The 57,671-nt window shown below is 63.1% G+C and carries 51 protein-coding genes and 2 pseudogenes (1 of these 53 running past the window's edge); 19 read left to right on the forward strand and 34 right to left on the reverse strand.

All coding sequences use genetic code 11. The features are described from left to right. Nucleotides 1-356 precede the first annotated feature (356 nt). From EVC45_RS08335 to EVC45_RS08375, 9 genes are all read right to left on the reverse strand, one after another. Nucleotides 357-917: a phosphonate degradation HD-domain oxygenase gene (locus EVC45_RS08335; protein ID WP_129957527.1), complete on the reverse strand. Its 561-nt coding sequence runs from the start codon at nt 915-917 to the stop codon at nt 357-359. A 3-nt stretch (nt 918-920) separates the two neighbouring features. Beyond that, entirely contained in the window at nt 921-2,372 is a 1,452-nt protein-coding gene (gene phnY, locus EVC45_RS08340) for a phosphonoacetaldehyde dehydrogenase (RefSeq protein WP_129957528.1), read from the reverse strand. Beyond that, a complete protein-coding gene (gene phnA / locus EVC45_RS08345) occupies nt 2,369-3,634 on the reverse strand; it encodes a phosphonoacetate hydrolase (protein ID WP_129957529.1) in 1,266 nt (421 codons plus the stop codon). The genes phnY and phnA overlap by 4 nt, the downstream gene beginning before the upstream one ends. A gap of 54 nt (nt 3,635-3,688) precedes the next feature. After that, nucleotides 3,689-4,444, reverse strand: coding sequence for a phosphonate utilization associated transcriptional regulator (locus EVC45_RS08350; RefSeq protein ID WP_129957530.1), 756 nt, complete (start codon nt 4,442-4,444; stop codon nt 3,689-3,691). A 96-nt stretch (nt 4,445-4,540) separates the two neighbouring features. Then, nucleotides 4,541-5,404: a 2-aminoethylphosphonate ABC transport system, membrane component PhnV gene (phnV, locus tag EVC45_RS08355; protein ID WP_129957531.1), complete on the reverse strand. Its 864-nt coding sequence runs from the start codon at nt 5,402-5,404 to the stop codon at nt 4,541-4,543. Further along, complete coding sequence (locus tag EVC45_RS08360; RefSeq protein ID WP_129957532.1) at nt 5,394-6,353, reverse strand: 2-aminoethylphosphonate ABC transporter permease subunit; 960 nt, start codon at nt 6,351-6,353, stop codon at nt 5,394-5,396. Before EVC45_RS08360 ends, phnV begins: the two co-directional genes overlap by 11 nt. After that, nucleotides 6,331-7,431 (reverse strand): 2-aminoethylphosphonate ABC transport system ATP-binding subunit PhnT, encoded by a 1,101-nt coding sequence (phnT, locus tag EVC45_RS08365; protein WP_129957533.1) that lies wholly within the window; start codon nt 7,429-7,431, stop codon nt 6,331-6,333. The genes EVC45_RS08360 and phnT overlap by 23 nt, the downstream gene beginning before the upstream one ends. A gap of 127 nt (nt 7,432-7,558) precedes the next feature. After that, nucleotides 7,559-8,650, reverse strand: coding sequence for a 2-aminoethylphosphonate ABC transporter substrate-binding protein (phnS, locus tag EVC45_RS08370; protein WP_129957534.1), 1,092 nt, complete (start codon nt 8,648-8,650; stop codon nt 7,559-7,561). A 656-nt stretch (nt 8,651-9,306) separates the two neighbouring features. Continuing rightward, nucleotides 9,307-10,062 (reverse strand): DeoR/GlpR family DNA-binding transcription regulator, encoded by a 756-nt coding sequence (locus EVC45_RS08375; protein WP_129957535.1) that lies wholly within the window; start codon nt 10,060-10,062, stop codon nt 9,307-9,309. 286 nt (nt 10,063-10,348) lie between these two features. On the opposite strand from EVC45_RS08375, the gene EVC45_RS08380 reads away from it, so the two are divergent. Both EVC45_RS08380 and EVC45_RS08385 read left to right on the forward strand, forming a co-directional pair. Then, a complete protein-coding gene (locus EVC45_RS08380) occupies nt 10,349-11,905 on the forward strand; it encodes an AarF/ABC1/UbiB kinase family protein (protein ID WP_129957536.1) in 1,557 nt (518 codons plus the stop codon). Nucleotides 11,906-11,989: 84 nt separating this feature from the next. Next, the gene (locus EVC45_RS08385) at nt 11,990-12,859 is read left to right on the forward strand and encodes a DMT family transporter (RefSeq protein ID WP_129957537.1); all 870 of its coding nucleotides are present in this window, start codon (nt 11,990-11,992) and stop codon (nt 12,857-12,859) included. Between the two features lie 36 nt (nt 12,860-12,895). Here EVC45_RS08385 and EVC45_RS08390 read toward each other — a convergent pair whose 3' ends face one another. Next, nucleotides 12,896-13,843, reverse strand: coding sequence for a L,D-transpeptidase (locus tag EVC45_RS08390; protein WP_129957715.1), 948 nt, complete (start codon nt 13,841-13,843; stop codon nt 12,896-12,898). A 449-nt stretch (nt 13,844-14,292) separates the two neighbouring features. Here EVC45_RS08390 and nadE point away from each other — a divergent pair, with 449 nt between their 5' ends. Then, nucleotides 14,293-15,153 carry an ammonia-dependent NAD(+) synthetase gene (gene nadE, locus EVC45_RS08395; protein ID WP_129957538.1) on the forward strand — a complete coding sequence of 287 codons (861 nt, stop codon included), beginning with the start codon at nt 14,293-14,295 and terminating at the stop codon, nt 15,151-15,153. A 111-nt stretch (nt 15,154-15,264) separates the two neighbouring features. On the opposite strand, the gene EVC45_RS08400 is transcribed toward nadE, so the two are convergent. The 6 genes and pseudogenes from EVC45_RS08400 to EVC45_RS08420 all read right to left on the reverse strand — a co-directional run bounded on the left by EVC45_RS08400 (nt 15,265) and on the right by EVC45_RS08420 (nt 20,644). Further along, on the reverse strand, nt 15,265-15,531 hold the full coding sequence (locus EVC45_RS08400) for an RNA-binding protein (RefSeq protein WP_129957539.1): 267 nt from the start codon (nt 15,529-15,531) through the stop codon (nt 15,265-15,267). A 5-nt stretch (nt 15,532-15,536) separates the two neighbouring features. Then, nucleotides 15,537-15,701, reverse strand: a complete 165-nt coding sequence (locus EVC45_RS45560) for a hypothetical protein (RefSeq protein WP_168991431.1) — start codon at nt 15,699-15,701, stop codon at nt 15,537-15,539. A 261-nt stretch (nt 15,702-15,962) separates the two neighbouring features. Continuing rightward, complete coding sequence (locus EVC45_RS08405) at nt 15,963-16,313, reverse strand: hypothetical protein (RefSeq protein ID WP_129957540.1); 351 nt, start codon at nt 16,311-16,313, stop codon at nt 15,963-15,965. A 153-nt stretch (nt 16,314-16,466) separates the two neighbouring features. After that, nucleotides 16,467-17,141 carry a hypothetical protein gene (locus EVC45_RS08410; protein ID WP_129957541.1) on the reverse strand — a complete coding sequence of 225 codons (675 nt, stop codon included), beginning with the start codon at nt 17,139-17,141 and terminating at the stop codon, nt 16,467-16,469. Between the two features lie 199 nt (nt 17,142-17,340). Further along, the gene (locus EVC45_RS08415; protein ID WP_129957542.1) at nt 17,341-19,005 is read right to left on the reverse strand and encodes a S10 family peptidase; all 1,665 of its coding nucleotides are present in this window, start codon (nt 19,003-19,005) and stop codon (nt 17,341-17,343) included. Nucleotides 19,006-19,085: 80 nt separating this feature from the next. Continuing rightward, a pseudogene (locus EVC45_RS08420) lies at nt 19,086-20,644 on the reverse strand (protease pro-enzyme activation domain-containing protein). Nucleotides 20,645-20,952: 308 nt separating this feature from the next. Here EVC45_RS08420 and EVC45_RS08425 point away from each other — a divergent pair. Beyond that, nucleotides 20,953-21,465, forward strand: coding sequence for a DUF1993 family protein (locus tag EVC45_RS08425; protein WP_129957543.1), 513 nt, complete (start codon nt 20,953-20,955; stop codon nt 21,463-21,465). A gap of 33 nt (nt 21,466-21,498) precedes the next feature. Here the strand turns inward: EVC45_RS08425 and EVC45_RS08430 are convergent, their stop codons facing one another. Further along, a complete protein-coding gene (locus tag EVC45_RS08430) occupies nt 21,499-21,825 on the reverse strand; it encodes a YnfA family protein (RefSeq protein ID WP_018425027.1) in 327 nt (108 codons plus the stop codon). 176 nt (nt 21,826-22,001) lie between these two features. Here EVC45_RS08430 and EVC45_RS08435 point away from each other — a divergent pair, with 176 nt between their 5' ends. Continuing rightward, entirely contained in the window at nt 22,002-22,175 is a 174-nt protein-coding gene (locus tag EVC45_RS08435; RefSeq protein WP_129957544.1) for a DUF1289 domain-containing protein, read from the forward strand. Between the two features lie 63 nt (nt 22,176-22,238). Here EVC45_RS08435 and EVC45_RS08440 read toward each other — a convergent pair whose 3' ends face one another. Next, nucleotides 22,239-22,919, reverse strand: coding sequence for a LysE family translocator (locus EVC45_RS08440; RefSeq protein WP_129957545.1), 681 nt, complete (start codon nt 22,917-22,919; stop codon nt 22,239-22,241). 156 nt (nt 22,920-23,075) lie between these two features. On the opposite strand from EVC45_RS08440, the gene EVC45_RS08445 reads away from it, so the two are divergent. Together EVC45_RS08445 and EVC45_RS08450 are read left to right on the forward strand one after the other, a co-directional pair. Beyond that, nucleotides 23,076-23,546 (forward strand): Lrp/AsnC family transcriptional regulator, encoded by a 471-nt coding sequence (locus tag EVC45_RS08445; protein ID WP_129957546.1) that lies wholly within the window; start codon nt 23,076-23,078, stop codon nt 23,544-23,546. Between the two features lie 85 nt (nt 23,547-23,631). Next, entirely contained in the window at nt 23,632-23,865 is a 234-nt protein-coding gene (locus EVC45_RS08450) for a hypothetical protein (RefSeq protein ID WP_129957547.1), read from the forward strand. An 82-nt stretch (nt 23,866-23,947) separates the two neighbouring features. Here the strand turns inward: EVC45_RS08450 and EVC45_RS08455 are convergent, their stop codons facing one another. Then, the gene (locus tag EVC45_RS08455; RefSeq protein ID WP_129957548.1) at nt 23,948-24,424 is read right to left on the reverse strand and encodes an OsmC family protein; all 477 of its coding nucleotides are present in this window, start codon (nt 24,422-24,424) and stop codon (nt 23,948-23,950) included. Nucleotides 24,425-24,471: 47 nt separating this feature from the next. After that, nucleotides 24,472-24,843 carry a hypothetical protein gene (locus tag EVC45_RS08460; RefSeq protein WP_129957549.1) on the reverse strand — a complete coding sequence of 124 codons (372 nt, stop codon included), beginning with the start codon at nt 24,841-24,843 and terminating at the stop codon, nt 24,472-24,474. Nucleotides 24,844-24,994: 151 nt separating this feature from the next. Here EVC45_RS08460 and EVC45_RS08465 point away from each other — a divergent pair, with 151 nt between their 5' ends. The 5 genes from EVC45_RS08465 (at nt 24,995) to EVC45_RS08485 (ending at nt 33,189) form a co-directional block, all read left to right on the forward strand. After that, complete coding sequence (locus tag EVC45_RS08465) at nt 24,995-26,998, forward strand: bifunctional DedA family/phosphatase PAP2 family protein (RefSeq protein WP_129957550.1); 2,004 nt, start codon at nt 24,995-24,997, stop codon at nt 26,996-26,998. Nucleotides 26,999-27,038: 40 nt separating this feature from the next. Next, nucleotides 27,039-27,272, forward strand: a complete 234-nt coding sequence (locus tag EVC45_RS46630) for a hypothetical protein (RefSeq protein ID WP_248295063.1) — start codon at nt 27,039-27,041, stop codon at nt 27,270-27,272. Between the two features lie 522 nt (nt 27,273-27,794). After that, nucleotides 27,795-29,042, forward strand: coding sequence for a phospholipase A (locus EVC45_RS08475; protein WP_129957716.1), 1,248 nt, complete (start codon nt 27,795-27,797; stop codon nt 29,040-29,042). Between the two features lie 300 nt (nt 29,043-29,342). Further along, the gene (locus EVC45_RS08480) at nt 29,343-30,575 is read left to right on the forward strand and encodes a hypothetical protein (protein WP_211193391.1); all 1,233 of its coding nucleotides are present in this window, start codon (nt 29,343-29,345) and stop codon (nt 30,573-30,575) included. A 16-nt stretch (nt 30,576-30,591) separates the two neighbouring features. After that, nucleotides 30,592-33,189, forward strand: coding sequence for a hybrid sensor histidine kinase/response regulator (locus tag EVC45_RS08485; protein ID WP_129957551.1), 2,598 nt, complete (start codon nt 30,592-30,594; stop codon nt 33,187-33,189). 75 nt (nt 33,190-33,264) lie between these two features. Here EVC45_RS08485 and EVC45_RS08490 read toward each other — a convergent pair whose 3' ends face one another. The 5 genes from EVC45_RS08490 to EVC45_RS08510 all read right to left on the reverse strand — a co-directional run bounded on the left by EVC45_RS08490 (nt 33,265) and on the right by EVC45_RS08510 (nt 40,379). Then, nucleotides 33,265-34,626 (reverse strand): acyltransferase, encoded by a 1,362-nt coding sequence (locus tag EVC45_RS08490; protein ID WP_129957552.1) that lies wholly within the window; start codon nt 34,624-34,626, stop codon nt 33,265-33,267. Nucleotides 34,627-34,651: 25 nt separating this feature from the next. Beyond that, on the reverse strand, nt 34,652-35,563 hold the full coding sequence (galU, locus tag EVC45_RS08495) for a UTP--glucose-1-phosphate uridylyltransferase GalU (RefSeq protein WP_129957553.1): 912 nt from the start codon (nt 35,561-35,563) through the stop codon (nt 34,652-34,654). Nucleotides 35,564-35,610: 47 nt separating this feature from the next. Further along, the gene (locus EVC45_RS08500; RefSeq protein ID WP_248295064.1) at nt 35,611-36,768 is read right to left on the reverse strand and encodes a hypothetical protein; all 1,158 of its coding nucleotides are present in this window, start codon (nt 36,766-36,768) and stop codon (nt 35,611-35,613) included. 37 nt (nt 36,769-36,805) lie between these two features. After that, nucleotides 36,806-37,918 carry a hypothetical protein gene (locus EVC45_RS08505; protein ID WP_248295065.1) on the reverse strand — a complete coding sequence of 371 codons (1,113 nt, stop codon included), beginning with the start codon at nt 37,916-37,918 and terminating at the stop codon, nt 36,806-36,808. A gap of 190 nt (nt 37,919-38,108) precedes the next feature. Further along, on the reverse strand, nt 38,109-40,379 hold the full coding sequence (locus EVC45_RS08510; RefSeq protein ID WP_129957555.1) for a polysaccharide biosynthesis tyrosine autokinase: 2,271 nt from the start codon (nt 40,377-40,379) through the stop codon (nt 38,109-38,111). Between the two features lie 329 nt (nt 40,380-40,708). Between EVC45_RS08510 and EVC45_RS08515 the strand changes: the two genes are divergently transcribed. Together EVC45_RS08515 and EVC45_RS08520 are read left to right on the forward strand one after the other, a co-directional pair. Beyond that, a complete protein-coding gene (locus tag EVC45_RS08515) occupies nt 40,709-41,623 on the forward strand; it encodes a polysaccharide deacetylase family protein (protein ID WP_129957556.1) in 915 nt (304 codons plus the stop codon). A 139-nt stretch (nt 41,624-41,762) separates the two neighbouring features. Further along, complete coding sequence (locus tag EVC45_RS08520; protein WP_129957557.1) at nt 41,763-42,683, forward strand: glycosyltransferase; 921 nt, start codon at nt 41,763-41,765, stop codon at nt 42,681-42,683. A 118-nt stretch (nt 42,684-42,801) separates the two neighbouring features. Here EVC45_RS08520 and EVC45_RS08525 read toward each other — a convergent pair whose 3' ends face one another. Both EVC45_RS08525 and EVC45_RS08530 read right to left on the reverse strand, forming a co-directional pair. Next, nucleotides 42,802-43,926: a glycosyltransferase gene (locus EVC45_RS08525; RefSeq protein ID WP_129957558.1), complete on the reverse strand. Its 1,125-nt coding sequence runs from the start codon at nt 43,924-43,926 to the stop codon at nt 42,802-42,804. 108 nt (nt 43,927-44,034) lie between these two features. Beyond that, nucleotides 44,035-44,631 (reverse strand): annotated as a pseudogene (locus EVC45_RS08530) (sugar transferase); the annotation flags it as partial. A 587-nt stretch (nt 44,632-45,218) separates the two neighbouring features. Between EVC45_RS08530 and EVC45_RS08535 the strand changes: the two are divergent. Next, nucleotides 45,219-46,493: a glycosyl hydrolase gene (locus EVC45_RS08535; RefSeq protein ID WP_248295066.1), complete on the forward strand. Its 1,275-nt coding sequence runs from the start codon at nt 45,219-45,221 to the stop codon at nt 46,491-46,493. Nucleotides 46,494-47,123: 630 nt separating this feature from the next. Here EVC45_RS08535 and EVC45_RS08540 read toward each other — a convergent pair. From EVC45_RS08540 to EVC45_RS08560, 5 genes are all read right to left on the reverse strand, one after another. Further along, nucleotides 47,124-48,230, reverse strand: coding sequence for a porin (locus EVC45_RS08540; RefSeq protein WP_129957560.1), 1,107 nt, complete (start codon nt 48,228-48,230; stop codon nt 47,124-47,126). Nucleotides 48,231-48,337: 107 nt separating this feature from the next. After that, the gene (locus EVC45_RS08545; protein ID WP_129957561.1) at nt 48,338-49,597 is read right to left on the reverse strand and encodes a nitrate/nitrite transporter; all 1,260 of its coding nucleotides are present in this window, start codon (nt 49,595-49,597) and stop codon (nt 48,338-48,340) included. A gap of 92 nt (nt 49,598-49,689) precedes the next feature. Further along, a complete protein-coding gene (locus EVC45_RS08550) occupies nt 49,690-50,652 on the reverse strand; it encodes a PDR/VanB family oxidoreductase (protein WP_129957562.1) in 963 nt (320 codons plus the stop codon). A 14-nt stretch (nt 50,653-50,666) separates the two neighbouring features. Continuing rightward, a complete protein-coding gene (locus tag EVC45_RS08555) occupies nt 50,667-51,449 on the reverse strand; it encodes an SDR family NAD(P)-dependent oxidoreductase (protein ID WP_129957563.1) in 783 nt (260 codons plus the stop codon). Nucleotides 51,450-51,555: 106 nt separating this feature from the next. Then, nucleotides 51,556-52,830, reverse strand: coding sequence for an aromatic ring-hydroxylating dioxygenase subunit alpha (locus EVC45_RS08560; protein WP_129957720.1), 1,275 nt, complete (start codon nt 52,828-52,830; stop codon nt 51,556-51,558). A gap of 141 nt (nt 52,831-52,971) precedes the next feature. Here EVC45_RS08560 and EVC45_RS08565 point away from each other — a divergent pair, with 141 nt between their 5' ends. After that, on the forward strand, nt 52,972-53,760 hold the full coding sequence (locus EVC45_RS08565; RefSeq protein WP_129957564.1) for an IclR family transcriptional regulator: 789 nt from the start codon (nt 52,972-52,974) through the stop codon (nt 53,758-53,760). 102 nt (nt 53,761-53,862) lie between these two features. Here EVC45_RS08565 and EVC45_RS08570 read toward each other — a convergent pair whose 3' ends face one another. Then, nucleotides 53,863-55,935 carry a response regulator gene (locus EVC45_RS08570; RefSeq protein WP_248295067.1) on the reverse strand — a complete coding sequence of 691 codons (2,073 nt, stop codon included), beginning with the start codon at nt 55,933-55,935 and terminating at the stop codon, nt 53,863-53,865. A gap of 150 nt (nt 55,936-56,085) precedes the next feature. Then, nucleotides 56,086-56,358, reverse strand: coding sequence for a hypothetical protein (locus EVC45_RS08575; protein WP_129957566.1), 273 nt, complete (start codon nt 56,356-56,358; stop codon nt 56,086-56,088). Nucleotides 56,359-56,478: 120 nt separating this feature from the next. Between EVC45_RS08575 and EVC45_RS08580 the strand changes: the two genes are divergently transcribed. The 3 genes from EVC45_RS08580 to EVC45_RS08590 form a co-directional block, all read left to right on the forward strand. Continuing rightward, nucleotides 56,479-56,694: a hypothetical protein gene (locus tag EVC45_RS08580; protein ID WP_129957567.1), complete on the forward strand. Its 216-nt coding sequence runs from the start codon at nt 56,479-56,481 to the stop codon at nt 56,692-56,694. A gap of 504 nt (nt 56,695-57,198) precedes the next feature. Next, nucleotides 57,199-57,501, forward strand: a complete 303-nt coding sequence (locus EVC45_RS08585; protein WP_129957568.1) for a helix-turn-helix transcriptional regulator — start codon at nt 57,199-57,201, stop codon at nt 57,499-57,501. Between the two features lie 83 nt (nt 57,502-57,584). After that, nucleotides 57,585-57,671 carry the start of an alkene reductase gene (locus EVC45_RS08590; protein WP_129957569.1) on the forward strand. The gene runs 972 nt beyond the window's last position, so only the first 87 of its 1,059 coding nucleotides appear in the window; its start codon is at nt 57,585-57,587; its stop codon lies off the right edge, out of view.

The following is a 57,671-nucleotide window of genomic DNA, read 5'->3' on the forward strand; positions in this document are numbered from 1 at the left end:
TCCGCCGCCGCACTCCGCATCAAGCGCCCACACTTATCGGCTGTTAGTTTTTAAAGATCGATCCGCCCAACCCGCAGCGCCTGAACCACAACCACCGGCACTGCTTCGTTTGCGTCGCTGCGTCTGCAGCAGAGAAACGAGATTATGGAGAACTTTCGTCGGATCGTCAACAGGTTTTTATCACTCGCTTAACCTGCCCACGCCGCTGAAACCCTCGCCATCCAAGGCTTCCCGCTTCTCCGTGCCCCGGTGTCCGGAGCGCGAAAGAGCGGAATTCTAGTCGCCGCCATCAGGACTTGCAAGCGATATTTTGACGCGCCGGGCCCACACCCTACCGCAAGCCGAAGCACCTCGACTCACGCGGTCGCATGCGCGCGCATCGCCCGTTCGACCACGACCAAGTAATGGTCGATCCCCGGCGTCGAGCGATCCTTCTCTTTCGCGCGGTCGTCCCATCGGCGCAAACGCATCGCGTCTTCCGCATACGGCTTTTGCATAAACGCCTGCGCCTCTTCCCTGCTAAAGATCCCACCCTGCAATTGCAGGCTGCGCACCGAGTCGGCGGACAGCTGACCGAAATAGGTGGCGTCGATCGCGCATAGGCAGCGCTTCGCGTCGACGTGCAGACGAATCGGCTCCAGCACTGCATCCGACAACACAGGCCGCAAAAACGGCAACGCGAAGTACTGGTGCAAATCGTCGACGCCCCGCTCCGTCGGCGTCTCCCCTTGCAGATTCAGCAGATGTCCGAGGTCGTGCAAAAACGCCGCGGCGACCAGTTCGTCGCTCGCGCCTTCCGCCTCGGCCAGCGCCCCGCTCTGCAACGCGTGCTCGAGCTGGGTTACCGGTTCGCCGCTATACGCGAGGCTGCCGTGTCGCTCGAAGAGCACACGGATATCGTCGAGACTCAATGCCACCTGTTACTCCCAAGGTAATGAAAACGTCTTCAGGTTGGTAAAACTCTTCATCGCTTCCTGCACGCCTTCCTTGTAGCCGAGGCCCGAATCCTTGATGCCGCCGAACGGCGTCAACTCGATCCGGTAGCCCGGCACTTCCCACACGTTAACGGTGCCCACGCGCAGCTCATTGATGAAGCGCGTGATCGCGTCCTGCCGGTTCGTACACACGCCCGACGACAAGCCGAACGGCGTCCCGTTGCTGATCCGGATCGCGTCGTCGAGCGTATCGAACGCGATGATCGGCGACACCGGCCCAAACGTTTCCTCGCGCACGAGCGTCATCGACGGATCGACGTTGTCGAGTACGGTCGGCGCGTACAACGCGCCGCTGCGCTCATTGCCGAGACACAGCCGCGCGCCCGCGGCGACCGCCTCGTTCACGCGCGCCTCGAACAGTTGCGCGGCGGCGGCATCGATCACGGTGCCCATCTGGTTCGACGCATCGAACGGATCGCCGAACGTCCAGGCGCGCGTCTTCTCGACGACCCGCTCCGTGAACTCCGCCGCCACGCGCTGCTGCACGAGCATCCGCTTGACCGCCGTGCAGCGCTGGCCCGAGTTCTTGTACGAGCCTTGCACCGCGAGGGTCGCCGCGCGCTCGAGGTCGGCGTCGTCGAGCACGATCAGCGGATCGTTGCCGCCCAGTTCCAGCACGACGCGTCGATACCCGGCCTTCGACGCGATGTATTTGCCGATCGCGACACCGCCCGTAAACGTAACGAGTTCGACCGACGCGTGCGTGATCAGCTCGTCGGCGATTTCGCGCGGATCGCCGGTCAGCACCTGCAGCATCGGCGCGGGCAGCCCCGCTTCATACAGCAGATCGGCCAGATACAGCGCCGACAGCGGCACCTTCTCCGACGGCTTCAGCACCACGCGATTATTTGTCGCGACGGCCGGCGCGACCTTGTGCGCAACCTGGTTCATCGGATGATTGAACGGCGTGATCGCGACGATCACGCCCGCGAGCGGCTCGCGCTGCGAGAACACGCGACGCTTTTTGCCATGCGGCGTCAGATCGCAGGAGAAGCTCTGAGCGTCGTCGCGCAACGCTTCGAACGACGCAAAGCGGAACACGTCGGCGACGCGGCCGATCTCGTAGCGCGAGTCCTGCTTCGACAGACCCGACTCGAGCGAGATCAGATCCGACGCCTGTTCGCTGCGCTCGCGCAGCAGCCCCGCCGCGCGCTCGAGAATCTGCGAACGCTCGTAGCGCGACAGCGTCGGCTGATAGGCGAGCGCGTAGTCGAACGCGGCGCGCACATCGTCGATGCTGGCGAGCGGCACCGTGCCGACGCGCATGCCGGTATAAGGATCGAGCACGTCGAGCGTACGTGCGCGCATCGCGCGCTCGCCGGCGAGCCGCAGCGCTTCGGCGCGGAACGCCGGATGGTCCCGCAGCACCGTGTTCATGGTGTCGACACGCGATTGAGCACGACGTCGAAGATATCGAAGTTGCGCAGCCGATTGCCTTCGCTGCCGGTAGCGGAAACCGCAACCCGCCGGTTGAACAGCAGCGGCACTTCCTGCTCGGAAATCCCGCCATGCGAGCGCAGCGGCACGGTGAGCCCGGACAGGTCGTGCTCGTTGCGCCGCGTGCCGAGCACGACGTGCTTCGTGCCGATGACGACCAGATCGCCGATACGATCCTCAGGCAGCCCGAAACGCGCACAAGCGGCATGCCGATCGAGCACGACTTCGATTCCCGGCAGGCGACCGATCCGCGCGATCACGGACGCAGCGTCGACCTCGCGCGGCAAATAGACGGTCGCGAACGAACCCAGCGCGCCATGATGCACGACGTAAGGGTCGGTGATCGGCAGAATCACGCGCGCCGTCGACGCGCCGAGCCAGTCATCCAGCACGTCCTGCAGATAGATCACGTTCGGCTCGCCGGTTTGCGGATCGTGCTTCGCGTTCATACCGTGGTCGGCGGTGAGACCGATCACCCAGCCGAGCGCGTCGAGCTGCGCGAGATAGCCGTCCATCATCGCGTAGAACGCGTTCGCGCCTTCGGTGCCGGGCGCGCACTTGTGCTGAATATAGTCGGTCGTCGACAGATACATGAGGTCGAGCTTGCGTGTCTGCGCGAGCCGCACCCCGGCCGCGAACACGAATTCCGACAACCCCGCGCTATACACGTCCGGCAGCGGCAAGCCGACCAGATCGAGCACGTCTTCGATGCCGTTCTCCTCGCGCGTCACCTTGTCGGCTTTTTCCGCCGAAAAGCAGATGCCCTTCAACTGCCAGCCGAGCAGCCCGCGCAGCTTGTCCTTCGCGGTGACGACGGCGACCGCGGCGCCTGCGTCGGCGGCGGCCGCGAGCAGCGTCGGCGCGCGCAGGTAGGCGGGGTCGTTCATCATCACCGCCGCGCCCGCGCCGTCGTTCGCGTCGGTGTTCCAGAAGTAGTTGCCGCAGATGCCATGCACGGACGGCAGCACGCCGGTCACGATCGACAGGTTGTTCGGGTTCGTGAACGATGGGATCACGCAGTCGCCGCGAAACGCCGCGCCGCCCTCGAGCATCGAACCGATGAACGGCGCGACGCCGGCCGCGACCGCCGCTTCCAGATACGCAAACTCGCAGCCGTCGACACAGACGACGACCGTCGGTTGCGAAGGCAGCCGGTAGCTGCGGCCGTTGACTTCGATCGTGCGTTGCTCGGGGTGTGTCATCGCATGGTTTTCCATAGCCGGGGTTGTCATTGCCAAGGCCTCATCGCCGCGCCGTCATCGCCCGCGCGAGCCGACCGCGCCCGCGCTCGCCGGGAGGCGCTGCTCCTGCGCCGCCTCGCCCGGCACCGCGCATGCCGCATGCGCGCGCTGCAACCCGCCCTGCACATGCGCGCGCATCAACTGCGCGGCCTGCTCGGCATCGCGCGACGCAAGCGCGGTCAGAATCGCGCGATGCTCGGCGAGCGAGCGCTTCATCGCGTCGGCCTGCACGACCAGCGCCGCTCGCCGGAACAGGCTCAACTCACTGACGAGCCTGCGATACGTGTCGTACAACTTCGTGTTACCCGCCGCCGCGACCAGCGCATCGTGAAACGCGACGTTCGCGCGCGCATACGCATCGTGATCGTGCGACGCGAGCGCGGCGCGCATCGTATCGACCCAACCGCGCAGTTCCGCGAGCTTGCCCGCGTCGATGCGCGCGGCCAGCATCCGGCACGCCGCCTCTTCAAGCACTGCGCGCACCGCGTAAATCTCGTCCGCCTCCGCGAGCGACACCGTCCGCACGAACACGCCGCGATTCTTCTCGGTACGCACGAGCCCCGCCTGCTCGAGCGCACGAAACGCCTCGCGCACCGGTCCACGCGACACCTGCAGCCGCGCAGCCCAGTCGGCTTCGTTGAGCTTGTCGCCCGGCGTCAGCGTGCCGTCGACGATATGCCGCTCGATCTCGTCGCGCACCAGCGTCGTCAGAGAATGGCGGCGCACGACCTCGATCGGATCGACAGCAGCAGAGCGCATATATTCGGTCATTTTGACAAATTTTGCCACATCGACATCGATGCTCCCCAGTTGGCGCGACTGCTCCAGATCAAGGCAATCGCCCGCCGGTCGGTCGGCTCAGTCGGATCAGTCGATCCGGCGGCGGGGAGCGCGCGCCGCGATCAGCAACAGCGCGACCAGCGAGACCATCAGCAGAATCAGCGACAGCGCTGACGCCGGCAGGTAATAGCCCCGTTCCACCTGCCCAACGACGACGATCGGCACAGTTGCGAAGCCTGGCGGATACACGGTCAGCGTCGCACCGAGTTCGCCGAGCGACAGCGCGAAACCGAGCGCGAGACTCGCGCGGATCGCCGGCACCAGTTGCGGCAGCACGACGCGGCGCAGCACCATCGACGGCGGCGCTCCGAGGCTCGCGGCCGCTTCGCGCAGCACGGTCAGCTCCGGGCGCAGCGCGGCGGCGGCGCAGCGATAGCAGAACGGCAGCACCAGTGCGAGCTGCACGAACACGACGATCGCCGCCGAGCTCGACAGGTCGAGCGGCCGCTTGTGATACGCGATCAGCACCGCGAGGCCGAGCACCACGCTCGGCACCCCGTTGGGCATCATCGCGATCGTGTCGACGACCGCGCCGAGGCCGCGCCGGTCGCGCCCTTCGAGCGCGAGCGCGAGCCACAAACCGAGGATCGTGCCGAGCACCGCGACGCCCATGCCGACTTCGAGGCTGGTGGTCAGCGCGTCGAAGTCGCTCGAGCTGAGGCGTTCGAACCAGCGCATGCTGAAGCCGTCGGGCAGGATCGTGCCGGACCAGTGCGACGCGACGCTCGATAGCGCGACGACCAGCACCGGCAGCACGAACAGCCAGAAGCTCAGCAGCGCGGCAAAGCCGAGAAAGAGACCGCCGAGCATTCGCACCGCGAGGCTGTGCCGCACCGGCCGGCCCTTCTTGTGCATGACCGGCAGCACGGTCGGATCGAGTTCAACGGCCATGACCGGCTCCTTTCACTTTGCGACTATTGACGCGCCGGTACAACGCGTACAGCGACAACGACATTAGCAGCATCACGACCGCGCCGGCGGCGGCCGTCGGCAGATCGAGATCGACGGTGGCGGCGCTATAGATCGCGACCGGCAGCGTGATCAGATGGGCGCTGCCGAGCACCAGCAAAATGCCGAACTCGTTGAGCGTCAGCAGAAAACACAGAATCGTGCCCGCCGCGATGCCTGGCCACGCGAGCGGCAGGATCACCTTGAACGCGACCATCAGGCCGTTCGCGCCGAGGCTGCGCGCGGCTTCGATCAAGCGCTGGTCGAGCAGCGCGAACGATGCCAGCGTCGGACGCACGACGAACGGCGTATAGAACACGACTTCCGCAAGAATCACGCCGCCGATGCCGAACAGAAAATCGAGCGGCGGCGCCTGCAGATTGAACAGCCGCTGCAGCCCGATGCTGACCGAGCCCTGCGAGCCGTACAGAAAGATCAGCGTGAACGCGACCAGAAACGACGGGAACGCGACGAACAGCTCGAGAAAGCGCGTGACCATGCGCGCGCCCGGAAACGGCTTGAAGAACAGCAGCGACGCGAGCGCCACGCCGAGCAGCGAAGCGAGGCTCGCGCTCGCGAACAGGATGCCGAGCGTGGTGCCGATCACGCCGCGCGTTTCGGGGTTGCCGAAGAACGTCACGTACGCGTGGCCCGACAGGCCATGCGCGCCGGTCAGGCTCAGCATCACGAGCCGTACCAGCGGATAGATGACCAGCGGTCCGAGCACCACGACCGCAATGAACAGCAGATGCCATTGCGCAAGGCGCTCGCGGCGCTTCACCGCGGCCGCATGCGCCGCGGCGCTCGCGAGACGGCGCGCGGCGGCCTCGGCCCCGGCTTGCGCGTCAAGGCCGAGCGGATTGGACGTATCAGGGCTTGATAAGGACGACATCGCCAGCCTCGTAACGCAGGGAAACACGCGCGCCCTTCTCCGGCGTCATGCCGTGACCGCGCTGCATCGTGACGAGCACCGGGTCGTTCGGCAGCGCGTCGAGTACGACCGATACCGACAAGGCCGCGCCATACCACTCGACCGACGCGATCGCGCCGTGCAACTGCCCCTCGCCGAGCGGCACGATGCGCAGCGCCTCCGGCCGTAGACACGCGACGCGATCGCGCTCGTTGTAGCGCGCGTCGTCCATGCCGAACGCGACCTGCGGCGGCAGCAGATTGGCCGCGCCGAGGTAGCGCGCGACGAAGCCGTCGGCCGGCGTGTCGTACAGCTGCTGCGGCGTGCCGAGCTGCGCGATATGGCCGTCGCGCATCAGCAGCGTGCGGTCGGACAGCACGAGCGCGTCGTCCTGATCGTGGGTCACGCAGACGATCGTCAGATTCGGCAGGCGCTCATGCAGCGCCTTCAGTTCGGAGCGCACCGACGCGCGCAGATTGGCGTCGAGCGCGGACAGCGGTTCGTCGAGCAGCAGCACGTCGGGCTCGATCACGAGCGCGCGGGCGAGCGCCACGCGCTGCTGCATGCCGCCCGACAGTTGCGCGGGCATCACGTGACCGGCATCGCCGAGCTGCACGAGCTTCAGCGCCTCGGCGACGCGGCGCGCGACGTCGCGCGCCGGAATGCGCCGCGCGCGCAAACCGAACGCGACGTTCTCGAACACCGTCAGATGCGGAAACAGCGCGTAGCTCTGGAACAGCAGACCGAGATTGCGCTTGTGCGGCGGCACGTGCGTCAGATCGCGGCCAGCTACCGTCAGCGAGCCAGCCAGACCGTCCGCCTCGATGAAACCCGCGATGAAGCGCAGCAAGGTCGTCTTGCCGCAGCCGCTGCGGCCGAGCACGGTAAGCAACTCGCCGCGCTGGATCGTCAACGACAGATCGTCGAGCACCGTGCGCGCGCCGAAGCGCACCGTCAGGTGATCGATCTGCACGCCACCCGGCACGTCCGAACGCGTGGCGTCGAGCGCATCCAGCGGTGCGCCGGGCGCGGTGGGGTGAGCGAGACTGGCCGTATTCACCGGGGTCGTCCTCCAACAGAATTAATGCTGATGCGGCGCCGCGCACTACATGCGAAGCGCCGCCTGAATCGACAACGTCAAACGTTGCTTACCTGGGTCACTTACCTGGGTCACTTACCTGGGTCACTTACTTCGGCTTGACCACTTCGGTCTCTTTGCCCGACGAACCGATCACGTCGCTCTTCCAGCGCGCGGTCCAGTCGGCCTTCTTCGCCATCACGTGGTTCCAGTCGACCGGAATCAGCTTGACGCCGCTGATCGCCTGCTTGACCGCTTCGCCGTTCTTGCCGGCGAGCGGCACGTCGCTGCGCCCCGGAATGCCAAAGATGTCCGGCACCTTCGACTGCACTTCCGTCGACATCAGATAGTCGATCAGCTTCTTGCCCTCAGCCTGATTCGGACCGTTCTTGATCAGTCCGATCGCGTACGGCAGCTGGAACGTGGTCGGCTGGCCGCCGGGGGTAGCCGCGAGGAACACCGGCTTCAGCGACAGGCCGCCGTTGGCTGCGTCGTCGAGGTCCATCTGCAGATCGCCGTTGGCGACCGCGATCTCGTTACGCGACAGCAGCACGTCGAGGTAGCCCGTGCCCTTGGTGTGGAACTTGGCGCTCTGCTCAAGCTTCTTCAGATAGTCGAATGCCTGGTCTTCGCCCATCAGCGACGAGGTCAGGATGATCACCGCCATGCCGTCGCCGGCGGTCGCCGGATTCGAGTAGGCGACCTTGCCGGTGAAGTCCGGGTGCAGCAGGTCCGCGAACGTCTTCGGCTGGGTCTTGGTGACTTCCGGGTTGATCGCGAACGAGAAGTAGTTGTTCACGAAGGTCGCCCACGCGCCGTTCGGCGCCTTCGCGATGGCCGGCACGTTCTTGTAGTTGGCGCTCTGGTACGCCTGCAGCAGACCGCTCTGGTCAGCCTGCTGGATGAACGGCGGCAGCGTGACGATCACGTCGGCCTTCGGCTGATCCTTCTCGATGGTTGCGCGGTTCACGACTTCGCCGCTACCCGCCGTGACGATATTGACCTTCACGCCTTCCTTCTTTTCGAAGGCCGGCAGCACATCCTTGTACAGATTTTCGAGGCCGTCGGCCGTGTACAGCACGACGGCATCGGCCGCATGAGCCTGCATCGCGGCACCGCCGAAAGCAGCCGCGGCGACCAGCGCCGGCAGCAGTTTGCGCGCGAGGCCCGCTGCGGCGTGAAGGGAATTCGTCTTTTTCATGTCGCTCTCTCCGAAAGGCTAAAAACCAGACGGTCGGGATAACCCCATACCTGTAGTGATTGAACGGCGGCATGCGCCGCTGGCGTTGCCCGCTGCGGTTGCCGCGCCGGTCTCCAATGGATTGCAGATTGCCGACAACTTTTCCGCTTCTCGCCCAGCCTGACTGACAGCCCGCCTACGACACCCGCGCTGCCGGCCCCGCCTGAGCGGGCACGGCAAGAATCACAGGTTTCGATGACAAGGCCGTGACGATTTTGCCTAATTCCAAAAAAAGACACAAATTGCCAACACAAGCCAACCAACGGAATTCATCGCGCCACCCCAAAGCGGAGCCCCGCGCGCCGATCCCGTGTGGATCGTACACGGCGAAAATGACGATGTATGCAAGATGCGTCGGGAAATTGCGGAAGGTGCCCGGCGAGCGGCGGTGCTCGCGGAAGCAGCGCTCGCACGGCGCGCTGGCCGTGCGCGTGGCGCTCGTAGCACCTGCCGTTATAGCGGCGGACGCGGGGCTGACAACGGCGCGCATTGTGCCTGCCCGCTTCGGAACCTGCGGTGAGACTCGCGGCTTTTTTTATTTAGATTTTGGCGGGCGAGGAATGGCGCTCCAGACGAGTCGCGTACGACCGCGGCGGGAACCGCCCCGCCCGGCCGTCTCAGGCGATCAGAATCTCCGGACCGTGCGCGACGATCGCCTTGCCGAGCGTGCGCTCGGGCGCCAGTTCGGTGACCAGATAACGCGCCGACTCGATGCCGTTGATGCGCACCGGCGTCACGCGTCCGAACTTCGAATGATCGGCGACGATCACCACCATGTCGGCCGCGCCGATCATGCGGCTGCGCACTTCGGCCGCCATGCGGCTGTAGTCGGTCAGATAACCGTCCGGCGAAATCCCGCCCGCGCCGATGAACGCAAAATCGGCGTGGTACTGCGTCAACTGCTGGACCGTGTCGAGGCCGAAGGTCGCGTCCTCGATATCGGACAGCTCGCCGCCGAGCAGCGTCACGCGATTGTCGTTGCGCCGGCCGAGCAGCAGCGCGATGCGCCAGTCGTTCGTATAGACCGTCAGACGATGGCGGTCGAGCAGCGCCCGCGCGACCGCCTGAGTGGTGCTGCCGGAATCGATGATCAGCGACGCGCCGTCCGGCACGAACTCGGCCGCGCGCTCGCCGATCGCACGCTTCGCGCCGGCGTTCTCGGCTTCGCGCGTATCGAGATCAGGCTCGCGCCGATCGCTCGACAACGCGCCGCCGTGCGTCGTCACGAGCAGGCCGCGGCCGGCCAGCGCGTTGAGGTCGCGGCGGATCGTTTCGCGCGATACGTTCAGTTCGCGCACCAGCTCGGCGACCGACAGCGCGCCGTTCTTGGCGACTTGCGCGAGGATGTATTGATGACGTTGTTCTGCGAGCATCTGTGGAGGCCGGAAGCCGGCACGCGTGGGTTTCGCCATGGTTGAGGAAGGCCGCCGTATTGTAGTACGCGTATCACTCGTTGATGGTGCTGCCATGCAGGTGGCGCTCATGGGCGCGCCGACGGCAGCGCTGGGAGTGCATCGAACCGCCCTTGCGTACGAATACGCCAGCCAGCGCGCCGACCTGCTAACCTTGGCGGCTGGACTCGTCAGCCAGGCGGCAAACGCAATGCCGCAGGCCGGCCGAGTCCCGCGCACAATGCCTGACCCGTCAACCGAACCGCCGATGCCGTCACTGTTTCGCCGTCTACTGCTGCTGTTCCATGCGCTGCGTTACGGCGCACGCCTGATCTGGCTCGCCGCCCCGCCCGACCACAAACTGCCCTGGATGATCGAGCTGATCGGCCGCGTGCATGCGTCGGAGCGCAGCGGCGCGCAGCTGCATGGTCTGCTGCCGGCGCTCGGTCCGCTCGCGGGCCGCTTCGCGCAGACGCTCGCCGCGCGCCCCGAGCTCGCCACTGCCACGCTGCATGACGCGCTGGATGCAGTCGATCACATGGAAGTGCCGCTGTCGCCGGACGACTCCGCGCTGGCCTTGACGCGCGCGTTCGGCCGGCCGCTCGGCGAGCTGTTCAGCGCGGTCGACCTCGTGCCGGTACGCAGCGGCTTCGCCGAGCAGACTCATTTCGCGCGGCTCGCGGTGCCGGTCAAAGGTCACCACGAAGTCGCAGTCAAGCTGGTGCGCGCGCAGCAGTTGCAACAGATCGGCGATGAACTCGCGCTGCTGCGCTGGGTCGCGCGCTGGCTCGAAAAGCTGTCGGGCGTCGCGCGGCGGCTGCAATTGCGCGCGCTCGCTCAATCCTTCACCGACGACATCCTGCGCCGCTTCGACCTGCGCGCCGAAGCCGCGAACCTGAGCCAGACCGGCCACCATTTCGACGGCGACAAGCGCATCGTCGTGCCGGACGTGATCTGGGAGCTGTGCACCGACCACACGCTGACGACGCAGCGCATCAACACCTTGCCCGCGAACGACCTGCCCGGCCTGCACGCGCACGGCATCAAGCTGGCGCCGCTCGCCGCGCATATCGTCGAGGTGGTCGCCGAGCAGGCATTCGAACACGGCTTCTTCCACGCGTCGCTCGATTCGCGCCGCGTGCGCGTCAGCATCGAGCCGGACACGCTCGGCCGCCTCGTGCTCGCGGAGTTCTCGATCATGGCGACGCTGTCGAGCGGCGAGCGCGAGTTCTTCGTGCACGGCGCGACCGCTATGTTCGACCAGGACTACGGGCGGCTCGCCGACATGCATCGCGAGGCCGGTCACGTGCCGGACCACACGCGCACCGAGATGCTCGAAGCCGAGCTGCGCACGCGCGCCGAAGCGCACTTCGCGGCGGCGCCCGAGGATCGTTCAGCGGGTTCGCTGTTTCATCATCTGCTGCACGGCGTGCAACCGTTCGACGGCCAGGTGTCCGCCCGGCTCGCGACCGCGCAGCGCTCGTTCCAGCAGGCCGAGATGATCGCGCGGACGCTGCATCCGGGCGTCGACACATGGAACATCGCGCGTGGCGTGCTCGCCGATATCGCGCGACGCGATCTCGATCATCGCGGCTGGCTCAAGCGTCTGTCGCACGAGCTGCCGCATCTCGCGCATATGCTGCCGCGCGTGCCGCAACTGGCGGTGCGCTATCTGCAGCAGCACGCTCGCACCGGCACGCCGCAGCAGAACGCGCAACTGCTCGCGGATCTCGCGCGCGAATACCGGCGCACGCGCTGGCTGTTGTGGGCGTGCGTCGTCTGCGGCGGCGTGCTCGGAGCGGGGATGACGCTGCTCGCGTGGTGACGGTCCCGCGCGCGTTGCAGCTTTGAACAAGACGCGCGCCGGCCATGCCGCCAACATGGCGGCTTTTTCAAACCTCGCGCCTCGATGCTCGCTTCCTTTCTTGCCGCCGTCTTCGTCGTGCTGTGGTCGACCGGTTTCGTAGTCGCCCGCGCGATCACGCCGTACGCCGATCCCAATCTGTTTCTGCTGGCCCGCTTCGGCGGCACTGCGCTGATCTTCGCGCTGGCCGCGCTCATCGCGCGCGCGGCGTGGCCGACCGGCCGCGACTTCGGCAAGCACCTGGCCGCGGGCGCGCTGCTGCAAGGCGTCTATCTCGGCGCCGGCTACTGGGCCGTCGCGCAGGGTCTGAGCGCCGGCGTGATGGCCTTGCTCGGTGCGCTGCAGCCGCTCGCGACCGCCGCCGTCGCCGCGCCGCTGTTCGGCGAGCGCCTGTCGCGGCGCGGCTGGCGCGGCATGGCGCTCGGCCTCGCCGGCGTCATGCTGGTGCTCGCGCCGAAGCTCGCCGCCGCGACCCCGCCCACGCACGGCAACGCACCCGCGTGGCTGGTCGTGCTGATATCGATCGTCGCGGTGGGGGCGATCACCGCGGGCACGCTGTTCCAGAAGACCTCGCTCGCGAAGGCCGATATTCGCAGCGCAAGCGCCGTGCAGAACGTCGGCGCGGCTATCGTCGCGGGCGTGCTGGCGCTGGCGCTCGGCGAGCATCGCTGGATCGTGTCGACGACGCTGTGGGCCTCGCTCGCGTGGGGCATCGTGATGCTGTCCGGCATCAGCGTCACGTTGCTGGTCTGGATGGTCCGGCGCGGCGATGCGGCGCGCGCGACCGCGCTGCTGTTTCTCGCGCCGCCGTTCGCCGCGCTCGAAGGCTATCTGGGGTTCGGCGAAACGCTGCTGCCGGTGCAGATCGCCGGGTTTGCGGTCGCGCTGGCCGGGGTATCGTTGGCGAGGTCATGAGAGGCGCCGCGTGCCGGCATTGCGACACAGCGCCCGTCAGTCGGCCGTATCCGCGTGCGCGGGCACTTTCGCGCGCGCAACCGCGCCCGGTGCCGGCGACCACACCGGCCGGCTCTTGCGCTGCGAATCGACGACGACGATAAAACGCCCCGCCCACGGCATGATCTGCCGATCGCTTTTCAGCACCCACAGCGACCGGCCGGAATCGACGAGCTGCGCATATTCCGCGTCGAGAATCCCGTAGTGATCGAGAAACGTGTCCAGCGACGCGGGAATCCGCACGCAGCCCTTCGAATGGCGAATACCGAGCAGCGGTTCGAGCCGCTCGGGGTCGGTCGCGTGCATCTGGAAGCGCATTTGCGACATGCCCCCTTTGCCCCAGCCGCGTTCACCCTGCGCCCAGCCGAGGTCGAAGATGCGCATATCGCGCCGGCCGTAGCCGCGAATGTGATTTTCGTTCTCCGTACCCTCGGCGCGGAAATCCATGTTGTCGGGCGTATGTTCGAACACGCCGAGCGGCGTGACGAAGTGGTCGTATTCGCCGGGCCGTCCGGTGGATACCGGCGATGCGCCGATCATCTGCCAGTTGTCGGCGGGCGCCGGACGGAAGTAAATCAGGAGCGCCTGCACATTCGGATTGCGATCGACGAGCACCACGTACTCGCCCGACACATTGCCAAGCTCGTTCTGATTGAGCGCTGCTTCAAGACGGTCGGCGTACGCGCGCTGCTCGGCGGCGGGCAGTCTGAGCCGGCGCGTCACGTCCTGAGCGAATACGTCGCGCAGCAGGAACGCGCGGCGCGGATCGACGATGCCGGCCGCGTCGGGCGCGGCAACGGTGGCGGCATCGATCGTGGCCGGTGGCCGGCTCGCGCCATTCCATGCTTTGGCCGGATTGGCCAGATTCACCGCATGCGCCGCTGATGCGGCCGATGCAGGCAACGGTGCGGAACCGGGCGCCGCCGCATGTACCTGCGCCGCCAGCGCGCCGGTACTCGATACGACGGCTGCGCAAACCCATGCGCAAATCCTCAGGCGGTTCAATCCAGGCTGGCCAGGCCGATCTGGGTATGTCATCGCGTCTTGGAGCAAACATGATTATTATTGATTGCACGCCGGGTCCCTACGGCGTTCGGAACAATTGATATTACTCAGCGAATTGAGGCGTGTCGATGAAAATACCGTCGAGCGCACGCTCTCTACAGAAATAATTGGCCATTTTTCGACAATCGACGTATCAGCGAAAATGCGATTAATACGCAAGTAAAACGCGCATCGGAAAATCAGGCCCGCACATCGGAACACCTTTTCATTCGACGAAAGGTCCGCCGAAAACCGCGCGAGGCCCCGATATCCAGACCGTTTTTCAACCGGCTTTCAGGCTGTTTCAACCCACTTCAATCGATTCTTCTCTCGCGAGGACAACGACGATCATGGCTCAATCCGATTCAGCCGACCGCCAGGCCCGCATCGCAGCCGAAATGCACGTCGCCGCCGAATTCGACGCAAGCCGCGAAATCGAGCGCCGGGTCGATTTTCTGGCGAACTATCTGCGCCATAGCCACCTGAGAACGTATGTGCTCGGCATTAGCGGCGGCGTCGATTCGACGACGGCCGGGCGTCTCGCGCAACTCGCGGTCGAACGTTTGCGCGCGAACCATTACGACGCGCGCTTCATCGCGGTCCGTCTGCCTTACGGCAAACAACGCGATGAAGCGGATGCGCTTGAGGCATTACGTTTCATTCGCGCCGACGAAAATCTGACTATCGATATCAAACCCGCCGCCGATGCGATGCTCGAGTCGCTCGATAAAAGCGGCGTGTCGTTCAAGGACGAATCGCAGCGGGATTTCGTGCATGGCAATATCAAGGCGCGCCAGCGGATGATCGCGCAATACGCGGTGGCGGGCGCGCGCTCCGGCGTCGTGATCGGCACGGACCACGCGGCCGAATCGGTGATGGGCTTTTTCACGAAGTTCGGCGACGGCGGCGCCGACGTGCTGCCGCTCGCCGGGCTCAGCAAGCGCCGCGTGCGCACCGTCGCGAACACGCTCGGCGCGCCCGACGCATTGGCGCACAAGGTGCCGACCGCCGACCTCGAGATGCTGCGGCCGCTTCGTCCCGACGAAGACGCGTACGGCATCCCGTACGACGCGATCGACGATTTCCTCGAAGGTAAGCCGGTCAGCGATACCGTGCGTGACGTGGTTCTGCAGTTTTACAACGCGACGCGTCACAAGCGGGCGCTGCCGTACACGCCGTTCGACTGGCCGGCGTCGCCGGATGCGCAATGAAGAGGCCGCGGGCGGCGCTCTGAAATGAACGAAGGCGGTGGGCATGCGCGCGTTGTCGCGCATGCCCACCGCCTTCCAGAAAAGTCGGAGTTACCGCACCGCCTACCGCGCTCAGTGCTCGGCCGGCGGTTCGTCGCTGAACAGATCGGCGCTCGCTTCGAGCGCCTGGCCACCCAGATGCTTGCCGTGAATCTGCCGCGCAATCACGTCGCCGACATACGGCACGCTCGCGTCGAGTTCGACCGTCGCATAGGCGCTGGGCTTGCCGGCGTCCACCACCTCGACGTGTTTCGCGTAATGGCCGAGTTCGCGCTTCAAAAATTCCCGCACGTCCTGCTCGCTGCACGATTCGGCGATATTGCGCACGGTCAGGTTCATGCGGCCTACCCTCGCCGCGCCTGGCGGTCCGTCCGTCGGTCAGGGCTGGCGATGCGCACCGGCCGCAGCGCGGCACGCTGTTTCGCCTGAGCTGCTGCGAGCGCGCGAAGCGCGACGATGCCGGTCGCGCCGGCCAACCCCATAGCGAGCAATGACAAGTAGAAGGCCATCGTTCAAATCTCCTGTGCGAATTTCATCCCGTTGACAGGATAGCCCGCTTCGACAGTGGACACACTGTGACGCAGTATCGTAGGCAATGGCAAAACGTCCCCGTCGATGCACTGTACCTGAATCAGTCGCGCCAACCCTAGAAAAACATCGGCTGCTTCGGCACCTTGCATGCCTGGCCGGACTCGGCCTGGCCCGCACCGAGATGTATCGGCGGAGTCATCGTGCGGGGGACGTGGGCCAAGGCGGTCCGATTGCGTCGATCAGTCCGCCGCTTGCACGTTCGCCGCGCTCACCCACCATGCATTTTTACCTTGCGGCACACGGACCAGCACAGCGGAAGGATCGTCGACACCATCGTCGGCGATCTGGCATACCGGCAGGCCGTCGGGCAGACGTTTCACTTCGCCGGCGGCCTCGAACAGCGCGATGCGCTGCGCATCCAGCGGCCGCAGTTGCCGGTACACGTCGAAGCTGAGCGCCCCGGGTACGTCGCCGCGAATCTCTAGCGCGTCGTTGCGCGCGCAATGCGTGGGCGCGGCGGCAAGCGCGGCGGCGCTGCCGCTCAGGCAGCCGATCGTCAGCGCAAGGGCGGCGAGACGGGAATGGGTCATCGTGTTTCTCCGAAAAAAGTAAGGGGCGGCGAACCGTGTCGTGTCGAACTGACTGGCAACGTGCACAGCAGGTCCGCGCGAATGAGTGCGTGCAGTGATCGTCGCGCCGTGTCGTGATCCGCACATGCGCGAATGCGCAACCTCACGACGCGCTCAACGCTGGCGCTCGTGTGGGTCGCCGCGCCGGCTGTCGTCGCCGTCGACGCCGTCGTCATCGCCCGACGCGGCGTCGAGCCGGCTCACGTCGCAGGACGCCTGGCCGAAGCCCGCATACACCGCCGACCAGTTGCCGACGATCGCCGCTTGCGCCTGCGTGAGACTCAGCTTGCCTTCGCAAACGCAGCGCTTGAGCATCGCCGCCGCGCGTGCCTTACGGCGCTCGCCCTGCGGGCCGGCCCACGGCAATAGATCGAGATTGGCCGGCGCATCGGGCGATCCGCCGAGCACGATCGGCACGCGCCGGTCGAGCGCGAACGCGGCGCCGTCATCGGCATCGATGCCGCGCGCGGCAAGCATGCGATCCTTGTGCGCCATCAGTTCGTCGAACGGCGGGGCGACGGTTTCCGCATAACCGGGGCGGCAAATGGTCCGGCCGATCGACTGCTGGGTGACGCGGTCGTCGAGCACGGCGCTTTGTTGCGCGGCGGCGCCGCCGATGCGCAGCGCGAGCAATGTGCCGACGGTGACGAGCAGCGCACGATGCGTGATGCGCACGCGCGGACGAAGGACGCGCCTGCGCCCGAGCGGCCGCGCGTTGGCCGTGTGATTGCTGCTGGTTGTGTCGCGGGAAAGACCGCGCCGATGCGTGACTGCGATGCCTGCGTTCATTCTTCGGCGCGCCGGCGGCGGCACGCGGTTGTTCAATTCGCAAGGCAATTAAAACACATTCAATATGAATGAGTACAAAAGCCTGACAAGGCAGCGCGCGGTTTGCTCTGGCTCCCGGCGGCTCCCGCGACCCAGAGCAAACCAACGCAGCGAGGCGTCGCGACAAGTCGCGACAAGTCGCGACGCCTCGCCAACGCCGCTACTTCGCCACCCGCGCCTGCAACGCGCGGATCCGCCCGAGCGCCTGCACATTCGACACCGTCTCTTCGTACATCTTCGCGAGGTCGGCTTTCAGCGCGGTGCGCGAACCGCCATCGAGATACACCATATGCCCCGATGGATAGAACCGTGCCGACAGGTTTTGCCGCACCTGCTGACTGACCAGCGGCATCTGCTGCAGATCGAGCACGGTCTGATAGAACGGCGTGACGAAATCGAAAAAGCCGTTCGCCGACAGCACCTTGAGATCGGGATTGAGCGCCATCACGGCCGCAAGGTCGCCGGCCGTGTACAGAATGATGTTGCCTTTCGAGTCGAGGCCCTTCTGCGCGCCGGTCGGATCGATATGGCTGAAATCCCAGTACTTGAACGCCTGATCGTTGAGGTCGGTGAACGACGAGTTCGACGTGTACTTCAGCTGCTCGTTCAGATACACGTTCCACATCGTCGTGTAGACGCCGGTGACCGCGGTCATCGTCGGATCGTTGCCGCCGGAGTTCGGGTCGATCTTGCCGGCGATGCCGGTGTCGATCGCGCTCACGCGGCCGTCATAGGAGCCGAGCGCGAGGCCTTGCGACTTCAGCAAGGTGGTCAGGAACAGCGAATTGCCGCGGCTGTCGTAGCCCGCGATATCGAGGCTCCACGCGAGCAGCGTCGTTTTGTCGATGCCGGTGTATTCGCTGAGTTTTTCGACGGTGGCGGAATCGGTGGTCGGAAACTTGCGCAGCGCGGCCAGGTAGTCGGTGCGCGCGAACTGCGCGACCTCCTCGGCGAACGTGCCGAGATCGGTCGGCCGCGGCGCGACGCCGAGCTTCTTGTGATACCACGCGTCCGCGGCCGCGGTGGGCAGCGCGCCGACCGGATTGCCCGCCTGCGCGTAATCGAGAATCGACGATTGCAGCGTGACGCCGTTCAGGTCGACGCCGTCCTCGTGCAGCCGGTACGCGAGCACGCAGCTGCGTGCCGTGCCGTAGGACTCGCCGAACAGATACTTCGGCGAATTCCAGCGGTTGTTCTTCGTCAGAAAGCGCTTGATGAACTGCTTGATCGAATCCGCGTCCTGATCGACGCCCCAAAAGTCGCGATTCTTCTTCGGCGCGATCGCCGCCGAATAGCCGGTGCCGACCGGGTTGATGAACACGAGGTCGCTCTTGTCGAGCAAGCTGTCCGGATTGTCTTCAAGCGAATACGGCGCTGGCGGCGTGAAACCCGGCATCGACGTCTTGATGCGGCGCGGCGCGAACGAGCCGAGCAGCACGAATACCGACGACGATCCCGGCCCGCCGTTGTAGAAGAACGTGACCGGCCGCGTTTCTTCCTTCTGTTGGTCCTGCGTGAACGCCACGTAGAACATCCTCGCCGACGGCTGCGAGCTGCTCGGATCGACGATCACCAGATGGCCCGCGGTCGCGGTGTAGTTGATCCTGTTCCCGCCGATCGTCACCGAATGATGCGTGATCGCGGCCGTCTCGACTGTATCGGTAACCGAATCGTCCGGGCCGTTGCCATAGGCGACCGGATCGAAGAACGGCTGGTCGCCGGCCTTGTGCGGCGCGCTGGTAGCGGTGGACGCGCCTGCCGAGGCCGTGGCATGCGTGTTGTGCGGCGAATGCTGACTACCGGAAGCTGATTCTGTATTGGTCATGATCGCTCCAAGGGTTCGTTTTACGTGCCGTGCGTCCTCGTTCCTACCTCTTGCTGTTGTGACATGCGCTGTGTTGCAGACTATAGTGCGCCCGCCACCTTCGCGCCATTGGGACTGCCGAGTCCCGTGCAGGCGTCCCACCCCGTCGACGCCGCAAAGCTGCCGTTGTTGCCCTGCGTGATGTCGTTGCAGACGCCCGGCGCCTTGTACAGCTTCGCGTTGACGAATCCAACCGGCTGTCCCTTCGCCGCGTTGATGCGCGCGATCAGCGCCGCCCACAGCGGCGCGACCGCGCTGGTGCCGCCCACCACCGTTTGCGTTCCGTCGACCAGCACGTCGTAGCCGGTCAACGGCGAGGCATCGCCGGCGACGTCCGGCACACCGCGCCCGTTGAGCGGCTGGCTGCCGCCGCCCGTCGCCGTGGCCGACAGACCCTGCTGCCACACCGGCACCGCAAACGCGGTGCTGACGCCACCGCCGCTCGCGCCGCCCTGCTGGCCGTCGTTCCACACCACCTCGCGTGTGATCGACGAACCGGACGCGCTCAGATGCGTGCCGCCGCAGGCGAGCACGTACGGGCTCGACGCCGGGAAGTCGACCTCGTCGCCGCCGCCCGAGCCGTCGCTCGAGCCGCTGTCGCCCGAGGCCGCGCAGATCGTCACGCCGAGCGCCGCCGCCGATTGCAGCACGCTGTTGAGCGCCTGCATCGACTGGCTGGTCCAGACCGATTCCGGCGCGCCCCAGCTGATCGAGATCACCGACGGCTTGTTGGTCGTGTCGTGCACCGCGCGGCTCACCGCGTCGATGAAGCCGGCGTCGCTGTTGCGCGTGAAGTACACGGCGATGGCCGCGCCCGGCACGATCGCACCGACGATCTCGATGTCGAGCGTGACCTCGCCGTCCGGCCCGTTCGGGTCGCCGCTCGGCTGGTTGCCGGCCTGATCGACGCCGACCGGGGTCACGCTCGGCTCGCTCACGCCGAGGCTCGCGAAATAGGTCTTCAGATCCGACGTGTTGTAACCGCCGCCGAGCTCGATGATGCCGACGCACTGACCGCCGCCGTCGCCTTGCGGAAACTGGTAGAGCGACGCGAGCTGCGGCGGCGTGAACGACACCTGCTGCGCGCGCGCCGCACGAACGGCGGCCGGATCCGGAAATGCGGCCGCGCCTGCGGCCGGTTGTCGAGCCCGAGCACCGCCTCGACGACGCCATGCAGATCGTCCGGCACGCTGATCGTGCCGGTGCGGCCACGGAACTGGCCCGCCGTGTGGTGCTGGTAGCGCTCGAGCTTGACCTCGAAGGCGCTCTGAAATTGCGCGATCGTGCCGCTCAGCAGCACCGAGCGCGCCGCCGGATCTTCGCGCGCGACGGTGAGCCCATGCGCGGCCGCGAACGCGCGGACCTTCGCGATGTCCGCGGGTGCGGCGCCGTAGTCTTGGGCGAGCGCCTCGCGCGACAGCGGCTTCACGCTCGCGTCGCCGGCTTCGATGCGTTTCATCAATGCGTCGAACTGTGCCTGCTGCTGGCGGCGCAGCATCACGAAGACCTCGATCCGCTCGGCGGGATCGCAATTCCCGATGACCGTCGCGCCCTGCGCGACCTTACGCTCGCTGCCCGGCAAGGGATGCCTGGTGACCATGGTGTCGACTCTCCTGTTGGCGTGGTGGCGCGCCCACGATCACGCACGACCGCGCGGCCCGGCAACGGGCAAGCACGCCACGCTCCTGCATCGGGCGCATCGTTGCGCGATCCGCGGCAGGGGTTGTTCAAGAACTTCGTCCAACCGTCCGACCAGGGCATTCGAACACAGTTCCGGCGCGCGCGGCAGTCGTCCGAATGGCTAATGCGCGGCCCGGATCCGACACGCTATGATGCTGAAGCGGCATTCCCGCCGTTTCATTGCCGCGCGCGCCGCCTGCGCGCACGATCGAGAAATCAGAGGAACCCATGTCAATTTCGATGTATCAAGCATCACTGCCTGTGCTGATTCGCGGCCTCACGAACCTGCAAGCCATCCTCGGCAAGGCCGAGGCGCACGCCGCCGCGAAGCAGATCGAAGCGTCGGTGTTCACCAATGCCCGGCTCGCGCCGGACATGCTGCCGCTCGTGCGCCAGGTGTACATCGCGAGCGATACCGCGAAGGGTTGCGCGGCGCGCCTCGCCGGCGTCGAGCCGCCGAAGTTCGACGACGTCGAGCAGACTTTCGACGAACTGCGGGCCCGTCTGCAGAAAACGATCGATTTCCTGAAGGAGTTCAACGCGGAGCAGATCGACGGCTCGGAAAGCCGCACGATCACGCTGAAAATGCGGCCGGGTCCCATCGAGTTCACGGGGGCGTCGTATCTGTTCGGGTTCGTGCTGCCGAACTTCTTTTTCCACGTGACGACTGCGTACGACATCTTGCGTCATAACGGTGTCGAACTCGGTAAGCTCGACTATCTGGGCGGGATGCAGCAATAACGCGCGGGCGGGTCGTCGATCGCGCGGCCGCGCTCACGCGTGCAGGCGCGGCTGGAATGCGATCACCGCCATGCCGGCCAGCGTCAGCGCGACACCTGCCGCGTCCCACAGCGTAGGCCGCACCTCGTCCACGACCCACAGCCACGCAATTGCGACCGCCACGTACACGCCGCCGTAGGCCGCATACACGCGGCCCGCGGCGGTGCCATGCAGCGTCAGCAGCCAAGCGAACAGCGCGAGGCTCGCCGCGCCCGGCAGCAACAGCCATGCGGAGCCGCCCTCCTTCAGCCAGCGCCACGGCAGGTAGCAGCCGAGAATCTCGGCGACAGCGGTCACGACATACAGCAGGAAGGTTTTCATCGACGGACGTGAGAAGGTGGTTGTGTGGCCGCGGGCGTGCGGCCGTCTGTTCTGGCGCACAGCGGCACAGCGGCGTCGCGGCCGGCAGCGCTATCGGCTTTATTAACACAATCACCTGGCAGCGCGCGCGCAGCTGTGCGACAGTCGCGCTTCTTCAACTCCGACGGCCACCGGTCATGAGCATCGAGTCACCCTGCGTCGACATCTGCAAGTTCGACGACAAAACCGGCCTTTGCATCGGCTGTCTGCGCACGCGCGATGAATGCAAAAGCTGGAAAAAAATGAAGGACAAGCATCGCGGGAAGATCATCGAGGACCGGCCGCGCCGCGAGCGCAAGCTGAAGAAGTGAGCGGCGGGTGGCGCCGGTCGGCCGCTCACGCAAACCCACGCAAACTCACGCCAGGCCCGAATCTCAATCCAGCGAGAGCCGCAGCGCGAAGCCGATCAGCGCGGCCGAAAACGTCCACCGTTGCAGCGTCTGCGCCAAAGGATGGGCGCGCATCCAGTTGGCGATGCGCGCAGCGCCGATCGAATACAACCCGTCGAAGCACGCGCCGATCACGAGCAGCACGGCGCCGAGCTCGATCATCTGCCACGCCACCGGCCCTGCTTCCGGCCGCACGAATTGCGGCAACAGCACCGAGCAGAACAGCAGCGCCTTCGGGTTGAGCAGATTCGTCAGCAGACCTTTGACGAACGCGGTCCGCAACGGCTGCACCGCACTACCCGCATCGCTCGCAGTAGCGGATTCCACTCGCGACGCGCCGGCCGCTTGCTGGTCGCGTGAACCGGCCGGCAATGCGAACCCGGGCGAGCGGAAGATCTGGATGCCGACCCACGCGAGATAGACCGCGCCGGCATAGCGCACCGCGTCGTACAGCCACGGCGCGTTGCGCAGCAGCGCCGCCATGCCGCACGCCGACAGCGTCACGTGCGTCGCGCGCGACACGCCGAGCCCCGCGGCGGCCGCGAAGCCGCTGCGCACGCCGCGCGCCATGCTGGTTTGCAGGATCAGCGCCATGTCCGGCCCAGGCACCGCATAAACGACAATCAATGCCGCCACATAGACGGCCAGCAGGTGAGCGGAAATCATCGGAGCCTCCTTGTTTTTCGAGGCTCCATATTGCTATCGGATGCGGAGGGTTTTCTGGCGATCTTCTGTATCGGCCACCCATAAAATAGCGGAGTACGCTAATATTTATCGATCTAGTAGCGCATTCCACCAAACCGCAAAAACCACCTCCTAACCATGCCCGCCGACGATCTCGACAAAACCGACCGCGCGATACTCGCCGCGCTGCAAAACGACGGCCGCATGTCGAATGCGCGTCTCGCAGAAATGGTCGGACTCAGTGAGACGCCATGCGCGCGGCGTCTGAAGCGCCTGGAAAACGACGGTTATATCGACCGCTACCGCGCGGTGCTATCGCGCGCCGGGCTCGGTCTGGGCGTGATCGCGTTCGTGCTGGTGCGTTTCGCGGTGCACGACCGCGTGGTGGCGACGCGCTTCGAGCGCGAGGTGCAGGCGATCCCGCGTATCCTGTCGTGCCACAACGTGTCGGGCAGCGCCGACTACATCCTGCAGATCGTCGCGCGCGACCTCGACGACTACGGCACGTTCATGCGCGACGAACTGCGCAGTCTGCCGGGCGTGACGTCGATGGAATCGGCCTTGTCGTTGCGTGAAGTGAAAGCGTTTGGCGGTCTGCCGCTCTCCTGAGCGCGAACGTGGCATAGTCACGCCTTTAGTCCCCTTTTGAAGCGGCGCGAGCCGTTCCGACGCAACCCGAAGACCCGGAGTTCTCATGGATCACGACAAGGCGCGAGCCGAAGAAACCGCCGCAATGGAACGCGTGCTGACCGCGACCCAACGTGTACAGACGGCGTTCGCGTCGTTGCAATCGCAATTCCCGCCGGCAGGCAGCGGCAAACCCTCGCAATTTGCGTTGCAGACATTCGACGCCGCGCTGCAGGAACTCGAAGACGCGCAGGCCGCGTTCGACGAATTGCTCGGCGATCTGCTCGACGGCAATCGTTGAGCGCCGGCGAGCGGCCTGCCGGCGTCTGGCCCGCACCCCGCTCGCCACCCGGCTCGCCCCCCCGCGCGCCGCCGCATGCAGCTCAGCCCGCCTCCGTCTCCACCACCGGCTCGCAGAGAATCGGAAAGTTGACCGAGTTCGCGACGTAGCATTTCTGATGCGCAACGTGATGCAGATGCGTGGCCCGCTCGACGTCGCCGCCCGCTCGGATCGTCACACGCGGGCGCAGCACGATCTGCGAGAAGCGGCCTTCCTCCGCGGTATCGAGCATCGTGCCTTCGGCGTCGTCGCGATAGTCGAGCACGACGATGCCCGCGTCCGAGCACAGATGCAGATACCACAGCTTGTGACACGCGCTCGCCGACGCGACCAGCAGGTCCTCCGGATTCCAGCGCGTCGCGTCGCCGAGAAATGCCGGATCCGACGAGCCCGGAATGTCCGGCTTGCCGTCGGAAGAAATCACGTGATCGCGGCCGTAGTCGCGGTAGCCGGAGGTGCCGCTGCCGCGGTTGCCGGTCCACTGCACCGATACGTGGTACTTGTGTTCACGGTGTGCCATTCGCTTTCCCTGTGGTCGGATTGGACCTGCATTCTATACGCGCCCTACTAGCGCGGCGGCGCCGCGCGGCCGGTCACGTTAGGCGCGCGCGGATCGGGACTCATGTAGAGCGCCGTGCCGTTCGCGCGCATGTTGTTGAGCGCGTCGCCCGAGCCGGTCGCGCCACCGGCGCCGAGGCCATACGAGCCGCCCGCCGACATGCCGGGCCCCGGCATCGCACTCGGACTGACGCCGGTACCGATGCCCATCGCGCCGCCGGCAGCCGTGTTGCCGGTGCCTGCGCCGGTGCCCGCATGAGTTCCGTTCTGGCTGCCGCCAGGATTGCCCAGTTGCTGGGCGTCCACCGTCCCCGCGGCCCCCACCATCGACAGCGCCGCAAGCAACGCCCACCGCACGATCCCATCTGTTGCCGCCTTCATACCCACCTCCCACCGGATCGATCCGCCGAGCCACGACATCTATTCTGAGCCGATCGTCCGAGCGATGCAGCGGCGCAGTTCCGGCCCGTGCACACGGCGTGTCGGTGCGCGTTATGATCGGTCGTTACGCCCGAACGGCCGATCGCGCACGATGGAGCACGCCTACATCAACCTTTTGCATCTGCTCGCCGGCCACTCGACGTGGATGCTCGCGGTCGTGTTCCTCGCCGCGTTTTTCGAAGCGATCGCGGTCATCGGCACCTTCATCCCCGGCAGCACCGCGATGTTCCTCGCGGGCGCGCTGACGGGCACCGGCTCGCTGAGCCTGGCCTGGGTCTTCGGGTGGGCGATCGTCGGCGCGGTCGCCGGCGACGGCATCAGCTTCTGGCTCGGCGATCGCTACAAGGAACGCATCGTCACTCGGTGGCCGTTCCGCGCGCACCCCGGCGTACTCGACGCGGGCCAGCGGTTCTTTCTGAAGCATGGCGCGAAGAGCGTCGTGCTCGCCCGCTTCATTGGCCCATTGCGGGCGATCGTGCCCGTCGTCGCAGGCATGATGGGCATGCGGCCGCTGCGCTTCTTCGCGATCAACGTGCTCTCCGCGTTGCTGTGGGCGCCCGCGCACATCCTGCCAGGTGTCGTGTTCGGCGCGTCGGTGCTGCTCGCGGGCGCGGTGTCGTTCCGGCTCGTCGTGATCATCGTGATGCTGGTGTGCATCGTGTGGCTCAGCTTTCGCGGCGCGGGGTTTCTGGTGTCGCACGCGAACGCATGGTCGAGCGCGGCGGGCCGTCATCTCGGCAGCTGGGCATGCCGCCACCCGGGTCCGCTCGGGCGCGCCGCGCGCCGCATGCTCGACCCCGACACGCCCGATGCGACCAACCTCCTCGTGACCTCGCTGGTCGTGCTGGTGGCGGGCGCGCTTTTCTTCGGCGTCCTTGAGGATGTCGTCAGCGGCGAACCGCTGACCACCATCGACCTGTCCGTCTATCACTTTCTGCAGTCGGTGCGCACGCCATGGGGCGACACGGTGCTGGCAGCGCTCGCGACGCTCGGCAGCGGCATCACGCTGCTCTCGCTGGTCGTCACGCTGGCCCTGTGGATGGCGTGGGAGCGGCGCTGGCGCACGATCAGCTACTGGCTCGCGGCGGTGGTGTTTTCGCAACTGCTGATACTCGGCCTGCAACTCGCGATGCGCCGCGCGCCGCCCAACGAGCTGATGACCAGTCACTTCGTGTTTCCCAGCAATCACGTCGCCGCCACGGTGACCGTCTATGGCTTTCTCGCGTTTCTGCTCGCGCGCCGGGTCGGCAAGCGCGAAGGCGTGCTGGTTGCCGGCGCGAGCATCATCGTCGTGATCGTGGTCGCGCTCGCAGGCGTCTACTTCGGCCGCTACTGGGTGTCCGACGCGATTGGCGGCGCGGCGCTCGCGTATGCATGGGTCGCGCTGATCGCATTGACGGCGATCTGGCGGCATCCGCAGCCGCCGCCGCAGCGCCCGTTCATGCCGCTCGTGGTGCTCGTGATCATCGCGGTCAGTGTCGGCCTGCAGCTCGGCATCGCGATGCCTACGCCGCCGGACAGCGCGCCGCAACCTCCGCCGGTGCAGCTCACCCAGGCGCAGTGGAAGCTCTCCGGGTGGAAGCGCCTGCCATGCTTTCGCTCCGACATGGGCGGCGATCACAAGGAGCCGCTGACGCTGCAATGGGTCTCCGAGCCCGCTTCGATCCGCGAGCAGTTGCGCGCGCAGGGCTGGGTCGAGGGCACCGACGTGTCCGCGCACAGCCTGCTGTCGCTCGCTTCGCCCGACGTCGCGGCGGTGGCGCTGCCGGTGCTGCCGAAACTGAACAATGGCGTCCCGTCGTCGCTGGTCTTCATGCGGCCGGGCGAATCGCCCGAGGAACGCTACGTGCTGCGCTTCTGGCCGAGCGGCTACGCGGTCGACAACGGCACCACCGCGGCGCCGCTGTGGGTCGGCGCGTTAGCGCACGAGCGGCTGACGCGGCCGTCCTGGCCGCTGAACATTCTGCGCATCGACCGCGCCGCGAGCCCGTCCGACGCGCGCACCCGGTCGGGCGCCGGGCTCGGCGCGACGGTGCTCGCGGAAGTCGATTGTCACGGCGTGCCGGTGTCGCTGCTGGTGTCGCCGATGGAGTGAGCGGCATCCCCGACTCGACGATTCGATATCGGAGACAACCGTGGGCCGCTTCTCGACCAAACAACTCGATGAATACGCAGCGACATTCGAACGCGACGGCATGGACGTTCTGCGCAGGCATTTCCCGCAGGCGACGCTGCTCGCATCGCGCGATGGCCGCCTGCCGTTGCAGGCGATCACGATGGAACTCGGTGACGCGATAATTGCGATGTGCCCCCGCCGGAGCAATACCGGCAATTCGCCTATTGAAGAATGCATTCAGTTGCCGCATTGACCGCGCAACGAATTGTCACGAAAGTGAACCGCCAATTGATGCGTAATTTCCATAAAGAAAATGGCTGCTGCGAATACGGGGATACGCCAACTCACGAATGACACGCGATTTAACATTTAAACCTTCGTTGCGCAAATGCAACGACACCCCGCATTACCCCAGCTTCCGCCCCGCTGTTTGCACCGATAGCGCTCCTAATTCATTTTTCCACTCACGCAATCCGAAATGGCACTGGCAGAATGGGTAAAAAAACCAGTTAGCGGAAACCGGCATGCATCGCCGCTTCCGCGACGAGACATACGGACCCTGAGTTGCTGCTCAATTACACGCTTTAACGCTATCGTCTCATTGCGACCAGAACTCGAAGACCAATAGGAGCTCCGTGTGCGGAATCGATTGATGTCTCGCGTGAAGAAAGACCGCCAGTCCGCCGTACGCAGCCACCGCTCGCGTGTTTCCCGATTATCTTCAAGTCCGCTTTCCGGCAGGTTTTCCCGACTGATCCCCCGCTTATCGCGTTGCATCAGCGTGCTGGTGCTCGGCAGTTACTCCGCGTCTAGCGTCGCCGGCGTTTCCGTATTGCGTCCGCCGCGTGAAGCGCTATCGAATAGTCCGCTCGAAGTGACGATCGTCTATGCCGGCGATCAGCCCGGCGGCACCGAGGTAGACGTGCCGGCGCAATTGACCATCGCGCTCAGCAATACCGACGTGGTACCGCACAAGCTTGCGCTCACGCGCGAAAGCGGCGCCCCCGAGCATCTGAAGCTCGCCGCCGGCGAACTGAAGGCGGTCCGCTATACCGGCACGTGGCCGGAATGGGCGCGCGGTGCGATGCAGATCGACGTGCCGGACCTCGACGTGTCGCCATCGTATGTGCTGCTGACGCGGCCGCCGCACTCCGGCAAGGACGCGGCGCTCGCGTCGGCCGGGAGCGCAAATGGAACGACGGCGGCGGGCACGCCGGGCGGCGCGCCGTCTTCGACGAGCCTGATCGCGTCGTCGCCCGCGCCGTCACGACCGGATGCGTCGGTGCCGCAAATCAACACGTTCCTGAGCCGCTTCTCCTCCTACGAGCCGATGTACTTCGCCGATGGCTGGGGCTCGAATGGCGACAATCTCGCCAAATTCCAGCTGAGCTTCAAGTTCCGCCTCGTCATTCCGGACGACCCGCGCTCCCGTGGTTTCGCCGACAACCTGTACTTCGCCTATACGCAAACCTCGCTGTGGGATATCGAGGAGTACTCGTCGCCGTTCCGCGACACCAGCTATATGCCGCAACTCTTCTATTACCTCGAAGACACCGGTTGGAAGAGCAAGTGGTGGAGCAGGATGGGCTTGATGGCCGGTTACGAACACGAATCGAATGGGCGCGACGGACCCGAATCGCGCGGCATCGACTTTGTGTTCATCAAGCCGATCTGGGATTTCGGCGACATCCACGGCTACCATCTGACCGTCGAGCCGAAGATTTATTACTATACGCACATCGCCGGCGAGAACCACGACATCGCCGACTACCGCGGCTATGTGGATCTGCGGTTCATCTACGGCAGCCCCGACGGTGCGCAACTCGACACGACGCTGCGCAAAGGAACGCAAGGCGGCAAAGGCAGCATCGATACGCAGTTCACCTATCCATTGGCGAAGCTGATCAACAGCCGCTGGGGCGGTTACCTGTGGCTCGGCTTCTTTAGCGGTTACGGCGAGGACATTCTCGACTACAACCAGCATCGCTGGATTGCGCGAATCGGCTATAGCATCACCCGCTAATCCGCAGTTCGCTGTAGATGCAAGCAAAAGGGCCGCCGAGCGGCCCTTTTTGCCATTCGATGACGGCGCACCACGTCACGCAATATATCGAAAGTTCTGCCGTAATTCTTTTAGAGGCTCGCCCAAAGCCGACCGCCACCCGGCGGGCGGCCCGTCTTAAACCGCCCTTGAATACAGTGTGCAAGAACAGACGGGCATATCGGTGCGAATTTCTCTAGAGTTGAAGGGCCGCCGGTCCAACCGGCTGGCCACGCCGCACGCTGACTTTTCCAGCGTCTATTCAAAACCAAGGAAAAACCAATGAAAACCGCTCTCCTTAAAGACGTGTCGACCGTTTCAAACGAGCCAAACGGACTTCTTTTGCATCGGAATAGTGCACCGCTTGCGCTCAAGCACGAAATTCACCCGGAACAGATCCGGGATTGCCTGCCGGCCCGTCAGGGGGGAGTCGGCTTTCTGTTCCACGCGACCGACTGGGAGACCCTTTCATTTTCGTTTCACAACGTTCGCGAACGCAGCGAATCGTTCGAAGAGGAGCTGTGGAATACGAAGCCTTTCATTGCATCGCCGATCTATTCGGGCTCGCAGGTGATCGGCGCGAATATCGCCTGCCCGGTGCCGCTCGAAATGTGGCTTGGCAGCCCGCGCGGCATCAAGCGCTTTCGCGAGACGCAATTTTTTCCGGCGCTGGAGCTTGCCAGGAAGGCAGGCTTGAACATGGTCGCGATGGGCGCGTCGACGCCGTACGCGTGCAACTACGGCGCGCTGCCCCGGCCGGTCAAGCCGCCTCACATCACGACCGGCCACGCGGCGACCGCGGCGATGCTCAAAGACTGGGCGATGCATTGCTGCGAGCAGCTCGACCTCGAGTTCGGCAACACGAAGCTCGCGCTGTTCGGCGCGGCCGGCCGGCTCGGCACGACGGTCGCGAAGTATCTGCTGTACAAGGATGCGCCGAAGGAACTGGTCCTGATCGACCTGCCGGACAAGCTCAACCTGCTGATCGACCAGGCAAAGGAACTGCTCGCGTCGGACCTGCTCGGCAAATCGAAAGTCTCGGTGCATACGTTCAGCCCGGACACCCCGCTGCCGGCTTTCGACGGCGCGATTCTCGCGAGCAGCACGAGCGTGCCTTACCTGAGCGCCGCCGATCTCAAACGCGCGCAATTCTGGATCGACGACTCGCATCCGCGCGCGGCAAGCGTCGAAGCGGAACTCGCTTCTCGCGGTCATACGCTCTATATTGAATGCTTCGCGCGTGGACCCGCCGGACTCGACACCGCGTTCCCGTTCAGACTGCCGTCCACCCGCGACTGCTACACCTGCTTTGCCGAAGGCTACTCGGCGTGGCAGGAAGGAATCGCATCCGATTTCATCATCGGCAGCCCGCCCGTGTGGTCGGTCTCTTATACTCATGGTCTGCTGAAGAAGTACGGCTTTTCGGTCGGACCGTTCCATGGCAAGAACGGCGATTCGCTCGCCGAAGGCGTCGAAGCACAGCAATTCAATACGCATGAAATGATGGGTTCCTGATGAACTCGGAGGCCTGATGGCGATACCGCGCGAAAGCATGCGGGATATGCTGGAAAGAAGCAGGTTCGCGATTCGATGGGGAGGCGCACTCGGCCTCCTGTGTCACCCCATCTATTACGTCGTCTGGACCTACATCCTTCCGCAGCCTTACGACAACCTGCTGCTGCGGCTCAGCGCGGCGGCCGTCTGCGTGCCGCTGCTGTTCCAGGCGCGCTGGCCGAGGCGTTACAACCCCGCGCTGCTGATCTACTGGCATTGCTGCCTGATTTACGTGCTGCCGTTCGTCTGCACGTTCCTGACCGTCAGAAACGGTTTCTCCACCATGTGGATGATGACCGAGGTCATGATGATCTTCATTCTGGCGCTGTGTATCGACAATCCCCTGCTGCTGATAACGTGCATCGGGATCGGCGTGTTTTCCGGCGGGCTTGCCGGCGTGTTGAGCGCGCCGACGGCGCTCGTTCTCAGCGCGCAGGACAAGTCGAATCTCGCGCTGCTGCCGGTGGTCGTGTTGTGCAGCATGGCGTTCAGTCACGCGATCAGCAAGGGGCGCATCTTCGTCGAAAAGAACCGCGCGTTGCAGGCGCTCGCGGGTTCCATCGCGCACGAGATGCGCAATCCGCTGAGCCAGTTGCGGCACGTGCTCGACCGCGTCGAGGAAGCGCTGCCCGCGGCGAGCGAAGCCGGCTCGGCGCCGATGCTGACGGACGGCACCGCTTCGCTGATGTACAACCATCTCGCGCAGGGGCAATTGTCGATCGAGCGCGGCCTGCGCATCATCGCGATGACGCTCGACGAAGTCGCCGCCAAATCGATCCGTCCGGATAGCCTCAGCTACCTGCATGCTGGCGCGACCACGCGCAAGGCGCTCGCCGAATACGGCTTCGAGAACGACAAGGAGCGCGCGAAGGTGAGCGTCGTCGTCAGGCGCGACTTCGTGTTCAAGGTCGACGAGACGGTCTATCTGTTCACGCTGTTCAATCTGATCAAGAACGCGCTGCATCACATCGTCGCGTATCCGCAAGCCACGCTGACCTTGACCGTCGACCACGACTCGGTGATCGTGCGCGACACCGGCCCCGGCATCGCGCCTGAGATCCTGCAGCATCTGTTCGAGCCGTTTCGCACGGCCGGCAACACGGGCGGCACCGGGCTCGGGCTTGCCTACTGCCAGCGTGCGATGCGCGCGTTCGGCGGCAGCATCGAGTGTGAATCGGAACTCCGCAAGTTCACCGCGTTCACGCTGCGCTTTCCGCCGGTGGCGGCCGACGAGGTCGCGGAACATGAGCGGCTTCTGTTCGAACGCGCGATGCCCGCGTTCAAGGGCAAGCGCGTGCTGGTCGTCGACGACGACGACACGCTGCGCGCCCGCACCCGCCGCGTGCTGACGAAGGCCGGCGCCTATGTCAGCGAGGCGTCGAGCGGTGAGCTTGCGCTCGCCACCTTGCGGCGCGCGCCGCTCTACGACCTCGTGCTGATGGACATCAGCATGCCGGAGATGGACGGCTATACGACGACCGAGCGCATCCGCGCCGAGCGCGACTGCCCGAACCGCAACGTGCTGATCGTCGCCTATACCGCCGAGCCGGGCAATGCGGTGCGGCTGCGCGCGCGGCGCGCCGGCATGGACGAGATCATCAGCAAGACGTCGAATGTGCAGGAGTTGCTTACCGCGGTGCAGGCCCTCTTCGACAACGGCGCGCGACATCAGCCGGGCGAGCCGCCTGAAGGCTTCGCCGGCAGAACCTTCGTGATCGCCGACGACGACACGTATAGCCGGCTCGTCGCGAAGGCGTACCTGGAACGCTGCGGCGCGAGCGTCGTCGAGGCGGACCACGGCCAGGCGGTGCTGACCAAACTGCACGAAGACGGCTTCATCGACGCGATCCTGATGGACGTGAACATGCCGGGCATGAGCGGCATCGCGACGACGAAGTCGATCCGCGCGCGCACCGATGCCTACGCGACGCTGCCGATCATTGCGCTGACCAGTCACACCGATTCCAACGCGGTGCAGGCCTGCCTTGCGGCCGGGATGAACGAGGTGTTGATCAAGCCCGTGCAGGCCGGCTCGCTATACGCGTGCCTCGCGAGGCAGTTCGGCAAGCGCGGCGCGCCGGTTGCGGACGCTCCGCAACGAATCGCGGAAACCGCGGGCGCGACCGCGCACACGGATTTTGCGGCAACGCCGGTAGCATTGGCCCCGGCTGCGGGCGCATCCGCGGTCGCGGCCATCGCTGAAGAAAGCCTGCTCGACGACGCGCACCTCGAGGAACTGGTTTCGCTCGACCTGCTCGACGAATCGTTCCTGAACGGCATCGAACAGATCCACTCGCTCGTCGCGCGGCTTGCGGGCAGCAGCGCGGCCGTCGATATCGAGGCGACGCACGCGAGCTTGCACGCACTGCTCGGGGTCAGCGGCAACATCGGTGCGAAGGAACTGCATCGCTATGCGCGGCAGATCTATCCACGGGTGATCGCCGGTGAGTGGCCCGTGGAAGCCGACTGGCTCGCGCAGATCCGCGCGCTGGCGGCATGCTCGACCGAAGCGTTGCAGCGGTATTACGCGTCGGCGAAAGGCTTGCGTGATCATCGGGATGCGCTGAGTGATTGAGCGGGTGGCATCGGGCGCCCTTCTTGCGGCGCCACTCCCGCTCCTGCTTCGACGCAACCCGCGCGCGCTTTGCAATCAGGCCGGATCGACCTCATCCACCGAAGCTGCGATCGGCGCCACAGGCGGCTTCGCGACGAACCGCCGTTTCGGCGACATCAGGCCCATCATGAAGCGCCTGCCCCCAACTTCGACAAAGTGATAGAACACGGTAGACGCAGCGAATACGGCGCCAAAAGCGAACATCACCGAAATGAGCTCCGCGAACCGGCCGAAATGCGCGTTGTCTTGGGCAATCACGAATCTGACTATCGGCTTGAATAGAACGTGAACCAGGTAGATCGAAAAAGAGATCTTGCCGAGAAAGAACACGACGCGATTGCCGAACATCAGATTGGCGGCTTTCGAATTCCCGAAGCAGGCAATCACCGTTGGAAACAGAAAGACGTAGACGACGAGGTCAGGCGAGCCCGCGTAGTACGTTGCCACCACGCCGAGAACCGAGAGGACCGCGAACAGATTGGTCGATACGATCGCGCGGATTCGCGGCAGGTTGACGAGCCGGTAGCCGATCAGTCCAAGGGTAAAGCCTGCCACGCAACGCATCACTGGATAAGGGGTGTATCCATGGAATATATCGAGGACGCCATCGCAATCGGTACAGTCGCGATTGCCATAGGCGGCAGCGAAAAGCAGCGCCCCGCTTAGAAGCACCGCGCCCCATGCGAGTGACCGCCTCGACTCTATCGTCAACGCAATCAGAACCGGGAAAAGCACGTACGCAGCCAACTCGGTACTCAAAGACCAGGCCGGTCCGACGAAGCTTCCCGAGAAGCCCCACGCCTGAACCAGAAACAGGTTCGCGAGTATTGCTTTCGGCTCCCAGGTATCCGGCAACGCGGCGCCATGACCGAAGTGAATGGTCAGATCGTAAATGGCGCGCAGTACCGTGACCGTGATGTAAAGCGGAAAGACACGCGCAATGCGCTTCTTGATAAAGGTGATGTAGGTTCGATTCCCTGCGCTGAGCGTGACGGTCGACGCATAGTTCAGCGCCAGAACCAGCCCGCTCAGCATAAAGAACAGATCGACAGCGAGATACCCGTGCTGCGGAGTATTGAAGAAGTGGTATGCGACCACCGCGATTGCCGCGATACCTCGCACACCGGTCATCGGACGGATTTCCGCCACTTCGGAAGGATTCGAACGAACGCTTGTAGTAGCCACTGGCACCTCACAGGAAGTACTTTTCGCGCGTCGGCCTACTTCGGTGGGTAGAGCCGGGATGTATAAAAAGACTATTGGTTGACCGCGTCGAAGAAGGCGCCGGAACTCGTCGCCGGCAAAGCGCTCAAGGGACTGCGCCAGCCGCTCGATGTATTCCTGCAGCGCGTGCCGTGGTACGTGGTCAACTCGATGTGCCTGCGCAACGATGACCACGCATGCAATAAACGCGGTCTGCGCGCTAGATCGTTTCGGCTTCCAGCGCTTCCTGCAACACCGCCCCCACAGCGAGCTGCTCGCGAAGATACGCGTGGAACGCTTCGCCGACTTCCGGATGCCGTAGCGCAAACGCCACGGTCGCCTTCAGATAGCCGAGCTTGCTGCCGCAATCGAACCGCGTGCCGGCGAATCGGTGCGCCAGCACTTGCTCGTTCGCGAGCAACGATTGCAACGCGTCGGTCAGCTGATACTCGCCACCCGCACCCGGCGCAAGCTCACGGATATGCCGGAAGATTGCGGGCGTGAGGATATAGCGCCCCACGACCCCGAGATTCGACGGCGCATCTTTCGGTGCGGGCTTCTCGACGATTCTGGCGACCTTCAGCAAACCATCGGCCCATTCTCGGCCGCCGACCACCCCATATGAACTGCTGTGTTCCGGCGCGATCGTTTCGACACCGATTACCGAGCTGTGATAGTGGTTGAATATGTCCACCATTTGAGTGAGCACCGGCCGCTCGCCATGCAACAGGTCGTCGGCGAGAATGACGGCGAACGGCTCATTGCCCACCAGCTTTTCCGCGCACAGCACCGCGTGTCCGAGACCCAGCGCGTCGGCCTGACGGACGTAAAAACAGTTGACATTGGCGGGTTTGATGCCCCGCACGACTTCGAGCAGCTTCTCTTTGCCGCGCGCCTCGAGTTCCGCCTCGATCTCATACGACTTGTCGAAATGATCTTCAATGGCTCGCTTGCTTCGGCCCGTCACGAAGATCATTTCCGTGATGCCGGCTGCAATCGCCTCTTCAACGGCATACTGAATCAGCGGCTTGTCGACGACCGGCAGCATCTCTTTGGGACTGGCTTTGGTCGCGGGCAGAAAACGTGTGCCCAATCCGGCCACAGGAAATACCGCTTTCGTCACTTTCAGCATGATTGACCCCGTTGGTAGCGTTGGAATTTTTCGATCCGCGTGCCGACTTACCGGCGGCACGGCACAGGATCAGGCACCATCGCGGTGCTTCCACGAGTCGGATCGAGCCTGAGCCGTAGGGCGAGAAACATGATCAGCGGCGACACAGGTGAAAGATGTCGCAGGAATGATCCGTAGTCCGGCTCGAAAATGGCTTGTGTCACGACGAAACTGACCAGAAAGCAAAGACAAAGCTTGTCGAATCCACCCACCGCCGGGAACAGTGATGCAAGCGGTCGATAGCGCAAAAACACCATCGAAAAGGTGCAAAACAACCCGATTCCACCCAGCATCTGCAGCGCATAGCCCGACAGAATCAGCCGCAGCGGCAACATGAAAGTCGCCAGCGTAATGGCTGCGTTCGCCACGCCGACGGCTATGCCGCTGCCTGGAATGAACGGTACGATGATCGAAGCGACTTCCTTCGCGTCGCGCCATTCATTCGCGCTCTGTCTCGCGAAATCCAGTGATTCACCCATTGCCATCTGGAATGCGAAAGCGACAGCCACGAACACCAGAAGCGCAAAGAACAACAGGGAGAGCGGCCGTCTGAACGCGCTTGGCGCGAGATAAAGGCAGACGGTGGCGATTAGCGTAATCCCCCAATACGACCTGAAGAACACAGCTACCAACGCCGCCAGCACTACGAACAGCGCGAATATGGCGCGCGACGAACTGAAAAACAACAACAGCAGCACCAGAACCGAAATGACGAGCTCTTTCGACGGAACACCGATGTAGATGGTTTGATTGACCAGCCAGAAGGCCACCAGGCAGAACTCGGCCGGCTTCAGCGAAGAAACCTTGGAACGCCAGATGGCGAAAAACATGCCGAAAATCGACGCGAGAAATCCCGCCAACGAAATGGTGAAGGTCTGGAGGCCGAAAAAGTTGAAGATCCATGCGAGATTGTCGAATGAGTCTCCAAACGCCTTGAACGACGTGACGCTCTTCATCCGATCGAGGATCTCGGCCTCGTCCAACAGGAAGCGCGCGGGCAACGTGCTCTCGTGCGCAGCAGAAACGACATATAGCGCGATGAACAGCATGAACCAGACCGCGGCTGACACGCCGGGACTCGCACTCCTGCCGATGATGCCGGGGATTTTTACAATGCGCATTTTCGTTCCTTGCACGGCTGGGCACGTCGCCTCGCCGTCGAGCAATCATGTCTACTGCACGGCGGATTCTTGAGCGCGGATGTCATTGGGTTCCCAGGCCGGCTTCGCGAACTGGATAAGCGTCGTGCCCCGCACCGATCTTGAGCGCCTGGTAGGTACCCACACTGGCCACGATCGTGCCGCCGACGCTGATCAGCAGAACCGTGTGGATAAAGCTGACGCCGAAAAAATGCGCCGTCGCAAGGCTGAGCACGATCAATGCGGCATTGGCGGATTGATTCACCAGGTCAATCTTCTGCCGATTCACGACGAGGAATACCTGCGACATCGAGCTGTAGATCGCCATCGTGATGAAATACGGAACGAAGAGCGCATACACCGACATCGACGTCTCCCATTCCTTGCCCATCTTCAGGTCGATGATCAGGCTGAGGCCGGCATAGCACGCCGCCACGAGGGCGAGACTGATGAACGTCAGCATCGTGAAGAACTGCCTCGACGGATTCACGCCATCCGTTCGCTCGCCGTCGAAGTAATCGACCATATCGCGCCGAAAGACACCGCCCAGGCTTTGCGACAACAGGGACGCGGGGAAGTAACCCACGCGATACGCGAGCGCGAAGATGCCGGCGTCGCGATGATCAAAGACCATCGGGATCAGGATCGCGAGCGCATAGATCACGAAAGAATTCAGCGTGATGGTCGGCACGCCATATTTGGCGTACTGAATCTGCAGCGCCGAGAACTTCATGAAGGTCGCCGGGATCATCCGTCGCGCGGAGTAAAGGTAGACCGCCGCCAATGCAAAATTCGACGCGAGAAAGATCCAGCTGTAGACGTTGAATATGCTTGTGCCGGTGCACACGCCTTTCGAAAGCGCCATCAGGCAGACAAAACAGATCGCGAACACAGCATTCGGAAAGAACCGGATCGTTGCGATCTTCGTGTATTTTCTTTCGCTGGTGAGGGCTGCGCACAACGCCTGCTGCAGGAATACGCCAAACGCGAGACCGACAACCGGCACGTATTCCGCGTGGCCCGCCACTATCGTGGCGACCACCAGCGCGAGGCCGATGCCGATCGCGACCACGCTGGCACTCGTCATTGCGCGCACGGCAACCGTCTTGTCCGCCGCCAGGCACGCAACCTCCAGGCGCAAGCCGATTAACGTGCCGGCGAAGAGTCCGCCGGCCATGAGTTGGCTGAAGTACCCAAGCTCCGTGGGTCCGCAATACTTTCCGATCAATAGAATCGAAACGAAATTGAGCGCCTGGCTGAGTACGACTCCAGCGACACTTACGAACGAGTGTTTGATATTCACAATATATCGACGTCGAAAGCCGGTGAGGTTTTCTATCGCTACGACGAGGCGTTCCGTTTAAGCGTTAGCCCTTCTGCGTCTCTGTGCTAGAGGGCAACGCGTCCAGATAGGACGCGTTGCGATACAGACCGGCGCGCGCCCCACGGCTATAGCGGTAGGCTTCGGTGTCGATTCCGTTGAATATCACACCCTTCACGTGGGCGTTTGCCTGTTTGAGCTGCTTGGCCGCCTCCACGACCTCGACGATCGAAGTCGTCTCGAAGCGCGTCACCAGCATGACGGTGCCGCAGCTATCCGCGAGCGCGGTGGCGTCCGATACCGCAAGCACGGGCGGCGTGTCGATCAGCACGATGTCGTACTCGCCTGTCTTCGCCAGGAATTGCTGCATGCGTTCGCTCAGCAGAAGTTCGGCGGGATTCTCCGGAATCGCTCCGCGCGGGACGAAATCGAGGCCCGGACGCACGTCACGCATGATTACCGAGTCCGACATCACGTCCGACGACAGGTAGTCCGCCAGTCCCGGTTTGGAATCGACGCCGAAGTATTGCTCGAGATGACCTTTGCGCAGGTCCGCATCGATCAACAGTACCCGCTTCCCACCTGCAGCCACCACTGCCGCCAGGTTCGCCGAAAGGAACGACTTGCCCACCTGTTCCGTCGGACCGGTCAGCAACACACGGTTGTTGCCCGATTCCGATTCCGATTCGCGCATCGCGAAATGCAGTGCGGTTCTGAGGCGGCGCAGACTTTCAATTGACGGGTCGCGCGGAAACTCGCTGGCAAGCAGGAACCTGTCGTCCTCGACAGCACCGGACGCCTTGCCAATTCGTGCGAGTTTCGCCTGCGACAGCGGCACGGTCGCGTAGACGTTCAGGCCCGTTTGCTCCTCGATCTCCTGTGCATCGGTCACGCCTCTATACAGCGCCGCACGCGCGAACGCCGCGCCCGCGCCCAGAATCAGACCACCCAACGCAGCATAAATAATGACCAGAAGCTTGTTGGGGCTGATCGGGTCCTTCGGCACCACCGGGCTGTCGATCAGGCGCACCGTTCCCACCTTGCCGGCCCGAACCAGTTTGAGTTGCTGCAGGTTGTTCAACATGCCGACGTAAAGCTCGTTGTCGACGGTCACGTCACGGGTCAGGCGCACCGCGTCCTGCTCCAGGTCCGGTAACGCGTTCTGCTTCTGGGACAGAGTGCCAAGCGTACTGGTCAGCATGCCAATCTGTTGATCGAGCGCCTGGATCCCCGGGTAACCCGGCGCGTACGTCGCGCTCAGTTCCGCGCGCTTCTGCTTCAGCTCGAGCAGGGTGCGCTGCGCAGCAACGCTCTGCTCCAGATAAGCCTTGCCCTGCTCGCTGAGATCGAACACGCCCCTGCGGTTGCGCATCTCGTTGTAGCGGCCTTCGGCGCGCTCCAACTCGGCCTTCAGTTGCGGAAGCAGATCGCTCAGGAATGCGAGCGACTTTTCGGCCTCTGCCGCTTTGCGCTTCACATTCTGGTCGACATAGGCATTGCCAATCTCGGCCAGCGTGTGGACAGTCAACAGCCGATCGGAACCCGTAAGGGACGCACCGATGATGCCGCTGTCCTTGCTCCCCTTCTGTGCGATGATCAGCGTCTTTTGCAGGTGTTCCACCGTTTTCTCGCGAGACTCTTTTTTCAGCACGAATTCGGTGCCCGGCCTCGCGTTCAGCGAATCCACGCGCAGCGTGATCGCGCCATCGGGCTGTTTCAGCTCGAGCGTTTCGCCTACCCGGCCTTCCACCGCCTTATCGAGGTCGGCCTGCGCGAGCCGGTAACGGCCACCATCGAGGGCGGTCAGGATGAACTTCTCGCCTTCGAAAGTTTCCGGAACATTGAAACTGGAAACCTTCAGCGATTCATCGCCCCACGCATATCCGCTTCCTTTAAGGATACCCGGCTCGGAAAGGCCTTTAGCATGCCGGGCCAACCAGCCTCCTATTAACGGAAGGCGCTTCGGCTTTGCACTGATATCGAGCCCCAGCGCGTCAACGGCTTTCCCAATCACCATTCTCGAATTGAGAATTTCCATTTCAGCCGCAGCCTCTGTCTTGACGTCGAACATGCTGGAGACGTCGCCCAGAGGACTTTTCGCATTATTGCTCGGGATGCTGTCTTCAACCTGGACGAGGATATTGGCCTGATATACCGGCGGCGCGAGAAAGGCGTACGCAACACCCAGGGTGAGAACGCTGCCGGCAATCCCACTGACCAGCCAACGGTTTGCCACGAGCACGTCGAAATAACGTGAAAGACTGACGTCGTCACTTCGGAGAACGGCAGCATTCGCAAGCGGAGAGCTTTGATTCATCTAAACCCCGGGCTGGTCTAAGAAAAGGGTTGAAACTTTGATTGGATGCACAAGCGAAGCCGCGTCGCCAATTCTGGCTTCTCGTCACTGGAAACCAGACAATCCGCGCTGGCGCCGATCGCGTCAGTTCGCGGTGCAACGTAAATGGGCGAATGATCGCCCGGCGTTACGCGTCGCCTGCCGCGCTCAAGAAAAGAGAACAATCTATTCGCCGGCAGTTAGCTCAGGTTAACTGATAGCTGTCCCTATTACTGTTCGCTGCCGCACATCAAACTTCTAGCCGCAGCGGCAAAATCCTTACACGTCATTAATTGCGGACCAATATCCGAATGAAGCCCTTGATGCGTGAGATAGTCACGCGCGCCCTTCTTTTCAGCGGTGCCCCGAGAGCGGTTCGAGCGTTGTTCTGGCGCGATCGCACGGCAATTCTTCTCTATCATGATCCGGCGCCGGCAACGCTCGAGGCTCATTTTGAGTACCTTCGCGATAAGGTCGAATTCGTGCCGTTGTCGCAGTCGAATTCACGCGGCAACGGACGCCCGCGCGTGGCGGTCACGTTCGACGACGGACATGCGCGTAATGCGGAACTGCTGCCGATATTCATCAAGTACGGCGTGCGTCCCACCATTTACGTCTGCAGCAGTATCGTCGCGCATGAGCGCACGCACTGGTTTCTGCATCCCGTTGCCAGGGAGGCTGGTGTGAGGCGGCTGATTCGCCTGAAAAACGGCGAGCGCGTGGCTGAACTGGAGGCACGAGGCTTTCGTCAGGAACTGCTGGATGAGTCGGCGACCATTAGCGGCCTCAGCGCCGCCCAGATCGAAGTGATGCGACCGTACGTCGACTTCCAGTCGCACACGCGCTATCACCCGACACTGACCTGCTGTGACGATGACGAATGCTTTGAAGAGATCACGGTATCCAAAGTCGAAGTCGAACGGATTGTCGGCAGGCCGTGTGAGCATTTCGCGTATCCCTACGGCATTTTCGGGCCGCGCGAAGTCGAACTGCTGAGGGCTGCCGGTTACAAAAGCGCACGCACGACCGATGTAGGCTGGAACGACGAACAGAGCGATCCGTTCCGGCTCAAGGCGTTCGACATCGATGACGAGTCCTCCGTGGCGTGGTTCGCCGCACAGCTTACCGGTCTGACGTTAGTGCCGCGTTATCTGCGACTGGGGCGAATCCGGCGTTTTGCTGAACGCCTCTTCAGCGGTGGTCCCACTTCATTGAAGCAGGAATAGCGCTGCCGACGACGGATATCCAACCAGGCATATCCCGACCGACGATATCGGCCTTTGACACGACAACAAGCAGGACTCGCGCGGTCGCTATCCGCAAGGAGTCCGGTCGCCTTGACCACACTTGAACGGTGGCATTGAAATGCAAATATTCATTCTTCATCCAGGCAAAGCGAATTATCCGGAGATCGATGCCTACACGAAGTATTTCGCGGGCATTGAGTGCCAGGTTTCGTCAGGAACCCTGGCTGACTACAAAAAGATCGCTAATCCCGAGAATTATGTTCTGTGGTGCATCATGGGCTTTTATCCCAAGAGCCCCACTGCGAGGTTCGTGATCCACGATTACCGCTCGCTGTCGGTTGGCCGCAACAGCGCGTGGAAGGACAGCATCAAGAGGAGGCTTAGCCCGCGGCCAGACCTTCGCATCTTCCAGAACGAGTCGATGCGCGCACTGATGGACTTCAACGATGGCGTAGATACCATTTACCTGCCGATGGGTGTGCCGGACTGGATCTTCGCGACGGGGGCCGAGCGCAATCCGATGCTGCCGACAGGCACCTATTGTTACCTGGGCGAGATCACGCGGGAACGCGGCTTCGTCAGGTTCATCGCAGACTTCCTCGCCACCAGACGCAACTCGGATACGCTCGTTCTGGTTGGTCCGGCTGAGAAAGAGATCTCCGACGCCTATCTTCAATCGCCGGGCATCCTGTTCACGGGGCGACTCGCACAACGCGATGCGCTCGCGGTGGTTCGCAATTGCGAAATCGCTATTTCAACCATCCCTTACAAGCGCCCGTATAACGTGCAGACGCCGACCAAGCTCCTCGAGTATGCCGCGCTCGGCAAAAGAATCATCTGCAATGATTCTCCGTCGAATCTGAACGCTGCCGCCGAGTTTGGAATTCAATGCAAGGTAACGGGTCCTGACGTGTTCTCCAGCATCTGCAATTTCCACGGCGATATGGTGCCGAAGAATGATCCGTCCACGCTGCTGCACCTGCGGTGGACGAATGTAATCGGCGCCTCTGGCATCGAGCGTTATCTCGCGGGGATTTAGCATTCAAACACTGACAGCGCGAGCCCTCCTCCGCATTCATCGGGGAGGACGGTCGCGCACAGGTTCGAAAGTGCGCGGCCCGCACGAGCCGCGCTTCAGGCCACGCAGCTTCCGGCAATTATTCGCTCACAACCGGACCGCCTTGGCGAATGCGGTTTAGCTCGGCCGAATAAAGCAGCACCATGTTGTTGAAGAAGCGATCTTCACTGAATCTGCCGTGTGCTTCCTGCTGGGCGCGGCGCGATAGACGTTCACGGAAGTCATCGTCCGTCATCATTCTCGCGATCAGCGCGGTCGCCTGCGGCGCCGTCTGGTAAAGGACGCCGGTCGAATCATGACGAATGGTGTCGATATTGCCGGGGCACTGTGAAGCCACAACGGGCGTGCCGAGCGTCATTGCTTCGATCAGGGAGATCGGCATTCCCTCCCACGTAGCCGTCGACAGATAGATATCCGCTTGCGCGACCGCATCGAGAACGTTCGCACGTGGAAGCCAACCGGTCACGCGCACACCGGCGTCCTCGAGCGTCTGCTTCAGAGCTGCGTCGCCGTCGCCGATCCACACGAACTCGGCGCCTCCGCTATCAAACAAACGGGCAATCTCCGCGAATAGCCGGGGATTCTTTTGCACACGAATGCCGCCCACCGTCACGATTTTTCGCGTGCTTGTCGTGTTGGCTTTGTCCTCGCTAGACCGACGATTGTCGCGCTGAACGGCGACGGCCCGGTCAATCGCATTCTCGACCAGCACTGCTTCCCGCCGCAGGTGGCGGCTGATCGCGGCGCATTCGCTTTCCGAGCAGCCTACATAGGTGCAGTTTTTTATACTGGCGAGCAACTCCAGCGCGACGAAACAGTATCGTTTCATCCTGCCAATATCCCTCCGCATAAAGGAAATGCAGTGAGGGCTATATAAAAATGCCGTTTCCGGTAGCGCAAACAGAGTCGAAATTCGTCCGAGGAAACCCGCGAAAGACGAGTGCATATGGACGATATCCGGCTTCAATTCAATGATCTTCCGGCGCAGGTCGGACAGCACGCTCGGCAATGACGGTCCCTTCATCTGTAGATGCTGCAGCACGACGTCCGGGTGGAACATCGCGCGTAGATTCTTCGGCGTTTCTTCGCGCTCGGAATAGATGACATAAACCTCGTGACCTTCCTTGGCCAGCCGAGTGGCAAGCGTACTTACAACCGCAAGCGTTCCCGTTGCAGTCGATTCGACCACATGAACCACTCTCATAGCATTTTCCTCGTGTATTGATGAGCACCGGCGAGAAACGTCGCCGTTTCGTCAAGGCGATCGGGCCGACATCCAATCTCCGACACGGTAAGAGAACCTCAACCGGCCTTAGTAGGCGCCGTCTTTCGCGAATACGACTTTGACGGTTCTCAAAAGGATCGATACGTCGAATGCCAGCGAGCGGTTCATTGCGTATTTGACGTCGAGCGAAACTCGTGTCGGATAGTCCACGTCGTTGCGGCCGCTAACCTGCCACAAGCCCGTCATTCCAGGCTTCAGTGCGAGGTAGTAACGGACATCGTGGCCATATCGAACCAGTTCCTTTTGCACGACAGGACGGGGGCCAACCAGGCTCATATCGCCGCGCAGCACATTCCAGAGCTGGGGCAATTCGTCCAGGCTCGTCTTTCGCAGAATGCGACCGACCGGAGTGATGCGAATATCGTTTTTCAGCTTGAAATCGCGGTCCCATTCAGCACGGGCCTGCGGGTCCGTGGCGAGAAGTTTGGCAAGAACTTCATCCGAGTTCTTCACCATCGAGCGGAATTTCAGGCACCTGAAAGTACGTCCTCCCTGGCCAATTCGTGGGTGACCATAGACGGCGCTTCCGCGATCGCGCATGACGATCAGCGCAATGGTCAGCAGAACCGGCAAAAGCAGAATGAGCAGAACAGATGCCCCGCAGACATCCATGGCTCTCTTCACGGCGTCACCCCACCAGGTGCCCCGGGGGTTCGCGCTTATCGAATTAGAGTCATCCGAGGCGAGCTGCTTTGACATCACTTTGATGCACGCGCCTTCCAGTTCCGGATCCGCGGCGGCGTCGGAATCGAACATATTATCCCCTTGAAGGTCTTGATTCGTCTTATAGCCGACTGTCACACGCAAAAATCACGGCAAATTAGTCACGTCAGACGTTTGCTGCTGGCAAACGTTTAACTTGCCTGTGTACTTCCCGATTTCTCTTTTGGCTAAACAGGAAAGACGCTTTTCGCCTTAAACAAATTTACGCATTCAAGGAAGGCTAAAAGTGGAGCTCTGATGAAAGGACGATTTGTTTACTGGTCGTACCCAAATCTATTCCGATGGAACGACGTTTAGCGAGTACGCGCCGGTCATCCACAGTAGAAGTATGCTGGAGTGACCCCTTTTGCTAATGCGCTCTACCGCACACGACGGTAGAATTTGCATGTCGCGGTAGAATCTGCTCATTGCGAAGTTCGCCAAAAGTTATTCGACATTGGATATCTGATATTGCGGCTTTGCGCTGCATGGCTTCGGGTCCTGCGAACATGTCGGGCGAGAAAGTTTTGGAGTGGCAATTGATCCCTCGGATAATACTGTTCCGTTTATTCGCCGTTTTGACTCTTCTGTGCGGGCAGCCAATGTCCGCCGCTCTTGCGAATACGACCACCGCCATGGGTCAACAACTCGCAGCGCGCCAACCGCCTCCTACCGGAAGCGACAGCGACCGTTTCGCAATGGACGTGAACTGCGATCTATGGAGTGCGGATCAGACGGCACTGAGCGAATGCTCGAAAGACCTCGATCTGATTGCCCGATTGGGTGTAGGTACGGTTCGCCTCGGCGCTTCGTGGGAGTTCATGACGCTGGCTGACGGCAGCACGCTGGACCCCAACAGGGTGGCCTTCCTGAAATCGCTTCTGAATGCCGCACGTACGCGGGGTATGAAGATTCTTTTCCAGGTGGGTATGTACGCGCCGGCTAGCGCATACCATTGCCCCGCGACCCGGAATCCGCCGACGGCTGCTTCGTCGCGACTCGACTTCTGCGATGCCGCTTTCACGAAGTATCTGGGCTCGCTGATGGACGTCGTCCTTCCATTCACGGCCGACATCGAGCTGTTCAACGAGACCAACTGGTCGTTCTCCGCAACCGACCCGTCTTACGGCGATCCGAACGGAATCTCGGGCTACATTTTGACTCGGAGCAAGACGCTGTATTCGGAAGCGAAGAGCGTACTGAACACCAGAAACAAATTGGGCTACAAGACGGTTCTGCACACCCAGGGTATCTCGTACTTCTACAACTCGGCTTACCCGAACCGCGGCTGGAAACCGCCAGCAGGTAAGGAGTTGATCCAGGCAACCGACTACATCAAGGCGATGGGCAACAATACGAAGAGCGCTTCGAGCCCGCTGAACACGACGATCGATGTCGTCGATGTTCACCCGTATTTCAACGGCGCGGACTTCGACATATTGATGCAATCGTTCATGACGACCGTTTCGAATCTGGCAGCGAGTGGTTCCAAGCCGATCTGGCTCACGGAAACCAACAATGGCACGAACCTTACGGACGCCGGACAACTTGCGGCTTTCAATCAGTTGAAGATTCTGATGAACAACGGTTCAGTAGCGAAGGCGTTCTGGTATGTCGTGCGTAACGGGGCCCCGAGCAACGGCGAAGGCGACACCTACTCGATCTACGACTACAACCGCAACCTGATTCGTCCGCAGCTGGCCGCCGCTATTCAGGCATACACGGCGACCATTCCGCAAGGGCAGCGATTTCTATCGGGCTCTTACCTGACGCCGATCAAGTAAAGCCAGCCGCTATAGTTATTTTGTCGCGCTGCCGTGCTCCGGCTTGCTTGATGGTTTGAGACTTTCGTCTGTCGACTCTCGCGCGCGCGCAACGCAAAGTGCACACACAAAGACGCCAATCGCCACACCGACCAATAGACACGCGGCATGTGTCAAGAAGCTCAGCATCTCCCCTCCAATCCCTTAACGACCACAACGAATTATTCGAGGCGTCGGCTTAGTGACGCGACTATGGTCTGGGCATCTTCCCAAACTGCACACTTGCCATCCCGGCTGCCATGGCCGGTCACCTTGCAAGAAGATAACATCCGAAGCATGAGGCGAATTATGTTACCAGATATTTCTCGGAGACATCAAAAAAGAGCCGATCATTCTAATGTCCGCGATATAGAGCGCGACTGCTCGTCTTTTCAACGGAAGCCAACCGCAATTGCTGACGTTCTTGACTTATAGCACCTCAATGTGTCGAGTCTTGCCGGCAAATCCACGCAGAGATCGATGCATTCTCTCTGTTTATCGTTTCCAAAACGAAAACGCACGGCGATGAAACGTGCATCGTCGTGCGTCGGATGGAAAAAGGCCCAGCGGTGTTGCTATCTGCCATCCCGCTGGCAACGCAAACCGCCATGTTCAGAACTTATGCAGCACGCCGACCGCAATCGCCAACTGATTCGCGCCGGTCTTCACCGTCGTCGTCGCGACCGATGTCGCCCAGCCCGTCGCACTCAGCGCGGCCTTCGAGCTGTTGATCACATACGTAATGTCCGTGTAAAGCGCCGTGCGCTTCGACAGCCAGTAGTCCGCGTTGACGCCGGTGCTCAATGCGTGCGCGTCGACGTGGCGATACGCGTGGTAGTAAGTCGCGGCGCCGAGGTCCAGCGCCGGCGTCACCCTGTAGCGCACGCCGGCGAACCCCATCGACTGCGGCGGCGATGCGGCGAGCGTCGACTGGACGTCGTTCAGCAGCAATTCGTAGCCGCCATACAGCGTCGCGTTGCCGATCTCATACGAACCGCCGGCCACGTAGCGCCGCTCGCTGTCACCCGATGACGCGATGGACGAACCTTGCCGCTGCTCGTACACGAACGTGAGATTCAGCGGCCCTTGAACATAGCGTCCGCCGATGTCGTACTGCTTGCCGACGCGGAACGAGCCCGCCACCGGCACGTTGTAGGTGACCGCGTCATAGCCGAAGCTGTAGAGCGCATTCAGCTCGAATGGTCCCACATGGCCAAGATACGAAACCGAGTTGTCCGCGCGACCGACGAACTGCGCGTCCTGCGCGGACAAGCCGTAACTCGAATAACCGAGCGGGTCGAGCGCGAGGAAGTAGCGATACATCGGCGTCATTTGCCGGCCGAGCATCGTCGCGCCGTAGCGGTCCGATTCCAGTCCGACGAACGCCTGCCGGCCGAACAGCCGCCCCCCTTGCTGCAGCGCACCGGTGTTCATCGCGATGCCCGATTCGAGCGTGAAAATCGCCCGCAGTCCGCCGCCGAGATCTTCCTTGCCCGTGAAACCCCAACGCGAGTTCAGCCGGTTGCCGGTGCCGAGAGCGACCTGCGTGCCCGACGATCCCTGCGGCGTGGCAGCGTGGGTCACGTACGTCACCCCCGAGTCGACGATGCCATACAGCGTGACCGACGACTGCGCGTGCGCCGTGCCACAGATGCCGATACCAATACCACATGCAAAAAGGACCTTCGACGGCCTGGCGAGAGGCTTGTGCTTCACCATGTGTCTCCTGCTGGAAAGTGAGTTGTTTTGTGACGCGAAATAGTTTTAGTTCGACGCATCTCGTCGATGAAGCCGGCGCGTGGCCACGCCGGCCTCAGGAGAATCGGTCATTCGCGTGCGATGTGCGGGTTGACGAAGAACATCGCGACGACCGCGATAGCGGGTCCGACCGCGAGCGTGAGGAGCGCGAGCATGAACGAATGGCTCGCGCCATACAGCGAGCCGACCACCATCGGCGACACCGCGCTGCCGGACTGCCAGATCGCATTGGTCCAGCCGGCGCTCGCGCCCGCGAGCCGTTTGCCGGACGCGTCGCTGACCTGTGCCATCAGCACCGGCAGATAGCCGAACGAGAACGCACCAAGGATCGGCGCGACCAGATAGAACTGATGCACCGTCGAGCAGCAGCCGAACACGAGCAGCGTGATCGCGAACGCGATCAGGCAACCGATCGACATCATCCGTCGCGACACGCCGGGGAGGTCGGAGATCCAGCCGAGCGTCGGTTTCGCGATCACCGCGCCGATGCCGAACGAGGCGACGATCGACCCGGCGACGATCGGCGCGATGCCGTATTGCCGCGTCATCAGTGCGTTGCCCCATGCACCGAAGCCGACGGTCGCCCACAACCCGCCGCAGCCCGCGATCGACAGCGCGATCAGGTTACGGTTACGCAGCAGGCCGAGCATTTCCTGCATGCTGTTGCGCGCGGGCTTCGCTTCGTTCGACGGCCGGTTCTTCAGCAGCAGCAAGGTGACGATGCCCCACGCGAACGTAACGATGCCGAGCATATGGAATGCGTTCGACCAGCCGTGGCGCGCGGAAAACGACGGCACGACCGCATTCGCGATCACGACCGCGAGCGACGTCGCGGTCGTGTAGAGGCCCATGGCGCGGCCACGGTCGCGCGTGAACCATGCGGGAATGATCTTCACACCGGCCGAGTAGTCGGCACCCGCCGCGAAGCCCATCGCAGCCTGAATCACGATGCCGAAGGCGAGCGAATGCGTATAGCCGAACGTGAAGGTGAGCACGCCGAGCGGCAGTAGCGCGAGCGTGAGCATCGCGCGACCGCCGAGCAGATCGGTCAGCATGCCGCCGACCACGTTCGCCAGCACATAGCCCGCGTAGAACGCGGTCACGAACGCACCGAGCATCGACACGCTGATGCCGAGCGACGCACCGACCGGTGCGGCGACCGTACTCCACGCGACGCGGACCACATAGCTGAGCAGAAACGCGGCCCACACGATGAACAGCGCGACCCAGCGATACGGGCTGGTGTCGGCGCCACTCGCCGCCCCCGCACCGTTCGCGGTCCAGACGCTCGCGGGCATACCCTCCGTCGACGCCAGATTTTTCTCCATGACTCCTCCAATGGCGGGCGTGCCAGCGGCCGCCCGTTTTCTTTCTGATGGATGGCGCCGCCCGCGCCTGGCGGCCGGGCCGGCGCTTACCGTTAGAGATCGAGCACGAGCACCCTCGTCTTCGCACGAGAACAGCACGGCAGAAACTGATCGTTGCGGGCCTGCTCCTCCGGCGACAGGTACAGGTCGCGGTGGTCGGGTTCGCCTTCGAGCACCCGCGTGACGCAGGTGCCGCAGATGCCCTGCTCGCACGACACCGGTACCTCGACGCCCGCCGCGGCGAGCGCCTGCGTGACCGTGCAATCGGCCGCAATCGACACGACGCGGCCCGAGCGCGCAAGCCGCACGTCGAACGACGCGCCATCGCCGGCAGGCTGCGCCGCCGCGAAGTACTCGTAGTGCAGGCGATCGTCGCTCCAGCCGAGCGAGCGCGCCGTGTCGAGCACCGCGTTCATGAAGCCCTGCGGACCACATACGTACAGATGCCGATCCGCATCGGCGTCTGTCAGCAGTGCGTTGAGATCGAGCATGCCTTGCTCGTCGTCGAAGTGGTATTGCACGTTATGCGCCCACGGCGACGCGGCAATCCGCTCGACGAACGCCGCACGGCTCTTCGAGCGCGCGCAGTAATGCATCTCGAACGCTGCGCCCGTGGCGGCCAGGTGCTCCGCCATACAGAGAATCGGCGTCACGCCAATGCCGCCCGCGAGCAATAGCGGCTTCGCGTGATGCCGCGCAAGCGGGAAGTGATTGCGCGGCACGCCGATGCGAATCGCGTCGCCGTCGTTCACCGCGTCGTGCATGCGCTGCGATCCGCCGCGCGAATCGGCGTCGCGCAACACCGCGATCTGATACCGGTGACGTTCGTGAGGCGCGTTGCACAGCGAGTACTGCCGCACCGGGCCGCCCGGCACGTAGACGTCGATGTGCGCGCCTGCCTCGAACGGCGGCAGGTCGCGGCCGTCGACGTCGACGAATTCGAAGCCAGCGATTTCGTCGGCTTCGTCGCGCCGTGCGGCGACCCGCACCATCAGTGTGGAATCGGTCATGTTCATGCCACCTCCTCCGCTCACATCGCCGACAGGCCGCCGTCGACCATCAGCGTCGTGCCGGTGATGTACGACGCCTCGTCACTCGCAAACCACAGGATCGGCCAGGCGATCTCTTCGGGCGATGCCCAGCGGCCGATCAGCGACGTGTCCTGGCGCTGCGTCTTCAGCGCTTCGACGCTCTTGCCCGACGCAATGGCCCGGTTAACGTGGAATTCGGTCAGCGTCGAACCTGGGCACACCGCGTTCACGCGCACGCCGTTCGCGGTCTCCTCGAACGCGAGCGTGCGGGTCATCGCGAGCATGCCGGCCTTGGTGGCGTCGTACAGGCCCATGCCCTTGCGGCCGGTCACCGCGTAGCATGACGAGACGTTGACGATGCTCGCGCGGCCCGCGCGACGCAGGAACGGCAGCGCCGCCCTGCAATAGTTCGAGGTGCCGACCAGGTTGACCGACACCATCGCCTGCCACTCGGCCGGCGTCGCGTCGGCGAGCGCACTGTAGTTGCGCATCGCCGCGTTGTTCACCAGCACGTCGAGCCGGCCGAACGAATCGGCGGCGAGTTGCACCGCGCGTACTGCGTCGCCTTCCTGCGACACGTCGGCCGCGAAGGTCTCGACACGCGCGGACGGATCGGCCGTCTTCAGTTCGTCGGCGACGCGCGCGAGCGCTTCCGGGTTCGCATCGACCAGCACTACCGCGGCACCCTCCGCGCAGAACACGCGCGCGGTCGCGGCACCGATGCCGCCTCCGCCGCCGGTGATCAGCGCGACCTTGTCCTCGAGTCTTTTACGTTGCTGCATTGCATGCCGGCGCGCAGCCGGCCTCCTTTTGCGGAATGGGCAGAAGGTCCAGTCGGACCAGACGACGAGCACGCGGAGCCGGAGCGAAGTCCGGCCCCGCCGTGCATCAGATCGAGTAGATCGGCTGGTCCTTGCCGTCGTGCAGATGGATCACCGCCCATTCCTGCGGCTTCTGATCGCGCGGCAGCAGCACGCCGGCAGCGCGCACGCGCTGCTGATCGGCGTCGATCGCGGGCGGATCGGTGTCGGGCACCAGGGCAGTTGCCGCCTCGTACATCATGCGGCGCGCCATCACGATCGCGCGGTCGGTCGGCAGCAGCTTTTCCTTGCTGTGGTCCTGGATCGGACCCATGCTTTCCTGCAGCGACGCGTCCTGCATCGCAAAGCCGAACACGCCCGAGTACGCGCGCTTGTCCTTCTGCGCCTGGCGGTCGATCAGGTAGTCGTTGCCCTTGTTCGCCTTCGGGCGGAACGTCCCACCTTCCTCGTACTCGCAGTGAATGCCCTTGCCGGCGTTCAGGTCGGCCAGTTCCTGCTCGTCGAGCGGACGGTCCGGGCGGAAGTTGATGCTCCACGCCCAGCAGCTGTGATCGTCGATCGGCACCCACACGTGGCCCGCGAGCGAGTGATCGCCGAACGGCGGGATCAGCGTGTACCACGGGAACAGCCACTGCGTGACGCGCCAGTAGTACGAATCCGGCTCGCCGTTGCGGCGGCCGAACAGCGTGAGGCCGAACGGCTGCTTCTCGATCTCGAAGATCACGTTGCCGTCGGCCTTGATGTAGTCGAGCGCCTTCGTGCCCTGGTGCATCGGGTCTTCGTCGACTTCGTAGCGGTGCACGTACGACACATGGCTCGTGTCGATGCCGCCTTCCATGGCCTGCAGATAGTTCGATTCCTGCAGCCGCTTCGACACGAACACGTGGCTCTCGGGCAGGTTGCACCACTCGAGATCGGGCGGCGCCGGCTGGCGATCCTTCGGTCCCATGTACGCCCACACGATGCCCGCGCGTTCGATGCACGGATACGCGGTGATGCCCATGTGCTTGCACGCCTGCGGCGCGGACGGAACTTCCACGCAGTTGCCGTCGCGGTCGAATTTCAGGCCGTGATACGAGCAGCGGATGCCGTTCTCTTCATTACGCCCGAAGTACAGCGACACGCCGCGGTGCGAGCAGAACTCGTCGATCAGCGCCGGTTGGCCGTCGGAATCGCGGAACGCGAGCAGCTTTTCGCCAAGGATCTGCACGCGCACCGGCGGGCAATCGGGCTCCGCGATTTCGCTCATGAGCAGCACCGGCACCCAGTAGCGGCGCATCAGATTGCCCATCGCCGTGCCTGGGCCAGTGCGAACCAGGGTCTCCGACATGTTCTTGTCCATCATTCCTCCGAATCCAGTTGTCCGTTGTGTGAGAATGTAGTCTCATTGTACGGACAGATTGATCCACGTCAAGTTCGTCCCGGTAGGGACTTTCACTACAATGTGCAATCGACGCGGATCGACGTAGAAAGGAAATTTCAAATGGAAGAAAAAAAGCCGCACGAAAATGTGCGAGCAGTCGAGCGGGCGCTAGAAATTCTTCTGGCGTTCCGCCCAGGGGACAAGGAATTGACCGTCGCGGAGTTGTTGACCCGCGTCGATCTGAGCCGACCGACGCTGTACCGGCTTCTGAACACGCTCGAACAGAACGGCTTTCTTGCGTCGTCGGGCGAGCCGCAGCGCTTCAGGCTCGGCAGTTCGGTTGCGCAACTCGCGCATGCGTGGATGGCGAACAATACGATCGCGCAACTCGCGCAGCCGATGCTGCGCGAGCTTTGGGAAGCGACCTCGGAGACGGTCGCGTTGTTCGTGCCGGAGGGGACCTACCGGATCTGCGTGGCCGAACTGGAAAGCCCGCAGCCGCTCAGTTTCCGGCGCGGGGTCGGCTATCGCGAGAAGCTCGTACTCGGCGCGAGCGGCCGCACGATTCTTTCGCAGATGCCGCTGTCGGCCGACGATCTGCGGCGCTATGTGACCGATCCGAATCAGGACGTCGCGGCGCTCGCCGCCGATCTCGACGCAGTCCGCGCACAGGGTTTCGGCACCAGTCATCACGAGTTGATCGCAGGTGCCGTCGCGGTGGCCGCGCCGTTCTTCAACGGCGCGAACCAGGTGGCGGGATCGGTGTGCATCTTCGGGCCGAGCGTGCGCGTAACCGATGAGCGCGTCGCGCAGTTCGCGGAGTTGCTCAAACGCGAGGTGGGAAATCTGTCGCGTGCGCTAGGGCATCAAGGGGAAACTGGACGGGTGCACCGCGCAGCGCGTCGGTGACCCTGGCATCGGTGATGCTGGCCGACGGGGGGAACGGCGTCAGGAAAGTCGACACGCGGTTCCTGCTTTTCTTCACGTCGATTCATGGCTGAAGCCGAAATGTCACGTGTCCGGCTGTGCGCTCATAACGCGCCGCGCGAGCGTCGAATAAGCGAGTGGCTCGAAACGATTGAGCCCATTCTTGACGGCGGGAATGTCGTGACTTCTGGCTTGCTGCTCCATCTGAGCGCACGCATTCGCCACTTCGGCCTCCTGAATCATCGCGAAGGAGCCTCGAACCGCATGAAGCTGGGCGAGCACCGTTTTCGTATCGCCTAGTTCAATAGCGGCATGCAGTTCACGAAGTGATTCTTTGAGTGCTTCGATCATCGCAGCGTGGATGTGTTCGGGCAGCGGCCCTTGCGAGATGTCGCGCATGGCCGCGATATTATTCGCGGGGCGCCTTCCGGCCTCGCTGACCAGCCGCCGCACCGTCGCATCCATGGCGTCAAGCAGGACAGGCTTGAGCAGGACCTCGTCGATTCCCGCTTTCGTGCATCGCGCGCGCTCTTCCGCTGCGACGTGCGCAGTCACCGCGATGATCGGCACGGTCGCGCTTTGAGCTCGCAGGCACCGTGCGAGCGCGTACCCGTCCATCCCCGGCATATTGATGTCGGTCATCACCAGATCGTAGTGGCGCTCGTTGAAGCGCCGCAATGCCGCCCCGCCACTATCGGCCATCTCGGCCTCGTATCCCAGCGTGGCGAGTTGCGCGACCAGCAACTCCCGGTTCGCGAGCTGATCGTCGACTACCAGGATGTGTATGGCGTGTGTGTCGATCTCGGTGGGCTTCGATTCGGCTTTGATGTTTTCTGGTGCGCCGATAGGTGTGGCTGCACTCGCCGGAATGGGTAAGGTCACGATAAAGGTACTGCCGGCATTCAACTCGCTCTTCACCCGGATCGTGCCATGCATCAATTCGGTCAGCCGCAGACACAGCGCGAGTCCGAGTCCTGTTCCGCCATAGCGCCGCGCAATCGAAGAATCCGCCTGTGTAAAAGCATGAAATAGCGTCTCCTGCTGCTGAGGCGTCATGCCGATGCCGGTGTCGCTCACGCCAATCACGATCGGAGAATCGTCGGCCGTGTCGTCCTTGAGGTAAACCTCGAGCAGGACCTCGCCCGTGGCGGTGAATTTGATTGCGTTGCTGACCAGGTTGATCGCAATCTGCCGGATTCTCGTTGGGTCACCCAGATAGTGCGGCGCTAGCGCATCGTCTATCACGCAGTCGAACTCGAGCCCCTTCGCCTGTGCGACTGGCTCGAACATCGCGCCCACCTGACGAATCACATGACCCAGATCGAAACTGATCGACTCCAGCGTCATTTGCCCCGACTCTACCTTCGAAAAATCGAGAATGTCGTTGATGATTCCGAGGAGCGCAGTGGATGACGACGTGACAACCCCCAACCGCTCTTCCTGCAACGATGACAACGGCGTGCGGCCCAGCAACTCGAGGTTTCCGAGAATGGCATTGAGTGGCGTGCGTATTTCGTGGCTCATCATCGCGAGGAACGCCGACTTCGCCTCGTTGGCGGCGTCCGCTGCTGCACGCGCCTCGTCCAGCTTGCGTTCGGTGTTCTTCAACGTCGTGACGTCGGAAAAACTGCATAGGACTACATCTTTCCCGCGATACTTGGTGCGCATCATGCTCACCAGTAGATCGTCCACGCGGCCGTCGGCGAGTCTGAGTGGCATTTCCAGATCGGACTGCCACGCAGGTGCGTCAGGGCTGCGGTCATAGAGACTGAGCAAACGCTCGTGCAAGCTTGGTTCGTCTGGAGGCGTGTTCGATTCGTAGGTATGCATCAGGTTGCTCTGCAACAGAATCTCGCCCTGATCGAAAGACAGCAGCGCAAACCCGGACGGCGCTGCCGCGACCATCGTGCGATTCAGGGCCTCACTTTCGAATACTCTCTGTGAACGTTCATAGTCGGGCTTGAACAGCTTGTGATCGAGCATCAACAGAAGCAGCCACATGAAGCCCAAAACCAGCAGCATCACTGCAATGTAAGGACTACGGTAAGCCGCGAATATCGGCCGAATCTGATTATTGAGATAATCGGCGCCAGCGACGGCGATTGCATCACCGGAACTTCGCCATATTGCAATGCGCGGCGACAAAAGCGCGTTCAACGTAGGTTTCTGCGCCCGAACTGCCGAACTTTCCGCGCGATCTGCCGACCACCGGTCATAGCACAGCGTGCAGCGCTCGAGTCGAGGTTTCTCACCTGGCGAGTGCCGGATGCACCGAAGGCCGTTTCCACGCGCAACTTGTGGCATTCCTCATGACGACCACGGGGCGCGCTCCTCAAGAGCTGCGCCGCGCGGATGCTGAAGCCGTCTCACCGTCGCCCCCTGCTTTGAGCCGATCGGGACGATGCTGCAACTCGTCGCTACTTCGAAGAATTTATTGATCAAAACGGCACACCTGATGCCATTACCATGGACAAAACCAGAACTGAGTCTGCCGTCTTCCATGCCGTCACCGCTAAGCGGGAAAAACTCACTTAGGTACGTCGGGTCGAGTACCCAGACAACATCGATGAACACGTCCATCGAGCGGTCAAACGCCGAACCGGTCGGCGATGGGTTTCAAGGACTTTCGTTGCGCTCGCGACGTTCGGTCCGACACTGAACTCGGCCCGATACAAACCAGGGTTTAACGCGCCACTCTCCATGCTGCAAATCAGACCTGTGTCGTACCTCTTCTTCGTCTTCAGAAAAGAGATCGTACTGGTTTGCACGTATCTGGATTTCATTGCCGATGGTGCCGGCCGCGCCGCCACCATCGGTCTGGTTACGCCGGAGCGAAAATTCGATGACGCGCTCACGAAGGAACAACGTATTTCGGGCATTTCCAAGCCGGTGGATCTCCAGTACCCAAAAGTGTGAGTACTGGTCGATCGCCATGTACCGGACGCACCGCGAGCAATCTTCGTCGTGTCTCTCTGGACGCGGTCTCCAGCCACCAGGGCCACAGCCTTTCCGTTGCGCCGGCCACCTGAATCGAATCAATGGCTTTACAGCCGCTTTGCACGATGTCTTGTGTTTGGCCGCGAGGACGGTTCTCGTTGCTCGAGCAGTCGACGTTCAGCCTGGATCCGCGCGACGCGCTGCAGGTCCCCGCGGCGCCCCGGCAAACTATCTCCCGTGCGCTCCCGGTGTCTCGAGCCTGTTCGTCTGGGCGCGCCGCGCAGGCTTCTGGCCGTCAATCAGGCCGAGGGACTTCGTCTGCGCGTAAGCGCAGACTTCTTCGTACGTCGATACCTATCGCCCCATTCCAAGTAGTGCTTTCACATATATCGTAAAATTACGATATATGATTCGTTCTGTAGCGATGCATGTCGCGCACGCCATGCGGCGTGCCGGTTGCCGAATCACCCGAAAACCATCCACATGACGCCTGATTTCGACGCGATCCATAAAGCGCTGGCCAACCCGGTCCGTCGGGAGATTCTCGGCTGGCTGCGCGAGCCGCAAGCGCATTTCGCCGATCAGGAGTTGCCGCTTGACCACGGTGTGTGCGCGGGCAAGATCGACGCGCGCTGCGGTCTGTCGCAGTCCACCGTTTCGGCGCACCTCGCCGCGCTGCAGCGCGCGGGGCTCGTCACGTCGAAACGGGTCGGTCAATGGGTGTTTTTCAAACGCAACGAGCCGGTCATTCAGGCGTTCCTCGAATACATGAACGCCAAGCTCTGAGCGCCGCATTCGCATCGCCGCGCTTCCTTTTTCACGCAGTTTTTTGAGGCTCGGGCCCTGCCCGCCGCCAAAGGTGAACTCTCATGCCGACTCTTTTCGATCCGCTGCAAATTGGCGATATCACGCTGCCGAACCGCATCATCATGGCGCCGCTCACCCGTCAGCGCGCC

The sequence above is a fragment of the Paraburkholderia sp. UYCP14C genome, assembly GCF_004197395.1.
GTDB lineage: Bacteria > Pseudomonadota > Gammaproteobacteria > Burkholderiales > Burkholderiaceae > Paraburkholderia.

Excerpts from the sequence above, each read along its gene's own strand:
- EVC45_RS08505 (WP_248295065.1), bottom strand. The coding sequence starts at position 37,918 with ATGGCCGGCGGACTCTTCGCCGGCACGTTAATCGGCTTGCGCCTGGAG.
- EVC45_RS08455 (WP_129957548.1), bottom strand. The coding sequence starts at position 24,424 with ATGGCACACCGTGAACACAAGTACCACGTATCGGTGCAGTGGACCGGC.
- EVC45_RS08520 (WP_129957557.1), top strand. The coding sequence starts at position 41,763 with ATGCAAATATTCATTCTTCATCCAGGCAAAGCGAATTATCCGGAGATC.
- nadE (WP_129957538.1), top strand. The coding sequence starts at position 14,293 with ATGGCTCAATCCGATTCAGCCGACCGCCAGGCCCGCATCGCAGCCGAA.
- EVC45_RS08405 (WP_129957540.1), bottom strand. The coding sequence starts at position 16,313 with ATGACCCATTCCCGTCTCGCCGCCCTTGCGCTGACGATCGGCTGCCTG.
- EVC45_RS08450 (WP_129957547.1), top strand. The coding sequence starts at position 23,632 with ATGGATCACGACAAGGCGCGAGCCGAAGAAACCGCCGCAATGGAACGC.
- EVC45_RS08465 (WP_129957550.1), top strand. The coding sequence starts at position 24,995 with ATGGAGCACGCCTACATCAACCTTTTGCATCTGCTCGCCGGCCACTCG.
- EVC45_RS08550 (WP_129957562.1), bottom strand. The coding sequence starts at position 50,652 with ATGAACATGACCGATTCCACACTGATGGTGCGGGTCGCCGCACGGCGC.
- EVC45_RS45560 (WP_168991431.1), bottom strand. The coding sequence starts at position 15,701 with ATGGCCTTCTACTTGTCATTGCTCGCTATGGGGTTGGCCGGCGCGACC.
- EVC45_RS08400 (WP_129957539.1), bottom strand. The coding sequence starts at position 15,531 with ATGAACCTGACCGTGCGCAATATCGCCGAATCGTGCAGCGAGCAGGAC.
- EVC45_RS08385 (WP_129957537.1), top strand. The coding sequence starts at position 11,990 with ATGCTCGCTTCCTTTCTTGCCGCCGTCTTCGTCGTGCTGTGGTCGACC.
- EVC45_RS08480 (WP_211193391.1), top strand. The coding sequence starts at position 29,343 with ATGAAAACCGCTCTCCTTAAAGACGTGTCGACCGTTTCAAACGAGCCA.
- EVC45_RS08435 (WP_129957544.1), top strand. The coding sequence starts at position 22,002 with ATGAGCATCGAGTCACCCTGCGTCGACATCTGCAAGTTCGACGACAAA.
- EVC45_RS08445 (WP_129957546.1), top strand. The coding sequence starts at position 23,076 with ATGCCCGCCGACGATCTCGACAAAACCGACCGCGCGATACTCGCCGCG.
- EVC45_RS08380 (WP_129957536.1), top strand. The coding sequence starts at position 10,349 with ATGCCGTCACTGTTTCGCCGTCTACTGCTGCTGTTCCATGCGCTGCGT.
- phnA (WP_129957529.1), bottom strand. The coding sequence starts at position 3,634 with ATGACACACCCCGAGCAACGCACGATCGAAGTCAACGGCCGCAGCTAC.
- galU (WP_129957553.1), bottom strand. The coding sequence starts at position 35,563 with ATGCTGAAAGTGACGAAAGCGGTATTTCCTGTGGCCGGATTGGGCACA.
- phnS (WP_129957534.1), bottom strand. The coding sequence starts at position 8,650 with ATGAAAAAGACGAATTCCCTTCACGCCGCAGCGGGCCTCGCGCGCAAA.
- EVC45_RS08425 (WP_129957543.1), top strand. The coding sequence starts at position 20,953 with ATGTCAATTTCGATGTATCAAGCATCACTGCCTGTGCTGATTCGCGGC.
- EVC45_RS08440 (WP_129957545.1), bottom strand. The coding sequence starts at position 22,919 with ATGATTTCCGCTCACCTGCTGGCCGTCTATGTGGCGGCATTGATTGTC.
- EVC45_RS08460 (WP_129957549.1), bottom strand. The coding sequence starts at position 24,843 with ATGAAGGCGGCAACAGATGGGATCGTGCGGTGGGCGTTGCTTGCGGCG.
- EVC45_RS08585 (WP_129957568.1), top strand. The coding sequence starts at position 57,199 with ATGACGCCTGATTTCGACGCGATCCATAAAGCGCTGGCCAACCCGGTC.
- EVC45_RS08580 (WP_129957567.1), top strand. The coding sequence starts at position 56,479 with ATGCTGCAAATCAGACCTGTGTCGTACCTCTTCTTCGTCTTCAGAAAA.
- EVC45_RS08535 (WP_248295066.1), top strand. The coding sequence starts at position 45,219 with ATGTCGGGCGAGAAAGTTTTGGAGTGGCAATTGATCCCTCGGATAATA.
- EVC45_RS08540 (WP_129957560.1), bottom strand. The coding sequence starts at position 48,230 with ATGGTGAAGCACAAGCCTCTCGCCAGGCCGTCGAAGGTCCTTTTTGCA.
- EVC45_RS08545 (WP_129957561.1), bottom strand. The coding sequence starts at position 49,597 with ATGGAGAAAAATCTGGCGTCGACGGAGGGTATGCCCGCGAGCGTCTGG.
- phnY (WP_129957528.1), bottom strand. The coding sequence starts at position 2,372 with ATGAACACGGTGCTGCGGGACCATCCGGCGTTCCGCGCCGAAGCGCTG.
- EVC45_RS08350 (WP_129957530.1), bottom strand. The coding sequence starts at position 4,444 with ATGACCGAATATATGCGCTCTGCTGCTGTCGATCCGATCGAGGTCGTG.
- EVC45_RS08575 (WP_129957566.1), bottom strand. The coding sequence starts at position 56,358 with ATGGACGTGTTCATCGATGTTGTCTGGGTACTCGACCCGACGTACCTA.
- phnV (WP_129957531.1), bottom strand. The coding sequence starts at position 5,404 with ATGGCCGTTGAACTCGATCCGACCGTGCTGCCGGTCATGCACAAGAAG.
- EVC45_RS08555 (WP_129957563.1), bottom strand. The coding sequence starts at position 51,449 with ATGCAGCAACGTAAAAGACTCGAGGACAAGGTCGCGCTGATCACCGGC.
- EVC45_RS08515 (WP_129957556.1), top strand. The coding sequence starts at position 40,709 with ATGAAGCCCTTGATGCGTGAGATAGTCACGCGCGCCCTTCTTTTCAGC.
- EVC45_RS08485 (WP_129957551.1), top strand. The coding sequence starts at position 30,592 with ATGGCGATACCGCGCGAAAGCATGCGGGATATGCTGGAAAGAAGCAGG.
- EVC45_RS08560 (WP_129957720.1), bottom strand. The coding sequence starts at position 52,830 with ATGGACAAGAACATGTCGGAGACCCTGGTTCGCACTGGCCCAGGCACG.
- EVC45_RS08430 (WP_018425027.1), bottom strand. The coding sequence starts at position 21,825 with ATGAAAACCTTCCTGCTGTATGTCGTGACCGCTGTCGCCGAGATTCTC.
- EVC45_RS08525 (WP_129957558.1), bottom strand. The coding sequence starts at position 43,926 with ATGAGAGTGGTTCATGTGGTCGAATCGACTGCAACGGGAACGCTTGCG.
- EVC45_RS08415 (WP_129957542.1), bottom strand. The coding sequence starts at position 19,005 with ATGACCAATACAGAATCAGCTTCCGGTAGTCAGCATTCGCCGCACAAC.
- EVC45_RS08360 (WP_129957532.1), bottom strand. The coding sequence starts at position 6,353 with ATGTCGTCCTTATCAAGCCCTGATACGTCCAATCCGCTCGGCCTTGAC.
- EVC45_RS08565 (WP_129957564.1), top strand. The coding sequence starts at position 52,972 with ATGGAAGAAAAAAAGCCGCACGAAAATGTGCGAGCAGTCGAGCGGGCG.
- EVC45_RS08375 (WP_129957535.1), bottom strand. The coding sequence starts at position 10,062 with ATGCTCGCAGAACAACGTCATCAATACATCCTCGCGCAAGTCGCCAAG.
- EVC45_RS08510 (WP_129957555.1), bottom strand. The coding sequence starts at position 40,379 with ATGAATCAAAGCTCTCCGCTTGCGAATGCTGCCGTTCTCCGAAGTGAC.
- EVC45_RS08410 (WP_129957541.1), bottom strand. The coding sequence starts at position 17,141 with ATGAACGCAGGCATCGCAGTCACGCATCGGCGCGGTCTTTCCCGCGAC.